This is a genomic window from Citricoccus sp. GCM10030269, from assembly GCF_042665635.1.
In the GTDB taxonomy this organism is placed as follows: Bacteria; Actinomycetota; Actinomycetes; order Actinomycetales; family Micrococcaceae; genus Citricoccus.
The window spans coordinates 395,397-451,541 of sequence record NZ_JBHTCV010000001.1; the positions used below are offsets into that span (position 1 = coordinate 395,397).

62 protein-coding genes and 1 tRNA gene (2 of these 63 running past the window's edge) are annotated in these 56,145 nt (G+C 66.2%); 10 read left to right on the plus strand and 53 right to left on the minus strand.

The genetic code is table 11. The annotated features are described in order from the left end of the window. Window positions 1–212 carry the 3' portion of a prepilin peptidase gene (locus tag ACFQQD_RS01880; RefSeq protein WP_378085621.1) on the plus strand. It extends 469 nt beyond the left edge of the window, so 212 of the gene's 681 nt are visible here — the last part of the coding sequence; its start codon lies off the left edge, out of view; its stop codon occupies window positions 210–212. Window positions 213–222: 10 nt separating this feature from the next. Here ACFQQD_RS01880 and truA read toward each other — a convergent pair whose 3' ends face one another. The 38 genes from truA to ACFQQD_RS02070 all read right to left on the minus strand — a co-directional run bounded on the left by truA (window position 223) and on the right by ACFQQD_RS02070 (window position 29,071). Further along, window positions 223–1,110, minus strand: coding sequence for a tRNA pseudouridine(38-40) synthase TruA (truA, locus tag ACFQQD_RS01885; protein ID WP_378085623.1), 888 nt, complete (start codon window positions 1,108–1,110; stop codon window positions 223–225). Between the two features lie 207 nt (window positions 1,111–1,317). Continuing rightward, window positions 1,318–1,890 carry a 50S ribosomal protein L17 gene (rplQ, locus tag ACFQQD_RS01890; protein ID WP_378085625.1) on the minus strand — a complete coding sequence of 191 codons (573 nt, stop codon included), beginning with the start codon at window positions 1,888–1,890 and terminating at the stop codon, window positions 1,318–1,320. A gap of 82 nt (window positions 1,891–1,972) precedes the next feature. Next, window positions 1,973–2,971, minus strand: a complete 999-nt coding sequence (locus ACFQQD_RS01895) for a DNA-directed RNA polymerase subunit alpha (protein ID WP_378085627.1) — start codon at window positions 2,969–2,971, stop codon at window positions 1,973–1,975. Between the two features lie 155 nt (window positions 2,972–3,126). Then, entirely contained in the window at window positions 3,127–3,531 is a 405-nt protein-coding gene (rpsK, locus tag ACFQQD_RS01900; RefSeq protein WP_378085629.1) for a 30S ribosomal protein S11, read from the minus strand. A 67-nt stretch (window positions 3,532–3,598) separates the two neighbouring features. Beyond that, window positions 3,599–3,967, minus strand: a complete 369-nt coding sequence (rpsM, locus tag ACFQQD_RS01905; protein ID WP_378085631.1) for a 30S ribosomal protein S13 — start codon at window positions 3,965–3,967, stop codon at window positions 3,599–3,601. 275 nt (window positions 3,968–4,242) lie between these two features. Next, entirely contained in the window at window positions 4,243–4,356 is a 114-nt protein-coding gene (rpmJ, locus tag ACFQQD_RS01910) for a 50S ribosomal protein L36 (RefSeq protein WP_378085634.1), read from the minus strand. Window positions 4,357–4,396: 40 nt separating this feature from the next. Then, window positions 4,397–4,618 (minus strand): translation initiation factor IF-1, encoded by a 222-nt coding sequence (infA, locus tag ACFQQD_RS01915; protein ID WP_378085637.1) that lies wholly within the window; start codon window positions 4,616–4,618, stop codon window positions 4,397–4,399. A 211-nt stretch (window positions 4,619–4,829) separates the two neighbouring features. Further along, a complete protein-coding gene (gene map, locus ACFQQD_RS01920) occupies window positions 4,830–5,672 on the minus strand; it encodes a type I methionyl aminopeptidase (protein ID WP_378085639.1) in 843 nt (280 codons plus the stop codon). 17 nt (window positions 5,673–5,689) lie between these two features. Then, window positions 5,690–6,319, minus strand: a complete 630-nt coding sequence (locus ACFQQD_RS01925; RefSeq protein WP_378085641.1) for an adenylate kinase — start codon at window positions 6,317–6,319, stop codon at window positions 5,690–5,692. Between the two features lie 137 nt (window positions 6,320–6,456). Then, a complete protein-coding gene (gene secY / locus ACFQQD_RS01930) occupies window positions 6,457–7,764 on the minus strand; it encodes a preprotein translocase subunit SecY (protein ID WP_378085643.1) in 1,308 nt (435 codons plus the stop codon). A 202-nt stretch (window positions 7,765–7,966) separates the two neighbouring features. Continuing rightward, window positions 7,967–8,455 (minus strand): 50S ribosomal protein L15, encoded by a 489-nt coding sequence (gene rplO, locus ACFQQD_RS01935; protein ID WP_378085645.1) that lies wholly within the window; start codon window positions 8,453–8,455, stop codon window positions 7,967–7,969. Continuing rightward, window positions 8,448–8,675, minus strand: coding sequence for a 50S ribosomal protein L30 (gene rpmD / locus ACFQQD_RS01940; protein ID WP_378085647.1), 228 nt, complete (start codon window positions 8,673–8,675; stop codon window positions 8,448–8,450). The genes rplO and rpmD overlap by 8 nt, the downstream gene beginning before the upstream one ends. Then, window positions 8,668–9,486: a 30S ribosomal protein S5 gene (rpsE, locus tag ACFQQD_RS01945; RefSeq protein WP_378085649.1), complete on the minus strand. Its 819-nt coding sequence runs from the start codon at window positions 9,484–9,486 to the stop codon at window positions 8,668–8,670. The genes rpmD and rpsE overlap by 8 nt, the downstream gene beginning before the upstream one ends. Next, window positions 9,483–9,857 (minus strand): 50S ribosomal protein L18, encoded by a 375-nt coding sequence (gene rplR, locus ACFQQD_RS01950; protein WP_378085651.1) that lies wholly within the window; start codon window positions 9,855–9,857, stop codon window positions 9,483–9,485. Before rplR ends, rpsE begins: the two co-directional genes overlap by 4 nt. Then, a complete protein-coding gene (rplF, locus tag ACFQQD_RS01955) occupies window positions 9,857–10,390 on the minus strand; it encodes a 50S ribosomal protein L6 (RefSeq protein WP_378085653.1) in 534 nt (177 codons plus the stop codon). Before rplF ends, rplR begins: the two co-directional genes overlap by 1 nt. Before the next feature lie 30 nt (window positions 10,391–10,420). After that, window positions 10,421–10,819, minus strand: a complete 399-nt coding sequence (gene rpsH / locus ACFQQD_RS01960; protein WP_378085655.1) for a 30S ribosomal protein S8 — start codon at window positions 10,817–10,819, stop codon at window positions 10,421–10,423. 70 nt (window positions 10,820–10,889) lie between these two features. Then, window positions 10,890–11,477 carry a 50S ribosomal protein L5 gene (gene rplE / locus ACFQQD_RS01965; protein ID WP_378085657.1) on the minus strand — a complete coding sequence of 196 codons (588 nt, stop codon included), beginning with the start codon at window positions 11,475–11,477 and terminating at the stop codon, window positions 10,890–10,892. Further along, window positions 11,477–11,818 (minus strand): 50S ribosomal protein L24, encoded by a 342-nt coding sequence (rplX, locus tag ACFQQD_RS01970; protein ID WP_378085659.1) that lies wholly within the window; start codon window positions 11,816–11,818, stop codon window positions 11,477–11,479. The genes rplE and rplX overlap by 1 nt, the downstream gene beginning before the upstream one ends. Before the next feature lie 5 nt (window positions 11,819–11,823). After that, complete coding sequence (rplN, locus tag ACFQQD_RS01975; RefSeq protein WP_378085661.1) at window positions 11,824–12,192, minus strand: 50S ribosomal protein L14; 369 nt, start codon at window positions 12,190–12,192, stop codon at window positions 11,824–11,826. 405 nt (window positions 12,193–12,597) lie between these two features. Then, the gene (rpsQ, locus tag ACFQQD_RS01980; protein ID WP_378086086.1) at window positions 12,598–12,879 is read right to left on the minus strand and encodes a 30S ribosomal protein S17; all 282 of its coding nucleotides are present in this window, start codon (window positions 12,877–12,879) and stop codon (window positions 12,598–12,600) included. Between the two features lie 29 nt (window positions 12,880–12,908). Further along, window positions 12,909–13,253 (minus strand): 50S ribosomal protein L29, encoded by a 345-nt coding sequence (rpmC, locus tag ACFQQD_RS01985; RefSeq protein WP_378085663.1) that lies wholly within the window; start codon window positions 13,251–13,253, stop codon window positions 12,909–12,911. Between the two features lie 2 nt (window positions 13,254–13,255). Then, the gene (gene rplP, locus ACFQQD_RS01990; RefSeq protein ID WP_378085665.1) at window positions 13,256–13,672 is read right to left on the minus strand and encodes a 50S ribosomal protein L16; all 417 of its coding nucleotides are present in this window, start codon (window positions 13,670–13,672) and stop codon (window positions 13,256–13,258) included. Beyond that, the gene (rpsC, locus tag ACFQQD_RS01995) at window positions 13,672–14,475 is read right to left on the minus strand and encodes a 30S ribosomal protein S3 (protein ID WP_378085667.1); all 804 of its coding nucleotides are present in this window, start codon (window positions 14,473–14,475) and stop codon (window positions 13,672–13,674) included. The genes rplP and rpsC overlap by 1 nt, the downstream gene beginning before the upstream one ends. 3 nt (window positions 14,476–14,478) lie before the next feature. Next, entirely contained in the window at window positions 14,479–14,841 is a 363-nt protein-coding gene (gene rplV / locus ACFQQD_RS02000) for a 50S ribosomal protein L22 (RefSeq protein ID WP_378085669.1), read from the minus strand. 43 nt (window positions 14,842–14,884) lie between these two features. Next, entirely contained in the window at window positions 14,885–15,166 is a 282-nt protein-coding gene (gene rpsS / locus ACFQQD_RS02005) for a 30S ribosomal protein S19 (protein WP_378085671.1), read from the minus strand. 12 nt (window positions 15,167–15,178) lie between these two features. Then, window positions 15,179–16,018 (minus strand): 50S ribosomal protein L2, encoded by an 840-nt coding sequence (rplB, locus tag ACFQQD_RS02010; RefSeq protein WP_378085673.1) that lies wholly within the window; start codon window positions 16,016–16,018, stop codon window positions 15,179–15,181. 36 nt (window positions 16,019–16,054) lie between these two features. After that, window positions 16,055–16,360, minus strand: a complete 306-nt coding sequence (gene rplW, locus ACFQQD_RS02015) for a 50S ribosomal protein L23 (protein WP_378085675.1) — start codon at window positions 16,358–16,360, stop codon at window positions 16,055–16,057. After that, window positions 16,357–17,013, minus strand: a complete 657-nt coding sequence (rplD, locus tag ACFQQD_RS02020) for a 50S ribosomal protein L4 (protein WP_378085677.1) — start codon at window positions 17,011–17,013, stop codon at window positions 16,357–16,359. Before rplD ends, rplW begins: the two co-directional genes overlap by 4 nt. A 4-nt stretch (window positions 17,014–17,017) precedes the next feature. Beyond that, complete coding sequence (gene rplC / locus ACFQQD_RS02025) at window positions 17,018–17,668, minus strand: 50S ribosomal protein L3 (protein ID WP_378085679.1); 651 nt, start codon at window positions 17,666–17,668, stop codon at window positions 17,018–17,020. A 20-nt stretch (window positions 17,669–17,688) separates the two neighbouring features. Further along, window positions 17,689–17,997 (minus strand): 30S ribosomal protein S10, encoded by a 309-nt coding sequence (rpsJ, locus tag ACFQQD_RS02030; RefSeq protein ID WP_010145320.1) that lies wholly within the window; start codon window positions 17,995–17,997, stop codon window positions 17,689–17,691. Between the two features lie 333 nt (window positions 17,998–18,330). Beyond that, complete coding sequence (locus ACFQQD_RS02035) at window positions 18,331–18,819, minus strand: DUF3817 domain-containing protein (RefSeq protein WP_378085681.1); 489 nt, start codon at window positions 18,817–18,819, stop codon at window positions 18,331–18,333. After that, window positions 18,816–18,944, minus strand: a complete 129-nt coding sequence (locus tag ACFQQD_RS02040; RefSeq protein WP_378085683.1) for a hypothetical protein — start codon at window positions 18,942–18,944, stop codon at window positions 18,816–18,818. The genes ACFQQD_RS02035 and ACFQQD_RS02040 overlap by 4 nt, the downstream gene beginning before the upstream one ends. A gap of 9 nt (window positions 18,945–18,953) precedes the next feature. Beyond that, window positions 18,954–22,790, minus strand: a complete 3,837-nt coding sequence (locus ACFQQD_RS02045; protein WP_378085685.1) for a hypothetical protein — start codon at window positions 22,788–22,790, stop codon at window positions 18,954–18,956. 113 nt (window positions 22,791–22,903) lie between these two features. Further along, window positions 22,904–24,094, minus strand: coding sequence for an elongation factor Tu (gene tuf, locus ACFQQD_RS02050; protein WP_378085687.1), 1,191 nt, complete (start codon window positions 24,092–24,094; stop codon window positions 22,904–22,906). A gap of 279 nt (window positions 24,095–24,373) precedes the next feature. After that, the gene (fusA, locus tag ACFQQD_RS02055; protein ID WP_378085690.1) at window positions 24,374–26,488 is read right to left on the minus strand and encodes an elongation factor G; all 2,115 of its coding nucleotides are present in this window, start codon (window positions 26,486–26,488) and stop codon (window positions 24,374–24,376) included. An 87-nt stretch (window positions 26,489–26,575) separates the two neighbouring features. Continuing rightward, entirely contained in the window at window positions 26,576–27,046 is a 471-nt protein-coding gene (rpsG, locus tag ACFQQD_RS02060; RefSeq protein WP_378085693.1) for a 30S ribosomal protein S7, read from the minus strand. After that, window positions 27,046–27,420, minus strand: a complete 375-nt coding sequence (rpsL, locus tag ACFQQD_RS02065; protein ID WP_091692838.1) for a 30S ribosomal protein S12 — start codon at window positions 27,418–27,420, stop codon at window positions 27,046–27,048. Before rpsL ends, rpsG begins: the two co-directional genes overlap by 1 nt. Window positions 27,421–27,712: 292 nt before the next feature. After that, window positions 27,713–29,071, minus strand: a complete 1,359-nt coding sequence (locus ACFQQD_RS02070) for a carbamoyl-phosphate synthase (protein WP_378085695.1) — start codon at window positions 29,069–29,071, stop codon at window positions 27,713–27,715. 33 nt (window positions 29,072–29,104) lie between these two features. On the opposite strand from ACFQQD_RS02070, the gene ACFQQD_RS02075 reads away from it, so the two are divergent. Beyond that, window positions 29,105–30,346, plus strand: a complete 1,242-nt coding sequence (locus tag ACFQQD_RS02075) for a lipid II:glycine glycyltransferase FemX (RefSeq protein WP_378085697.1) — start codon at window positions 29,105–29,107, stop codon at window positions 30,344–30,346. A gap of 14 nt (window positions 30,347–30,360) precedes the next feature. Here ACFQQD_RS02075 and ACFQQD_RS02080 read toward each other — a convergent pair whose 3' ends face one another. The 7 genes from ACFQQD_RS02080 to ACFQQD_RS02110 all read right to left on the minus strand — a co-directional run bounded on the left by ACFQQD_RS02080 (window position 30,361) and on the right by ACFQQD_RS02110 (window position 42,908). Beyond that, window positions 30,361–31,221, minus strand: coding sequence for an aldo/keto reductase (locus tag ACFQQD_RS02080; protein ID WP_378085699.1), 861 nt, complete (start codon window positions 31,219–31,221; stop codon window positions 30,361–30,363). A 135-nt stretch (window positions 31,222–31,356) separates the two neighbouring features. Next, complete coding sequence (locus tag ACFQQD_RS02085; RefSeq protein ID WP_378085701.1) at window positions 31,357–35,253, minus strand: DNA-directed RNA polymerase subunit beta'; 3,897 nt, start codon at window positions 35,251–35,253, stop codon at window positions 31,357–31,359. Window positions 35,254–35,328: 75 nt separating this feature from the next. After that, window positions 35,329–38,850, minus strand: a complete 3,522-nt coding sequence (gene rpoB / locus ACFQQD_RS02090) for a DNA-directed RNA polymerase subunit beta (protein WP_378085703.1) — start codon at window positions 38,848–38,850, stop codon at window positions 35,329–35,331. A gap of 221 nt (window positions 38,851–39,071) precedes the next feature. Continuing rightward, a complete protein-coding gene (locus ACFQQD_RS02095; RefSeq protein WP_378085705.1) occupies window positions 39,072–40,313 on the minus strand; it encodes an acyltransferase family protein in 1,242 nt (413 codons plus the stop codon). Window positions 40,314–40,562: 249 nt separating this feature from the next. Then, on the minus strand, window positions 40,563–40,952 hold the full coding sequence (gene rplL, locus ACFQQD_RS02100) for a 50S ribosomal protein L7/L12 (RefSeq protein ID WP_378085707.1): 390 nt from the start codon (window positions 40,950–40,952) through the stop codon (window positions 40,563–40,565). A 70-nt stretch (window positions 40,953–41,022) separates the two neighbouring features. Next, entirely contained in the window at window positions 41,023–41,622 is a 600-nt protein-coding gene (gene rplJ, locus ACFQQD_RS02105) for a 50S ribosomal protein L10 (protein WP_378085709.1), read from the minus strand. Between the two features lie 254 nt (window positions 41,623–41,876). After that, the gene (locus ACFQQD_RS02110; protein WP_378085711.1) at window positions 41,877–42,908 is read right to left on the minus strand and encodes a LacI family DNA-binding transcriptional regulator; all 1,032 of its coding nucleotides are present in this window, start codon (window positions 42,906–42,908) and stop codon (window positions 41,877–41,879) included. A gap of 249 nt (window positions 42,909–43,157) precedes the next feature. On the opposite strand from ACFQQD_RS02110, the gene ACFQQD_RS02115 reads away from it, so the two are divergent. Genes ACFQQD_RS02115 through ACFQQD_RS02125 form a run of 3 tightly spaced genes read left to right on the plus strand, consistent with a single transcriptional unit; the run spans window position 43,158 to window position 46,226 of the window. Continuing rightward, complete coding sequence (locus ACFQQD_RS02115) at window positions 43,158–44,195, plus strand: tripartite tricarboxylate transporter substrate binding protein (RefSeq protein ID WP_378085713.1); 1,038 nt, start codon at window positions 43,158–43,160, stop codon at window positions 44,193–44,195. 4 nt (window positions 44,196–44,199) lie between these two features. After that, window positions 44,200–44,691 carry a tripartite tricarboxylate transporter TctB family protein gene (locus ACFQQD_RS02120; protein WP_378085715.1) on the plus strand — a complete coding sequence of 164 codons (492 nt, stop codon included), beginning with the start codon at window positions 44,200–44,202 and terminating at the stop codon, window positions 44,689–44,691. Continuing rightward, complete coding sequence (locus ACFQQD_RS02125) at window positions 44,691–46,226, plus strand: tripartite tricarboxylate transporter permease (protein WP_378086089.1); 1,536 nt, start codon at window positions 44,691–44,693, stop codon at window positions 46,224–46,226. The genes ACFQQD_RS02120 and ACFQQD_RS02125 overlap by 1 nt, the downstream gene beginning before the upstream one ends. A gap of 10 nt (window positions 46,227–46,236) precedes the next feature. On the opposite strand, the gene ACFQQD_RS02130 is transcribed toward ACFQQD_RS02125, so the two are convergent. From ACFQQD_RS02130 to ACFQQD_RS02155, 6 genes are all read right to left on the minus strand, one after another. After that, entirely contained in the window at window positions 46,237–47,370 is a 1,134-nt protein-coding gene (locus ACFQQD_RS02130; RefSeq protein WP_378085717.1) for a GNAT family N-acetyltransferase, read from the minus strand. Between the two features lie 107 nt (window positions 47,371–47,477). Next, window positions 47,478–48,185: a 50S ribosomal protein L1 gene (gene rplA, locus ACFQQD_RS02135; RefSeq protein WP_378085719.1), complete on the minus strand. Its 708-nt coding sequence runs from the start codon at window positions 48,183–48,185 to the stop codon at window positions 47,478–47,480. A gap of 98 nt (window positions 48,186–48,283) precedes the next feature. After that, window positions 48,284–48,715 (minus strand): 50S ribosomal protein L11, encoded by a 432-nt coding sequence (gene rplK, locus ACFQQD_RS02140; RefSeq protein WP_378085721.1) that lies wholly within the window; start codon window positions 48,713–48,715, stop codon window positions 48,284–48,286. Between the two features lie 160 nt (window positions 48,716–48,875). Next, window positions 48,876–49,733, minus strand: a complete 858-nt coding sequence (gene nusG, locus ACFQQD_RS02145; protein WP_378085723.1) for a transcription termination/antitermination protein NusG — start codon at window positions 49,731–49,733, stop codon at window positions 48,876–48,878. A 93-nt stretch (window positions 49,734–49,826) separates the two neighbouring features. Then, complete coding sequence (secE, locus tag ACFQQD_RS02150) at window positions 49,827–50,087, minus strand: preprotein translocase subunit SecE (protein WP_378085725.1); 261 nt, start codon at window positions 50,085–50,087, stop codon at window positions 49,827–49,829. 81 nt (window positions 50,088–50,168) lie between these two features. Further along, window positions 50,169–50,241, minus strand: a tRNA-Trp gene (locus ACFQQD_RS02155). Window positions 50,242–50,426: 185 nt separating this feature from the next. Between ACFQQD_RS02155 and ACFQQD_RS02160 the strand changes: the two genes are divergently transcribed. From ACFQQD_RS02160 to ACFQQD_RS02180, 5 genes are read left to right on the plus strand one after another with little or no spacing between them, the layout of a single operon-like run. Further along, on the plus strand, window positions 50,427–51,653 hold the full coding sequence (locus tag ACFQQD_RS02160; RefSeq protein WP_378085727.1) for a pyridoxal phosphate-dependent aminotransferase: 1,227 nt from the start codon (window positions 50,427–50,429) through the stop codon (window positions 51,651–51,653). Between the two features lie 57 nt (window positions 51,654–51,710). Then, a complete protein-coding gene (locus ACFQQD_RS02165; RefSeq protein WP_378085729.1) occupies window positions 51,711–52,130 on the plus strand; it encodes a molybdopterin-binding protein in 420 nt (139 codons plus the stop codon). Next, complete coding sequence (gene modA / locus ACFQQD_RS02170; RefSeq protein ID WP_378085731.1) at window positions 52,127–52,915, plus strand: molybdate ABC transporter substrate-binding protein; 789 nt, start codon at window positions 52,127–52,129, stop codon at window positions 52,913–52,915. Before ACFQQD_RS02165 ends, modA begins: the two co-directional genes overlap by 4 nt. A 23-nt stretch (window positions 52,916–52,938) precedes the next feature. After that, window positions 52,939–53,712 carry an ABC transporter permease gene (locus ACFQQD_RS02175; RefSeq protein WP_378085733.1) on the plus strand — a complete coding sequence of 258 codons (774 nt, stop codon included), beginning with the start codon at window positions 52,939–52,941 and terminating at the stop codon, window positions 53,710–53,712. Continuing rightward, window positions 53,709–54,365, plus strand: coding sequence for a sulfate/molybdate ABC transporter ATP-binding protein (locus ACFQQD_RS02180; protein WP_378085735.1), 657 nt, complete (start codon window positions 53,709–53,711; stop codon window positions 54,363–54,365). The genes ACFQQD_RS02175 and ACFQQD_RS02180 overlap by 4 nt, the downstream gene beginning before the upstream one ends. Here ACFQQD_RS02180 and ACFQQD_RS02185 read toward each other — a convergent pair. Beyond that, on the minus strand, window positions 54,331–54,975 hold the full coding sequence (locus ACFQQD_RS02185) for a response regulator (protein ID WP_378085737.1): 645 nt from the start codon (window positions 54,973–54,975) through the stop codon (window positions 54,331–54,333). The genes ACFQQD_RS02180 and ACFQQD_RS02185 overlap by 35 nt on opposite strands. Next, window positions 54,972–56,145: the 3' portion of a PspC domain-containing protein gene (locus ACFQQD_RS02190; RefSeq protein WP_378085739.1), read on the minus strand. The gene runs 89 nt beyond the window's last position; the window shows 1,174 of its 1,263 coding nt (coding positions 90–1,263); its start codon lies beyond the right edge, outside the window; its stop codon occupies window positions 54,972–54,974. Before ACFQQD_RS02190 ends, ACFQQD_RS02185 begins: the two co-directional genes overlap by 4 nt.

The following is a 56,145-nucleotide window of genomic DNA, read 5'->3' on the forward strand; positions in this document are numbered from 1 at the left end:
AACTGGCGGCCGTACTCGGAGCGTACGGCGGGTGGCTGGGTTGGATCGCCTGGTGGTGGACTGCCCTGGGCGGGTTCCTCCTCGGCGGGATGACGGCTCTGGTGCTCGTGGTGATTCGACGGTCGGGCCGCCGGGACCGCTTCGCCTTCGGACCGGCCATGTTGCTCGGCGCCCTCGCCGTGGTGCTGGCGGCGACGTGGGGAGGGGCTTGACGTAGAGCCCTCAGAGTCTGCGCTTGGCGCGGGTTCCCTCCGCTCGCGCGGCAAAAGCGTTCGGAGCAGAGCCAACGTCGGGGTATTCGACGTGCTCCAGGACCAAGGCGTGTGGCGGGGCGAGCCGGGTCTGCGAGTCCCGCACCATCGCTCCGAGCCGCTGGGCGACCCACCCAGCCGGGTGACGGCCCTCCCCGACTTGCATGCAGGCCGCCACGAGCGCCCGCACCATGTTGTGGCAGAACGCGTCGGCCTGCAGATGTGCACGGATGATGCCGGACTGTGGGTCGCGAGTGAATCCAAAGTCCTGCAGCTCGCGAATGGTCGTGGCGCCATCGCGTGGTTTACAGAAGGTCAGGAAGTCATGAAGGCCCAGGACCGATCTCGCTTCCGCATCCATCAGCTCGACGTCGAGCGGGGTTTTGTGCCAATGGGTAAACCGGCGGTTCAACGGATCCCGAGTTTGGAGAGCATCACTGATCGAATAGCTATAGGAGCGCCACAGCGCCGAGAAACGGGCGTCAAACCCCTCCGGCGCCCGGGCCGCGTTCGTCACCACCAAGGCCCCGTGCTCATGGCTCAGGGCTCCGCCCAGCCGCCGGACCAAGGTCGGGCCCGGATCCAGCTCCGCTCTACCCCGCGTCACCGCGTTCCATTCGGTGTCGGTGAGGTCGAAGTGAACTACTTGGCCCCGAGCGTGCACGCCGGAATCTGTACGACCAGCGACCACCGTACGGACCGGCCGCCGGATGATCGTGGCCAATGCGCCCTCGAGTGCGCCCTGAACGGTGGGAAGGTGTGGCTGAACAGCCCAGCCCTTGTAGTCAGTGCCGTCGTACGCCAGGACCAGGCGGACGCGAACCAGGGCAGGCTCAGACGGCGTGGACATGAGGACCATCCTAAAGCCAGGCTCTCAAGCCAGGACTCGAACCACCCGAACGACCGAGCCATTGCCGGTGCGCCGCTCACACGCGCTGCCTCACCGCGCCGCTCACACGAGCTACTTAAACGACTCGACCCGCCAGTCCGCACGAGAAGTGCGAAACAGCGGGTCGGGTCGATGAGGGCCGGTAAACGGCCCAGCCGTTGGATCAGCCCAAAGAGACTACTTCTCCTCGGTCTTCTCCTCAGCCTTCTCTTCGGTGGCGTCGGTGCCGATGGCGGCCTCAGACTCGGTCGCTTCAGCCTCAGGGGCCTCGGTCTCAGTCGCCTCAGCCTCAGCGGCGTCAGAAGACTCAGCGGCCGGAGTGGAGGACGCCTGGGTTGCCGACTCGGCCTCCTGGACAACGGCCTGTTTCGGGGACACCGGGTCCATGACGAGCTCGATGACGGCCATCGGAGCGTTGTCGCCGTGACGGTTGCCGATCTTGGTGATGCGGGTGTAACCACCCTCGCGCTCGGCCATGGCCGGGGCGATCACGGTGAACAGCTCGTGCACGATCGTCTTGTTGGTGCGGTTCTTGGCCGAGATGATGCCCTGAACCTTACGACGAGAAGCCAGATCGCCCTTCTTGGCGATCGTGATCAGCCGCTCGGCGAAGGGACGCAGGCGCTTGGCCTTGGTCACCGTCGTCGTGATCTTCTTGTGCTCGAACAGGTTGGCCGACAAGTTGGCCAGCATGATCCGCTCGTGGGCAGGGCCGCCGCCCAGGCGCGGTCCCTTAGTGGGGGTAGGCATTGGTGATTCTCCTCAGATGGACCCTGACAGCTGCCGGCCATCAGGAACACTATTGGTGGGGGTACAGCAAGACCGAGTGACCTCAGTACTCGCCGTAGGACTCCTCTTCAGACTCCTGGGAGTGCATGGAGGGGTCATAGCCAGCCGGGGAGTCCTTCAGGGACAGACCCAGCTCGGTCAGCTTCTCCTTGACCTCGTCAATGGACTTGGCACCGAAGTTCCGGATGTCCATCAAGTCGGCCTCGGACCGGGCAACGAGCTCGCCAACGGTATGGATGCCCTCGCGCTTCAGGCAGTTGTAGGAGCGCACGGTCATCTCGAGGTCCTCGATCGGCAGGGCCATGTCGGCGGCCACCGTCGTATCCGTGGGGCTCGGGCCGATCTCGATGCCTTCAGCCTCCACGTTCAGCTCCCGGGCCAGACCGAAGAGCTCCACCAGAGTGGTGCCGGCCGAAGCCACGGCGTCACGCGGAAGCATGGACTCCTTGGTCTCGACGTCGATGATCAGACGGTCGAAGTCGGTGCGCTGCTCAACACGAGTCGCCTCGACCTTGAAGGTGACCTTCAGGACCGGCGAGTAGATCGAGTCGACCGGGATCCGGCCGATTTCCGCATCGGCAGCCTTGTTCTGGGCCGCCGTCACGTAGCCGCGGCCACGCTCGACGATGAGCTCCATGTCGAACTTGCCCTTGCCGTTCAGCGTGGCAATGTGCAGGTCCGGGTTGTGGATCTCGACGCCGGCCGGGGACGTGACGTCCGCGGCGGTGACGACGCCGGGGCCCTGCTTACGCAGGTAGGCGACGACGGGCTCGTCGTGCTCCGAGGAGACCGAAAGCTTCTTGATGTTGAGGATGACCTCGGTGACGTCTTCCTTCACACCAGCAACGGTGCTGAACTCGTGCAGAACCCCATCCACGCGGATGCTGGTGACAGCAGCGCCCGGGATGGAGGACAACAGGGTCCGGCGGAGAGAGTTTCCGAGGGTGTAGCCGAAACCGGGCTCCAGGGGCTCGATGATGAACCGGGAACGGTTGTCGGCAACGACTTCTTCAGTCAGCGTGGGGCGCTGTGCAATGAGCACTGACATTTCCTTTCGGCGAGCGTCCGCCATATGACGCACACGATGGGTGGAAACGAATAAGGGGCTGGGATGCACCGATGCGCACGCCCCTGGCACCCGGTCTCAGATCAGCGACCGAAGACCAGCAACCAGTGGGCGTGCGCTCGGCACGGTGGTCAGACGCGGCGGCGCTTGGCCGGACGGCAACCGTTGTGGGCAGAGGGGGTGACGTCCTGAATGGAACCGACCTCGAGGCCGGCCGCCTGCAGCGAGCGGATCGCGGTCTCGCGACCTGACCCCGGACCCTTCACGAACACGTCGACCTTGCGCATGCCGTGATCCTGAGCCGTCTTGGCAGCCTTCTCGGCGGCCATCTGAGCGGCGTACGGGGTGGACTTGCGGGAGCCCTTGAAGCCAACCTCGCCGGCCGAAGCCCACGAGATGACCGCACCGGTGGTGTCCGTGATGGACACGATGGTGTTATTGAATGTGCTCTTGATGTGGGCCTGGCCCACGGTGATGTTCTTTTTGTCCTTGCGACGGGGCTTGCGGGACACCGCAGCACGTGTCTTGGGGGGCATGTGTCTCTCCTACGAAAGCTGGTCTGATGAGGAAGCGACGGGGCGGGAAGAGAAGAAGCGCGAACGCTTACTTCTTCTTGCCGGCAACCGTCTTCTTCGGGCCCTTGCGGGAACGAGCGTTGGTCTTGGTGCGCTGGCCACGGACGGGCAGGCCACGGCGGTGGCGAATACCCTCGTAGGAACCGATCTCCACCTTGCGGCGGATGTCGGCTGCAACCTCGCGGCGCAGGTCGCCCTCAACCTTGAAGTTGGTCTCGATGTAGTCGCGCAGTGCAACCAGCTGGTCATCGGACAGATCCTTGACGCGAATGTTCGGATCGATTCCGGTCGCCTCAACAGTCTGCTCGGCGCGGGTCTGGCCCACACCGAAGATGTACGTAAGAGCGATGACGACGCGCTTCTCGCGCGGGATGTCGACGCCTGATAGACGTGCCATATGGCCGTCCTCCTTATTTCTTCTGAAGCAAAGGTCTGCACCAGCACGTCCCCTCACCTCGGGAATCTCTTCCCAGCGGTGCTGTAGCGGCGGCTCCGGCGAAGTTCCGGAGGATGATTCCACCGACCAGCGTCACCGCGGTTCGGGTCCCCGGCCTTTGCGTCCAGGGGTTGCCTTCTCGCTCAGGACCTGGGTCCTGGCCGATCTAGCTGTGCTGCTGTCGATCCGGTTGGATCTGAGGGTGCTGCGCGTGGACGATCCCGTCGGGGACGAAATTAGCCCTGGCGCTGCTTGTGGCGTGGGTTGTCGCAGATCACCAAGACGATGCCCTTACGGCGCACCACCTGGCACTTGTCGCAGATCCGCTTCACGCTCGGCTGAACCTTCATGGTTCCTCCTCCAGCGCTTGCTGTTTAGTTGTGGTCGGGTTTATTTGTAGCGGTACACAATACGGCCCCGATTGAGGTCGTACGGGCTAAGTTCCACGACGACCCGGTCCTCGGGGAGAATCCGGATGTAGTGCTGTCGCATCTTTCCCGAAATCGTGGCCAAAACGACGTGGTCGTTCTGCAGACGGACGCGGAACATTGCGTTGGGCAATGCCTCGCTGACCGTGCCCTCGATCTCGATGACACCTTCCTTCTTAGCCATGTCCTCCACTTACGTTGTGCCAGGTCCCGGTCATGAGTAGAGACACGGCAAGGATGACGTGCTCTCATGGGCGGCTGAAACCAGGCGGGGATGTTTCCGGTCGCCACGATTGCGCGAGCCTTGACGAACACGACTCACCGCAGAGACAACCAGCAATCTATGTTACTGGTTTCGGCGCGGGAAGTGAAATCGCGGGATACTAGTCTCCCGACTACTCCCCCGGCGGGACCGGGGCGACACCCAAGGGCTCGAGTTCGACCGCGCCGCCGTCGGGCGCCGTGAGCACCCACAGTCCGCCGGCGTGCCTGGCGACCGAGTGCTCCCACTGGCTGGCCCGGGCACCATCACGGGTCACAATCGTCCAGTCGTCCTCGAGGACGTCAGTGGCCAGTCCTCCACGGACCAGCATCGGCTCGATGGCCAGGCACAGCCCCGGCATGATCTTGGGGCCGCGGTGCCGCGAGCGGTAGTTCAGCACATCCGGGGCCTGATGCATGGCGGTACCGATGCCGTGGCCCACGTAGTCCTGCAGAATGCCGAGGGGCGCACCGGGCTGGGCCGAGACGAAGTCGTCGATCGCCGCTCCGATCTCGCTCACGTACTTGGCCGTGGCAAAGGCCGCGATCCCCCGCCACATGGCCTGGCGGGTGATCTCGGACAGCCGCTCGTCCTCCGGGTCAGCCGTGCCGGCCTCGGCCGAGCCCAACACCACGGTTCGTGCCGAATCCGAATGCCAGCCATCGATGATGCAGCCGCCGTCGATCTTGAGCACATCCCCCACCTGGAGCACGCGCTCCCCCGGGATCCCATGCACCACTTCCTCGTTCACCGAGGCGCAGATGGTCGCCGGGTATCCGTAGTACCCCAGGAAATTCGGCGTCGCACCGGCATCGCGCAGCACTTCGGCGAACACGGCGTCGACGTCGGCCGTCGTCGTTCCCGGCACGGCTGCGGCGACGGCGGCATCCAGGGCGCGGTGAAGGACCAGCCCAGCGCGGTGCATGGTCTGCATCTGCGCCGTGGTCTTCAGTTCAATCTTGCGGCGAGGGATCACAGGAGTGTCACCGTGATTCAGGACTCCGCGTCGCCGGCGTCCACCGACTCCACGACCGGGAGGCTGCCGGTGCGTTCGCGCACCGAGTAGACCGCCTGGAGCAGCCGTTCGGTGATGTCGTCGATCTGGCCGGTACCGTCCACGCGGGCCACGATGTCGCGGTCCACATAGGACTCGATGACGGCCTCGGTCTGCTCATGGTAGAGATCCAGGCGGTGCTGAATGACCTCGCTGGTGTCATCGGCCCGACCCTCGGTGTCGGCGCGGCTGAGCAGGCGGGAGACCAGTTCGTCGTCGGGAACCGTCAACTCGATGACGACGGACAGGGCGTGGCCGTCTTCCTTCAACATGGCGTCCAGCGCCTCCACCTGACCCGCCGTCCGCGGGTAGCCGTCCAGCAGGAAGCCGCGCTGGGCGTCAGGCTGGCGGAGGCGGTCGGCGACCATGCGGTTAGTGACGTCGTCGGGAACGAAGTCACCGTTGTCCATGTACTTCTTGGCTTCCTTGCCCAGTTCCGTCATTTCCTTGACGTTGTACCGGAAGATGTCACCCGTGGAAATGGCCACGATGCCGAGCTTGTCTGAGATTCGGGACGCCTGGGTGCCCTTGCCGGACCCGGGAGGGCCCATGATCAGCATGCGGGTCATTGGTATTCCTTACTGTCGATCAGTTCAGTTCTTCAGGAGTACGACTGAGGAGGAACTCGGGGAGGAACGGGAGTCGGGAGGAACGTGGGTACTCGGGGTGGGTCTCGGGGAGGAACGGGAGTCGGGACCGGGACGTGCTACCGGAGCAGTCCCTCGTAGTTGTGCTGCTCCATCTGGGCATTGATCTGCTTGATGGTCTGCAGCGCGACGCCCACCATGATGAGGATCGAAATACCGCCGAAGGGGAAGTTCTGATCCGCGTTGATGAGGACGAAGGCGATCATCGGGATCATCGCCAGGACACCAAGGTACAGTGCGCCCGGGAACGTGATCCTGCTGATGACGTATTCCAGGTACTTCTCCGTGGGACGCCCCGCGCGGATGCCGGGAATGAACCCGCCGTATTTCTTCATGTTGTCGCTGATCTCCACCGGATTGAACGTGATGGTCACGTAGAAGTAGGTGAAGCCGATCGTCAGCAGGAAGAACAGCAGCATGTACACCGGGTGGGATCCCGTCCCGAAGTACTCGGACAGGAAGACGACCCACGGGGCCGGCGCCGTGCCGTCCTGAGGGGTGTTGAACTGAACCAGGATGCCCGGGAGCATCATGATCGACGATGCGAAGATCACGGGGATCACGCCGGCCATGTTGACCTTGATCGGAATGTAGGTGGTGGTCCCGCCCACGGTCCGGCGGCCAATCTGCCGCTTGGCGTACTGCACCGGCACTCGGCGCTGGGACTCCTCGACGAAGACGACGGCCATGATGGTCAGCAGCCCGACCACCAGCACGATCCCGAAGATCCGCCACCCCTGCGTGGTCCAGATCTGGCCGAGGCCGGCCGGGAAGCCGGCGGCGATGGACAGGAAGATGAGCAGAGAGATGCCGTTGCCGACGCCGCGTTCGGTGATGAGCTCGCCGAGCCACATGATCAGCACGGTGCCGGAGGTCAGCGTGATGATCATCAGCAGAACGGTCCACCAGTTGTCGTTGGGCACGATCGGCAGGTTGCACCCGAGCAGGGCGCCGGTTCTGGCCAGGGAGACGATGGTGGTCGCATTGAGCAGCGCCAGGGCCACGGTGAGGTAACGCGTGTACTGGGTCAGCTTGGACTGGCCCTGAGCGCCTTCCTTCTGCAACTCCTCGAACCGGGGAATGACCACACGCAGCAACTGCACGATGATCGCCGCGGTGATATACGGCATGATCCCCAGCGCGAAGATGGACACCTGCAGCATTGCGCCGCCAGAGAACATGTTCACAAAGGAGTACAAACCACCGCTGGTATTGCCCTGATCCAGGCACGTTTGCACGGCACTGTAGTCAACTCCGGGCGCGGGGATGAAGGCACCCACACGGTAGATGACGATGATCCCGAGGGTGAACCAGATTTTGCGCCGCAGGTCGGGCGTCCGGAAAACCCGGGCAATCGCGCTGAACAAGCGTCCTCCTGGAGGTGGGGTTGCTGTGGTCGGGCCTGGACTGGCGGCACGCTGAATGACGCCGTTGCCGGAACCACTGAGCGAGTCTATCGGAAAGAAGACGGCCCCCGCGCCGCTATCCCCTTCGACGCATACCGAAGCATCGAGGTGACGGCGGCCCAGGGGCCGTCTTCAGATCAACCAGTGATCAGTGAGTTTCTCGTCAGAAAGTCTCCGTCGAGCCACCAGCTGCGGAGATCTTCTCGACGGCCGAGGACGAGAAGGCGTTGGCCTTCACATTCACGGCAACAGAGATCTCGCCGCTGCCCAGGACCTTGACGGGCTGGTTCTTGCGAACCAGGCCCTTGGCCACGAGATCCTCCACGGTGACGTCGCCACCGGACGGGAAGTGCTCCGACAGCTTGTCCAGGTTCACGACCTGGTACTCGACCTTGAACGGGTTCTTGAAGCCGCGCAGCTTCGGCAGACGCATCTGCAGCGGCAGCTGGCCGCCTTCGAAGCCCGCGCGAACCTGGTAACGAGCCTTGGTGCCCTTGGTACCGCGACCAGCGGTCTTGCCCTTGGACGCCTCGCCGCGACCCACGCGGGTCTTGGACTTCTTGGAGCCGGGGGCCGGACGCAGGTCGTGGACCTTGAGAGCAGAGCTCTCAGTGGTCCCGGCCTGGTCAGCCTTCTCAGCGTTTTCAGCCATGGTTGGCCTCCTCAACCTTCACCAGGTGCGGCACGGTGTTGACCATGCCCACAGTCACCTCGTCAGCCTTGCGGGTGACCGTGTGGCCGATCCGCTTGAGGCCGAGGGACCGCAGGGTGTCGCGCTGGCTCTGCTTTCCGCCGATGGCGGACTTGATCTGGGTGATTTCCAGCGTCGCGTCGCTGACAGCGACGTTCTTCCGGGTGCTGAAGTTAGCCATTGACGGCCACACCTGCCTTCCCTGCGCTCTTCTTGGCGCGATCCTCCTCGATGGTGCGGAGCATCGCGTGAGGAGCGACCTCGTCCAGGGTCTTGCCACGGCGGGCTGCCACGGACTGCGGCTCCTCCAGCTGCTTGAGGGCGTCCACGGTGCCGCGCACGATGTTGATCACGTTCACGGACCCCATCGACTTCGACAGCACATCGTGGATGCCGGCGCACTCGAGCACGGCGCGGACCGGACCACCGGCGATCACACCGGTACCCGGGGACGCCGGACGCAAGAGCACCACGCCGGCAGAGTCCTCACCCTGCACCAAGTGCGGGATGGTGGAGCCGACGCGCGGAACGCGGAAGAAGGACTTCTTGGCCTCTTCCACACCCTTGGAGATGGCAGCCGGAACTTCCTTGGCCTTGCCGTACCCGATGCCCACCAGGCCGTCGCCGTCACCGACGACCACCAGAGCGGTGAAGGAGAACCGACGTCCACCCTTGACCACCTTGGAGACACGGTTGATGGCGACGACGCGCTCCAGGAACTTGTCCTTGTCGTCATCGCGGCCACCACGGCCGCCACGGTCATCGCGACGACCACCGCGGCCGCCACGATCGTTGCCACCACGGTCGTTGCCGCGGCCACCGCGGTCGTTGCCGCCGCGCCCGCCACGGCTGTTGCCCTGGTTGGCCTCGGTGGACTGGCTGGCCGAACCAGCAGCGGTCTCAGAGGCCGCGGTTTCAGAAGCACCGCCGACGGCAGTGTTCTCAGTGCTTTCGGTCACCTGAGTGTCCTTCTCATTGTTGGTCTCGCTCACAGCTGCAGCCCACCTTCCCGTGCACCGTCGGCGACGGCGGCCACGCGGCCGTGGTACCGGTTGCCGCCACGGTCGAAGACCACGGCGTCGATACCGGCGCTCTTGCACCGCTCAGCCACCAGCTCGCCGACCTTGGTCGCTTTGGCGGTCTTGTCGCCGTCGAGGGCGCGCAGGTCGGCTTCCATGGTGGAGGCCGAGGCCACGGTCACACCGCGGGTGTCGTCGACGACCTGCACGAAGATGTGCCGTGAGGACCGGTTGACGACCAGGCGGGGACGTACGGCGGTGCCGGAAATCCGCTTGCGAACGCGCAAGTGGCGGCGGGTGCGGGAAACGAACTTCCCCTTGCCCTTCACTTTCAGCGTGGACATTACTTACCTGCCTTTCCGGCCTTGCGGCGAAGAACCTCGCCTGCATAGCGAACGCCCTTGCCCTTGTACGGGTCGGGACGGCGCAGCTTGCGGATGTTGGCGGCGGCCTCGCCGACGCGCTGCTTGTCAATGCCGGCCACCGTCACCTTGTTGCCTTCGACGCTGAAGGAGATTCCTTCAGGCGCTTTGACGGGGACGGGGTGCGAGTAGCCCAAGGCCAGTTCCAGGTCGGAGCCCTTGGCCTGCACGCGGTAACCGGTGCCGATGACCTCGAGCTGCTTCTGGAAGCCCTCGGTGACTCCCACGATCATGTTGGAGATCAGGGTGCGGGTCAGGCCGTGCAGGGAACGGGACTCGCGCTCGTCGTTCGGGCGGGTCACCGAGATGGTGCCCTCCTCGAGCGAGACCTCGATGGGGCGGGCCACTGCGTGGCTCAGCTCCCCCTTGGGTCCCTTGACGTAAACGTTCGAGCCATCGATGTTCACCTCGACGCCGGACGGCACAGTGATCGGAAGACGTCCAATACGTGACATGTCTGTTCTACCTTTCTTCCGTCTCGGCCGTTACCAGACGTAGGCGAGGACTTCCCCACCCACGCCCTTCTTGGCTGCCTGGCGGTCGGTGAGCAGACCGGAGGAGGTGGACAGGATGGCGATGCCCAGGCCGCCCAGCACATGCGGGAGGTTGGTGGACTTGGCGTACACGCGCAGACCGGGCTTGGAGATACGGCGCAGCCCCGCAAGGGACCGCTCCCGCTGAGGACCGAACTTGAGTTCGATGATGAGCTTCTTGCCCACCGTGGCGTCCTCTTCCCTGTAGTCGGCGATGTAGCCCTCGGACTTGAGAATGTCGGCCACGCGCACCTTCAGCTTGGAAGATGGCATTTCCACGGAATCGTGGAAGGCCGAGTTGGCGTTGCGCAGACGCGTCAGCATGTCTGCGACAGGATCTGTCATGGTCATGTGGGCTGGTGCCCTTCCTCGTCACGGTTTCCCGCACCGGTACACCGGTCGGGACCTGCAACGTAGATCGTTACTGCTTGTCGGTCGTCTGGAACGGGAAGCCGAGGGCCCTCAGGAGGGCGCGGCCTTCGTCGTCGGTCTTGGCGGTGGTCACCACAGTGATGTCCATGCCGCGCACGCGGTCGATCTTGTCCTGGTCGATCTCGTGGAAGACGGACTGCTCGGCCAGACCGAAGGTGTAGTTGCCGTTGCCGTCGAACTGCTTCGGGGACAGGCCGCGGAAGTCGCGGATACGCGGCAGCGCGAAGCTGACCAGACGATCCAGGAACTCCCACATGCGGTCACCGCGCAGCGTGGCGTGCGTACCGATCGGCATGCCCTCGCGCAGCTTGAACTGAGCGATGGACTTCCGGGCCCGGGTCACCTGCGGCTTCTGGCCGGTGATCAGGGTCAGGTCGCGCACGGCGCCATCGATGATCTTCGAGTCCTTGGCGGCCTCGCCGACACCCATGTTCACGACGACCTTGACGAGACCGGGCACCTGCATGGTGTTCCGGTAGTTGAACTCGCCCTGGAGGGCCTCGCGGATCTCTTCGCGGTACTTCTGCTTCAGGCGCGGGGTCACCTGGGGAGCTGCTGTTTCAGTGATCTCAGTCATCACAGCACCTTTCCGGAGGCCTTGGCGAAGCGGACCTTGACGGCCTTGCTCTCGCCGTTCTTCTCAACGGTCTCGAAGCGGTAGCCCACGCGGGTCGGCTTCTTGGTCTCGGGGTCCACCACGGCCACGTTCGACACGTGAACGGGAGCCTCGACGACCTGCAGGCCGCCTTCGGTGGATCCATTGTTGTTCTGGCCGGCGCGGAGGTGCTTGGTGACGCGGTTAACGCCCTCCACGAGCACCCGGTCACGGGACGGGAAGACGCGCAGGACCTTGCCCTGCTTGCCCTTGTCCTTACCAGCGATGATCTGGACGAGATCGTCCTTCTTGATCTTTGCCATGGTGGTCAGATCACCTCCGGTGCCAGCGACACGATCTTCATGAACCTCTTGTCACGCAGCTCGCGGCCCACGGGGCCGAAGATGCGGGTGCCGCGCGGCTCGCCGTCGGTCTTGAGGATGACGGCGGCGTTCTCGTCGAACTTGATGTAGGAACCGTCGGCGCGACGGCGCTCCTTCTTCGTTCGCACGATGACGGCCTTGACGACGTCGCCCCGCTTGACGTTGCCGCCGGGGATGGCGTCTTTCACGGTGGCGACAATGGTGTCGCCGATGCCTGCGTAGCGGCGACCGGACCCACCGAGAACACGGATGGTCAAGATTTCCTTGGCACCGGTGTTGTCGGCGACCTTGAGCCGCGACTCCTGCTGAATCACTTGTTACTCCTGTCGTCGCGCTGGTTCTCCCCCGAAAACCGGGTGAGCCTTGCGGAACGGATATTTTGATGTTCCCGGGCCGCTTACCCCTGCCCCTGGGCGGTACCGGCAGCTGTAGAGCATCACCGTTCCCCTATCAGACGGGAATGGGTGCTGCTACAGCCAACAATCCGCAGGGCAAGGCCGAGGCGGCTGGTCGAGAAGTTTTGCGAAACCCTCGGCACGCGGGGTGGATAGTCCCGCCTACAAGGGCGCACAGACAGTCTATCCTAGCGCACCAAGGCCCCGGCGTGCGAATTGCCCGAAGGCAAGTGCAAGCCGGGGCCCGAGAGCGGTACCGGTCAGTGCTGGATCCTCGACTGAATCGCCGACTGGATCATCGGTCAGCACCGGACCGGAACGAGATCACTTGGCGCGTTCTTCGACCTCAACGAGGCGCCACCGCTTGGTGGCGGACAGCGGCCGGGTCTCCGAGAGACGAACACGGTCGCCGACGCCGGCGGTGTTCTCCTCGTCGTGAGCCTTGACCCGCTTCGAGGAACGCAGCACCTTGCCATACAGGGCGTGCTTCTTCAGATCCTCGACCTCGACGACGATGGTCTTGTCCATCTTGTCCGAGACGACGATGCCACGGACCGTCTTGCGGTAACCGCGCTCGGAGTCGGCGCCGGTGGCTGCGCTGCTCACGGAGTCCGTGGTCGCGTTGATGTTCTCAGTCACTTGGCCTCCTCCTCTGTCTCTGTGTTCTCGACGTTCTCGACGTTCTCAGCGTTCTTCTGGGACTTCCGAGTCTTCGACGACTTCTTCTCGGCGGCGACATCTTCTGCCGGCACCTCGACGTCCTCGCGGATGCCCAGTTCGCGCTCACGCAGGATCGTGTAGATCCGGGCGATGTCGCGCTTGACGGTCTTCAACCGGCCGTGGTTGTCCAGCTGGCCGGTGGCCGACTGGAACCGCAGGTTGAACAGTTCCTCCTTGGAGCGCTTGAGCTCCTCGGCCAAACGGGCGTTGTCCAGACCGTCCAGGGCCTCGACGTTCAGTTCCTTCGAACCGGTAGCCATGATCACTCACCACCCTCTCGGCGGACGATACGTGCCTTCAGCGGCAACTTGTGCATAGCCAGTCGCAGCGCCTCGCGGGCCACGTCCTCGCTGACGCCGGAGAGCTCGAAGAGCACACGACCCGGCTTGATGTTGGCGACCCACCACTCGGGGGAACCCTTACCGGAACCCATACGGGTTTCAGCCGGCTTCTTGGTGAGCGGACGGTCCGGGTAGATGTTGATCCACACGGTGCCGCCACGCTTGATGTAACGGGTCATGGCGATACGAGCGGACTCGATCTGACGGTTCGTGACGTAGGCGGGGCTCAGTGCCTGAATGCCCCACTCGCCGAAGGAGACGGTGGTACCGCCCTTGGCCATGCCCGAACGCTTCGGATGGTGCTGCTTGCGGTGCTTGACTCGACGGGGAATCAACATCAGGCGTTGCCTCCTTCAGCGGGCGCAGAGCCTGCCGCAGCCGAGTCCTGACGCGGTGCGCGGTCGTTGCGACGACGACGGTCACCGCCGCCGGGGCCACGACGATCGCCACCGCGGCCTCCGCGGCCGGACGGTGCAGCGGCTTCCTTCGCGGCCAATTCCTTGGCCGTCAGGTCGCCCTTGTAGATCCAGACCTTCACGCCGATGCGGCCGAAGGTGGTCTTGGCTTCGAACTTTCCGAAGTCGATGTTCGCGCGCAGGGTGTGCAGCGGCACACGGCCTTCACGGTAGAACTCCGAGCGGGACATCTCGGCCCCGCCCAGACGGCCGGCGCACTGGATACGGATGCCCTGGGCACCCGCACGAGTGGCGGACTGGATGGCCTTCTTCATGGCGCGGCGGAAGGCCACGCGAGAAGCAAGCTGCTCCGCAACACCCTGGGCGACCAGCTGAGCGTCGACCTCGGGGTTCTTGACCTCGAGGATGTTCAGCTGGATCTGCTTGCCGGTGAGCTTTTCCAGCTCGCCACGGATGCGATCGGCCTCGGCGCCGCGGCGACCGATGACGATGCCGGGGCGAGCGGTGTGGATGTCCACACGCACACGGTCACGGGTCCGCTCGATCTCCACCTTCGAGATGCCGGCGCGCTCCATGCCGTGGGTCATCAGCTCGCGGATCTTGATGTCTTCCTTCACGAAGTCCTTGTAGCGCTGCCCCTCCTTGTTGGAGTCAGCGAACCAGTGGGACACGTGGTTGGTGGTGATGCCGAGGCGGAAACCGTTCGGGTTGATCTTCTGACCCATGGGTTACTTCCCCTCCTCTTCCTCGGTGGCAACGACCACGGTGACGTGGCTGGTGCGCTTGTTGATGCGTCCGGCGCGGCCCTGGGCGCGCGGCCGGAATCGCTTCATGGTCGGTCCTTCGTCGACGAAGGCCTCGGTGATGAACAGAGCGTCCTCGTTGAACGCCAGGCCCTCACGGTCGGCCTTGACCCGGGCGTTGGCCACCGCGGAGGCAACCAGCTTGTACACGGGTTCCGAAGCGCCCTGCTGGGCGAACTTCAGGACGGCCAGTGCTTCGTTCGCCTGCTTGCCACGGACAAGGTCGACGACGCGCCGGGCCTTCATCGGCGTTACGCGCAAGTGGCGCGCAATTGCCTTGGCTTCCATTGCTTTCCTTCTTTCGAGTGTCTCGGGCGAGTAAACGTCGCAATCAGCGACGCTTACCCTTCCGGTCGTCCTTCACGTGTCCGCGGAAAGTCCGCGTCAGGGCAAATTCGCCGAGCTTGTGCCCGACCATCGACTCGGTGATGAACACCGGGACGTGCTTACGTCCGTCGTGCACCGCGATCGTGTGCCCGAGCATGTCGGGGATGATCATGGACCGGCGGGACCAGGTCTTGATGACGTTCTTGGTGCCCTTTTCGTTCTCAGCGTCCACCTTTAGGTAGAGGTGCTGATCAACGAAGGGGCCCTTCTTCAGGCTGCGTGGCATGTCTCCAGGCTCCTATCGCTTGTTCTTGCCGGTACGGCGACGGCGCACGATGAGCTTGTCGCTGTCTTTGTTCGGGCGGCGGGTGCGGCCCTCGGGCTTGCCGTTGGGGTTGACCGGGTGGCGACCACCGGAGGTCTTGCCCTCACCACCGCCGTGCGGGTGGTCAACCGGGTTCATGACCACACCACGGACGGTCGGGCGAACGCCCTTCCACCGCATGCGGCCGGCCTTGCCCCAGTTGATGTTGGACTGCTCGGCGTTGCCGACCTCGCCGACCGTCGCGCGGCAGCGGACGTCCACGTTGCGGATCTCGCCGGAGGGCAGACGCAGCTGGGCGTACTTTCCCTCACGAGCGACGAGCTGGATGGACGAACCGGCCGAGCGGGCCAGCTTGGCGCCGCCGCCGGGACGCAGTTCCACCGCGTGGATGACGGTGCCGAGCGGGATGTTGCGCAGCGGCAGGTTGTTGCCGGGCTTGATGTCGGCAGTGGCGCCGGCCTCCACGGTGTCCCCCTGGCGCAGCTTGGCCGGAGCCAAGATGTAGCGCTTGGTGCCGTCCACGTAGTGGAGCAGGGCGATGCGGGCGGTGCGGTTCGGGTCGTACTCGATGTGAGCGACCTTCGCCGGCACGCCGTCCTTGTCGTGACGACGGAAGTCGACGACGCGGTACTGGCGCTTGTGGCCGCCGCCCTTGTGGCGGGTCGTGATCTTGCCGGAGCTGTTGCGGCCGCCGCTCTTGGAGAGCGGGCGAAGCAACGACTTCTCCGGGCTGTCTCGGGTGATTTCTGCGAAGTCGGCCACGGATGAGCCGCGCTGGCCCGGAGTGGTCGGCTTGTATTTACGGATAGCCATGTGTCAGTTCCTCGATTAAGTGGTCTCCGCTACGCCTCAGGCGAGCGGACCTCCGAAGATGTCAATCGTGCCCTCGCGAAGCGTCACGACCGCACGCTTGGTGCTCTTGCGAGAGCCCCAACCGAACTTCGTGCGCTTGCGCTTGCCGGCGCGATTCAGGGTGTTGATCGAGTCAACCTTGACGGAGAAGATGGACTCCACCGCCTGCTTGATCTCGGTCTTGTTGGAGCGCGGGTCGACCAGGAAGGTGTACTTACCCTCGTCGATCAGGCCGTAGCTCTTTTCCGACACGACCGGGGCAATGACCACGTCGCGGGGGTTCTTGTTGATGGAGCCGCTCACTTGGCATCCTCCTTCTGTGCGCCGGCCTTCGCGGCCGAAGCGGTGACGGACGCCGCCTGGACGAAGCCTTCATAGGCGGCACGGGTGAAGACCACGTCGTCACTGACCATGACGTCGTAGGTGTTCAACTGGTCGAAGTACAGCGTGTGCACCGTGTCCAGGTTGCGGGCGCTCAGAGCCGAGGCGTCATCCGTGCGGTCAATGACCAGCAGGATGGTCTTGCGGCCCGGGGCCAGCGTCGCCAGTGCGGCCTTGGCCGCCTTGGTGGACGGAGTACCGGAGACGAGCTCCTCGACGACGTGGACGCGGCCGTTGCGGGCACGGTCCGACAGGGCACCGCGCAGGGCGGCGGCCTTCATCTTCTTGGGGGTGCGCTGCGAGTAGTCACGCGGCTCGGGGCCGTGGACCACGCCACCACCGGTCATCTGAGGGGCGCGAATCGAACCCTGACGGGCGCGGCCGGTGCCCTTCTGCTTGAACGGCTTGCGGCCGGCACCGGAGACCTCGCCCCGGCGCTTGACCTTGTGGGTGCCCTGGCGAGCGGCGGCCAGCTGGGCCACCACGACCTGGTGCATCAGCGGCACGTTGGCCTGGACGTCGAAGATCTCGGCGGGCAGCTCGACGTCAACGGTTTTCACTTCATTGGTAGCCATCTGCTCATGCTCCCTTCACTGCAGTGCGAACCAGGACGACCTGGCTGCGAGGGCCAGGGACGGCACCCTTGATCAGCAGCAGGTTCTTCTCCACGTCGATGCCGTGGAGGGTGAGGTTCTGGGTGGTCTGGCGAACGGCGCCCATACGTCCAGGCAGTCGCTGGCCCTTGAAGACGCGGCCCGGGGTGGACGCGCCACCGACGGAACCCGGCTTGCGGTGGTTCTTGTGGGCACCGTGGGAGGCACCGACGCCGGAGAAGCCGTGACGCTTCATGGCACCGGCGAAGCCCTTGCCCTTGGTGGTGCCGATGACGTCGACCTTCTGGCCGGCCTCGAACAGCTCGACGGTGAGATCCTGGCCGAGCGTGTAGTCGGCGATGTCACCGGTGCGCAGTTCGACCACGTGACGGCGCGGAGTGACTCCGGCCTTCTCGAAGTGGCCGGCGAGCGGCTTGGTGACCTTACGAGGATCGATCTGGCCGTAGGCGAGCTGCACGGCGGTGTAGCCGTCGGTCTCTTCCTGGCGCAGCTGGGTGACGACGTTGGGTTCGGCTTGCACGACGGTGACGGGGATGAGCTTGTTGTCGGCATCCCACACCTGGGTCATGCCGAGCTTCGTGCCCAGCAGGCCCTTGACGTTACGCGTGATGGTCATAGTTTCTCAGCACCTCCCTCTCAGAGCTTGATTTCGATATTGACGTCGGCCGGGAGGTCGAGGCGCATGAGCGAGTCAACGGCCTTCGGCGTCGGATCGATGATGTCGATCAGCCGCTTGTGCGTGCGCATTTCGAAGTGCTCGCGGCTGTCCTTGTACTTGTGGGGAGAGCGGATCACGACGTACACGTTCTTCTCCGTCGGCAGCGGCACGGGGCCAACCACCGTTGCGCCTGCGCGCGTGACCGTGTCGACGATCTTCCGAGCCGAAGTATCGATGACCTCGTGGTCATACGACTTCAGCCGGATGCGGATTTTCTGTCCCGCCATGGCGTCATGCCTCTTTCGTACTTGTAGTCCGTACCTGTCCCTGTGTGCGACGGGCCCGGCGAACCGGTCCCGCGCTTCTTTCCTTCACCCGCACAGGCCGAATCCGGAATAGTCCGGGTTCCTCGCCCTGCCGGGGCATCGACCCACGCAGTCGGGCGTGTCGTAAACTGCTCCGCAGGCACGGAGGTTCACAGGACCGCCAGATACTGATGGGGATTGTGCGTTGTATTTGGTCCTAGGCGGCGGAGTCAGTCGGTGAAAGACACGCTCCACACACGCCCAAGCGCTTGAGCAACTGATCCAGTATGACAGATCAGTGCGGCGGGCGCGAATTCACCCGAACCACTGGTCCGGCGGCCCTGCCATCAGCAGCGTCGCGAACACCACCACGACGACGGCCACCACCACGATCAGCGCCAGCGCCACGTTGCGCAGCGCCCAGGCTTCGAGATTCTCCCAGAATCCCCGCGGGGCGTTTCCGTCCGCCAGTCTCCACGTCTCGTCCGGTTCACCACGGCGGGCCAGCGACCGTTCGAACGGCAACGTGGCGAACGGCACCACGGCCAACAGAACGGCGCCGAGGCCTCGGCCTGCGGTCCACCGCTGGTTGATCCACACGCCCACCGCCACCACGCAGTAGCACAGGAACACGAATCCGTGCAGGCCGCCGGCCGTGGACATCAAGGCCTCGCTCACGCCGGTGTACTTGAGCACCATGGCGAGCAGCAACAGCGCCCAGGTGACCATTTCCGCCGTCGCGACCGCTCGGTAGAGAGCGGCCGGGCCCGGAAGGACGGTGCCGGTCTCCAGCTCGTCAGTCACCGGTTGTCGTCGTTGGCGCGCTTGATCCGCTTGGCGCGGTCGATCTCGTGCCGGAACGACTTGCGCACCCGCATGATCACCAGGACCACGGCCGCGAGCACCACGAGGCCAATGAGAATCTCCATGGGTTCAGCCTACCGGTCCGGCTGTTGGCTCGCTTGCTGGTTCGCTTGCTGGTTCTGGTGCCGCCGCAGCTGGCGTACCGCCAGCACGATCAGCACCACGCCCAGCAGCGCCAGGTAGACGTAGGTGTACTCCCGCAGATACCACAGCACCGAGAGCGCGACGCCGGCCGCACCCCACCAGGTCAGGATCTGTTCGCGCCGGGTCAGTCCCAACACCACCACCAGGGCGAAGCCGATCAGCACAGTGAGTTGCATCGCCGCGGTGCCGGCTGCCAGCACGTAGACGGCGGCCCCCGAGAACACCGCCGCGGCAGCGATGAAGTAGATCAGCGGGGTCGTGAGACTCCCCGACCGTTGGCGCCGGAGGACCGTCCAGAATCCCAGGCCAACGAGCACCAGCACCAGCGCCTGGACGTTCCACCAGAGCCCCCGTCCCCCGTGATCGACCTCGGCCGTCTGCCACCACGCTCGCGAGGCGGCGGCGAACGAGACCAGAACAGCACCGTCCTGTGCGGTGTATTTGCGCATCCCTGCCCACAACGGAGTCCTCCCCCACGCGTCGACGAGCAGCCACGCGCCGACCACGATGGCCGCGCACGCCGTCCACACCGCGGCGTCGCCGGGCATACCGCGCCGCAGGTCGATGGTCAGCACCGTGAACACCGTGCAGATCAGCAGCACCGCGAGGCCGCCCTGCCACAGCATCGCGGGGCCCTGACGTGATCCGGCGCCCGAATCAGACCAGGCATCGCAGGCAGCCCAGAGTCCCAACACCAGCGCCGAGACCACACCGATGAACACCGCCAGCCAGACGTCGTCGGGAAACCACCCTCCGCGGTCCTGCCACCACCTGCTCAGCCACCAGACGGCCACGGGTGTCAGCACGACCGTGCCGCCCCTCGGCGCCAGCAGCCTTCGCGTCCGGGCGAAGACGTAGCACAGCAGGGCCGCCGTAGCCATGGCGACGCCGAGAACGCCGAGTCCCACACCAGCCGTCGCGCCGGCAGCCATGCCCGCCGCCATGCCCGCCGCCACCAGCCACAGCACGATGGCGGCCACGGGACGAAAGACCGCCGGGTCCTTCCTCCAGGCGGACGCCTGGTTCGTCACCGGACTCACTGCCGCGGCGCGAGCCGCGATGATCTCCCGCCCGGCCACCGCCAAGGCGAGGAGCAGCAGGAGAGCTGCGGCGGCCGACGTCGGGATGAGGGGTTCGGGCAGCCAGCCGCCACCGAGACCACTGACCGGGGCCGCCGGGACAATGAGTGCCAGAGCGCCCAGGAGCACTGCCCAGTGGCCTCCGCGCGCCCCGGTGAGGACGACGCCGGCCGCGATCAGGGCTGCTGCGATCACCATCAACGCCGCGCGATCGCCGCCGACGCCGAGTTCGATGATCCACAGTGTTGCCACCACCGCGGTGACCAGCCAAGTCGTCAGCCCGGTGCCGAGTCCCTGCAGGCGTCCCGAGAGTCGGGTCCGCAGTGCCAGCCCGGCGACGAGGGCGACTCCTGCTCCGGCGCGAGCAGCGGATCCGTCGCCGCCGAAGCGGTCGACCAGCGTGGACACGAGTACGGCCGACGAGGCCTGTGCCGCGATGAGGACAATGGCCCGCACCGAGAGGGGCAGCCGGTCGCGCGTCACGACGGCGGCGGCCAGCAACCAGCCGGTCAGCACCACCAGCGCAGCCACCAGGTGCCACGGCGCCTGACTCCACCACTGGAGCACGGCCACTGCCAGCACCACGCAGGCCATGATGAGCACCGTCACTCGGAGTTCGAGCGGGTGCTCGTGGGGCGGTGGCGACGAGGTCGACGTCGTGCCGCTCGCCAACCAGCGCAACGACACCGCCGCCGTGATCAGCATCAACAGATACCACGCGAGATACCAAGCGAGGTACCCAGCGGCGGACACCGGCCATTCGTTCGCCGCTGGCGACCACAGCAGCGCCGTGGCCACGAGGCTGGCCAGCGCCCAGACGGTGACCGGGAGAACGGCATCGCGGGTGAGGGCTCGCACGCGGAGTGCGGTCACGGTCGCCCACACCAGCGCGGCCAAGGCGGCCAGCACTGCTGGCCAGAGGAGCTCCGGCCCAGCTAGATACCGCTCCCCCACCACGTAGACCAGAGTGACCGCAGCGACGGCCATCAGATGCGGAGCGATGCGGGTGTCCAGACGCCGAGCTCTTCCGGCGCGCCGCAGGACGATGAGGATGACCGCCTGGACCACGATCGTGGCCACCAGGACGAGCTCCAGACTCCACTCACCCCGCATCAAGACCGGCAGGAGGGCCACCGGGGTGGTGAATTGCCACACCAGGTTCGCGGTGGCCGGGGCACCGAGTCGCGACAGGCGGTCACTGTGGACGAAGGTGACGGAGGCGATCGACGTCGTCAGCGCCAGCACCAGCGCGGCCACCCCGATGCCGGGTGCCAGCTCCACGGGATCGGCCGGCACCGCAAGATCAGCCTGCGCCATGGCAGTCAGGCCCAGCGCCAGAAACCAGCTCACGCCGTGGTCCGCGATGGCGCCGGATCCGCGGGGCAGATATCCAGTGTCGAGTCGAGCCTCGCTGGTTTCCCGCCACCGCACTTCCTGCCACCACACCAGCGGGATCTGCAGGCACAGGTACACCACCATCGTGGTCAGCGTGAGCACCACTGACCATTCCAGCATCGCGCCCCAGGGGACGAGGGCGAGCAACAGGCCTCCCCGCACCGCATACGTGGTAGCCAAACGGTGCCGGCGGGGTCCGATCACGGCGACGGTGGCGTAGTAGGCACAGGCGGCCAGCAGGACCATGAACATCTGCAGGGGTTCCAGCCACACCCCAAGCACGAGGGCCGACAGCACCATTCCCGGCACGATCCACTGGTGCGTCCGGGCGATGGCCGTGCGATAGGCCGGCGTCAGCCAGCCGTTGCGCGGAGACCCGTCGACCGTCAGCCAAGCCATCAGGATCGCCAGGAGGATCGAGAAGATCAGCGCCCACACCATCCCCTGCTGGATCGCCGCCCCGGAGGCCATCACTGTCGAGAGGAGGAACGGCACCGTCAGGTACGCCACCACGGTGCTGTCGAGACGGACGGCGGCCACGATCATCATCGCGGTGCCCAGGATGGAGGTGATCAGCCAGGACAGCACGGGGTTGTGCACAACGAGGGCGTCGAGGGCGATCCCGGCCACGGGCACCAACGCCAGCCCGGTCCCGGTGAACGCCGTCGCCGCGGGGCGCAAGGTCGCGCTCACGGCATGGACCACCAGCCCACCGCCATAGAACAGACCCACGACTGCGGCCAGGCCCGTCACCCTCGCCGTCACCGGAAGACTGGCCCCGATGAACAGCGAGGCGGCGGCGACCAGCAGCAGACAGGCGGTGTACAGGGTGATGTTGACGTTGCGGCGGTCGCGACGTTCCTTCGCCGCGGCCAGTTCCTCCGGCGTCGGTGCGGGTCGAGTCGGTGCGGGTGCTGGCGGAGGTGGTGAAGCTGCCGGGGATGCGGGCGGTATTGATGGTGCTGGCGGTGCCGACGAGGGTGCAGCCGGTGGTGGTGGTGCCGGTACTGGCGCTGGTGCTGGCGCTGGTGGAGAGTACGGCGAAGCGAATGGCGAGGTGGCGCTCGGCGAGTGCTCGGGCCGCGGTGGCTCAGGCGTACTGGTAGGGACCGGCGCAGTCGAGGTGACCGGCGCGCTCGAGGCAACCGAGCCGGCGTCGTACCCCTCTTGCCAGGCGCGGGCCAGGTCAGGCCGGGACGAACGCCGACGACTGATCAGCCACGTCACCACCGCGCCCACGGCGATGCCCAGGATGAACCCGATGAACACAATGAACCCGACGAATGTCCCCACATCGCCAGCGTACGGGGACTCCCCCGCGCGCTACGGCCTTTCTCCACAGTCGCTTAAAAACAACAACCCCTCCGGCCGAAGCCGAAGGGGTTGTTGCGGGGTACTCCGTCAGATCACTTGATGATCTTGGTGACGCGGCCCGAACCAACGGTGCGCCCGCCCTCGCGGATAGCGAAGCCGAGGCCCTCCTCCATGGCGATCGGCTGGATCAGCTCGACCGACATCTCGGTGGTGTCGCCGGGCATGACCATCTCCGTGCCTTCCGGCAGGGTGATGACGCCGGTGACGTCGGTGGTGCGGAAGTAGAACTGCGGACGGTAGTTCGAGTAGAACGGGTTGTGACGTCCGCCCTCGTCCTTGGACAGGATGTAGACGTTGCCCTCGAAGTCGGTGTGCGGGGTGATGGAACCCGGAGCAACGACGACCTGGCCGCGCTCCACGTCCTCGCGCTTCAGACCGCGAAGCAGCAGGCCACAGTTCTCGCCGGCCCAGGCCTCGTCGAGCTGCTTGTGGAACATCTCGATACCGGTGACCGTGGTCTTCTGCAGGTCGCGGATGCCCACGATCTCGACCTCGGAGTTGATCTTCAGCGTGCCGCGCTCGGCGCGGCCGGTGACGACGGTGCCGCGACCGGTAATGGTGAAGACGTCCTCGATCGGCATCAGGAACGGCTTGTCCTTGTCGCGAACCGGATCCGGGATGTAGTTGTCCACGGCATCCATCAGTTCCTCGACCGTCTTGACCCACTTCTCGTCACCCTCGAGAGCCTTCAGGCCGGAGGTGGCGATGACCGGTGCGTCGTCGCCGTCGAAGTCCTGGGAGGACAGCAGCTCGCGGACCTCCATCTCGACGAGCTCCAGGAGCTCCTCGTCTTCGACCATGTCGGCCTTGTTCAGCGCGACGAGCAGAGCCGGGACGCCAACCTGGCGGGCCAGGAGGACGTGCTCGCGAGTCTGGGCCATCGGGCCGTCGGTGGCGGCGACCACGAGGATGGCGCCGTCCATCTGAGCCGCACCGGTGATCATGTTCTTGATGTAGTCGGCGTGGCCCGGAGCATCGACGTGCGCGTAGTGGCGCTTGTCGGTCTGGTACTCCACGTGGGAGATGTTGATGGTGATGCCGCGCTGGCGCTCTTCCGGCGCGGAGTCGATGGTCGCGAAGTCGCGGGCCTCATTGAGGTCCGGGAACTTGTCATACAGGACCTTCGAGATTGCGGCGGTCAGCGTCGTCTTGCCGTGGTCAACGTGGCCGATGGTACCGACGTTGAGGTGCGGCTTGGACCGCTCGAACTTTGCCTTCGACACAGGTTCCTCCTAGAACTGTTCATCTCAGAAGACTTCTCAGCCGCGGGTGGCGAGCTGACAACTTGGGAAAGTCTACTTTGATCTGTCTGCTGGTGATAATTCTCCGGATTGCGTCAGGACCGGTCCTGAATCAGGCCACCCGGACCGCCTGATCCGCGGACCGGACCTTCCGTCCTGTGGTGGTGCCATCCTCCGGAGTGCGGATGGACCACCTGTCCCGTCCGGTTGGCGGACCCTTGCGGGCGCCGCCACCGAACCGGACACGTGTGTTGCTGGCGCTTATTCGCCGCTGTTCTTCTGGATGATCTCGTCAGCCACGGCCTTGGGGACCTCGGCATAGGAGTCGAAGACCATCGAGTATACGGCGCGGCCCTGAGTCCTAGACCGCAGGTCGCCGATGTACCCGAACATCTCGGACAGCGGGACGTTGGCCTTGACGACCTTGACGCCCTGCGCGTCCTCCATGGTCTGGATCTGTCCACGGCGGGAGTTCAGGTCGCCGATGACGTCGCCCATGTACTCCTCCGGGGTGCGGACCTCGACGGCCATCAGCGGCTCGAGCAGCACCGGGGTGGCCCGGCGGATGCCCTCCTTGAAGGCCATCGAACCGGCGAGCTTGAACGCCATCTCCGAGGAATCGACGTCGTGGTACGCGCCGTCGATCAAGGTGGCCTTCACGCCGACCATGGGGTAGCCGGCCAGGACACCGAACTCCATGGCCTCCTGGATACCGTGATCCACGGACGGGATGTACTCACGAGGGATACGCCCACCGGTGACGGCGTTGACGAACTCGTACATCTCACCCTCGGAGGTGTCCAAGGGCTCGAAGGACAACTGCACCTTGGCGAACTGACCGGAACCACCGGTCTGCTTCTTGTGGGTGTAGTCGACCCGGTCGACCTTCTTTTTGATGGTCTCGCGGTAGGCCACCTGCGGCTTGCCGACGTTGGCCTCGACCTTGAACTCGCGCTTCATGCGGTCCACGAAGACGTCCAGGTGCAGCTCGCCCATGCCACCGATCTCCGTCTGGCCGGTCTCCTCGTTGAGGTTCACGGTGAACGTCGGGTCCTCGGCGACCAGCTTCTGGATGGCCGTGGAGAGCTTCTCCTGGTCACCCTTGGTCTTCGGCTCGATGGCCACGGAGATCACGGGCTCCGGGAAGGACATGGACTCGAGGATGATCGGGTTGGCCGAATCGGTCAAGGTGTCACCGGTGGTGGTGTCCTTCAGGCCGATGACGGCGTAGATGTGACCGGCAACGACCTCTTCGACCGGGTTCTCCTTATTGGCGTGCATCTGGAACAGCTTGCCGATGCGCTCCTTCTTCCCCTTGGTGGAGTTGAGAATCTGGGCACCGGCCTCCAGACGGCCGGAGTACACGCGAATGAACGTCAGCTGCCCGAAGAACGGGTGCGCTGCGATCTTGAAGGCCAGAGCAGAGAACGGCTCGTCCTTGGCCGGCTCGCGGGTCAGGGTCTCGTCCTCGTCCTTCACGGAGTGGCCCGTGATGGCGCCGGCGTCCAGCGGGTTCGGCAGGTAGGACACGACGGCGTCCAGCATCGGCTGCACACCGCGGTTCTTGAACGCGGAACCGCAGAAGACCGGGTAGGCCTCGGCGTTGATGGTCAGCTGGCGAACGCCGGCCTGGATCTCCTCGTTGGTGATCTCCTCACCCTCGAGGTACTTCATCATCAGTTCCTCGGAGGTGTCCGCGACGGCCTCGATGAGCTGAGCGCGGTACTCCTCGGCCTTTTCCTGAAGGTCCGCCGGGATCTCCTGGGTCTCATAGGCGGCGCCCATGGTGACGTCGCCCTTGGCGTCGCCTTCCCAGACCAGCGCCTTCATGGACAGCAGATCGACGACGCCGACGAAGTCGGACTCGGAGCCGATCGGCAGCTGCATCACGAGGGGCTTGGCACCCAGACGGGACACGATGGTGTCCACCGTGTAGTAGAAGTCAGCGCCGAGCTTGTCCATCTTGTTGACGAAGCAGATGCGCGGAACGTTGTACTTGTCCGCCTGGCGCCACACCGTCTCCGACTGCGGCTCCACACCTTCCTTGCCGTCGAAGACCGCCACCGCACCATCGAGCACACGCAGGGAGCGCTCGACCTCAACGGTGAAGTCAACGTGACCCGGGGTGTCGATGATGTTGATCTGGTGGTCGTCCCAGAAGCAGGTCACCGCGGCGGAGGTGATGGTGATGCCGCGTTCCTTCTCCTGTTCCATCCAGTCGGTGGTGGAGGCACCGTCGTGAGTCTCGCCCAACTTGTGGTTGACGCCCGTGTAGAACAGGATGCGCTCGGTGGTGGTGGTCTTGCCGGCATCGATGTGCGCCATGATGCCGATATTGCGGACCTTTTTGAGGTCAGTCAGCACGTCCTGTGCCACGGTGTCTCCCTATGGTTATGGTGGGTTGGTCCTGAGCTACGGGCGGCACGGTGCCCGGAAACCGTACGGCATCCGGGCACCAGCGACTCACCAGCGGTAGTGGGCGAAGGCCTTGTTGGACTCGGCCATCTTGTGAGTGTCCTCGCGGCGCTTGACCGCGGCACCCAGGCCGTTGGAGGCATCGAGGATCTCGTTCATGAGACGCTCGGTCATGGTCTTCTCGCGGCGGGCCTTGGAGTAGCCGACGAGCCAGCGCAGAGCGAGAGCGGTGGAGCGGCCCGGCTTGACCTCGACGGGCACCTGGTAGGTGGCACCGCCGACGCGGCGGGAGCGCACCTCGAGGGCCGGGCGGACGTTGTCCATGGCCTTCTTCAGGGTGGCGACCGGCTCGGCGCCGCTCTTGTCACGGGCGCCCTCGAGGGCTCCGTAGACGATGTGCTCGGCGGTGGACTTCTTGCCGTCCACGAGCACCTTGTTGATCAACTGGGTGACCAGCGGGGATCCGTAGACCGGATCGACGACGAGGGGGCGCTTCGGCGCAGGACCCTTACGTGGCATTACTTCTTCTCCTTCTTCGCGCCGTAGCGGCTACGTGCCTGGCCGCGGCCCTTGACGCCCTGGGTGTCCAGTGCGCCGCGAACGATCTTGTAACGAACACCCGGCAGGTCCTTCACACGACCGCCGCGCACCAGCACGATGGAGTGTTCCTGCAGGTTGTGGCCCTCACCCGGGATGTAGGCAGTGACCTCGATGCCGCCGTTCAGGCGGACACGGGCGACCTTACGCAGGGCGGAGTTCGGCTTCTTCGGGGTGGTGGTGTACACGCGAGTGCACACACCACGGCGCATGGGGTTCCCCTGCAGCGCAGGGGCCTTGGTCTTGACGACCTTCGGGGAGCGGCCCTTGCGGACCAGCTGCTGAATCGTAGGCACTCTTGGTCTCTCCGTTGTTCGGTTCCAGGTTGTTCGGTCTCAGTGTTGAACGTTCTCAGTGTTGAAAGTTCTCAGTCCGGCGGGCGCACAGGTCGGGCCCGCGTCAACCTGGACTGCTGGTGGTCGTTTCTTCGCACCCGGGAGGGTCAGCGTGAACGACCGTAGGCGTGCAAAAGTGTGGCATTCGTTGCGCAAGAACCCCGCAACACGGACCGTGTCCCTAGTGCCACACAAAAACAATTGACTTCAGCTTACCACCCGCCGGTCAGTCCAAGAAAATCAGCGGTTGCTGTCATCCCTGCTGGTGGGATTGGGTCGGATTGGGTGGATACTGACGGAACACCCGCCAACTGTTGAGCTTCGTGGCCCGGTGGTAGGCGGTGCGCCGCAGGTCCCGATCGGCAGAGTACTCGAAGGGCCGCACCACCTTGCCGGCCCGCCGGGCCTGACGGATGCGCTCGCGCTGAGAGTCCGAGGCGTACCGACGCACCAACGCCATCGGCAGCGTCGTGGTCACGGCCGGCCCCGTGGTGGTGACGGTGTCAGCAACAGCCCCACCCGCAGCCCCGCCCACATACTCCTCATACAGGTACTGCGCGGGATTCGCCCCGGCCGCGGTCATGTAGTAATGGTTCCGTCCCAGTCGCGGGTTCATCTCCAGGAACTGGGCGACGCCGGTCCGCGGGTCCACCTTGATGTCGAACATCGCGAAACCCCGCCAGTCCAGTTCGTCCAGGAGGGCCGCCCCCTGCGTCGCGACCACGGGATGGTCCGAGGCCAGCACCGCGCGGGCATTGCCTTCCAGCCCCGGGGCGTGGTCCTCGACGATCACCTCGCCATAAGACACCAGCCGCGTGGTTCCGGCGCCGTCGCGGAAGAAGGTGGCGATGCCCAGTTGCGAGTCGTCGCCCGGGATCATCTCCTGCACGATCAGCGAACCGGTGTAGCCGGCGTCGCAGGCCTTGATGATCAGGGCCTCGAGCTCGTCCAGACCCGCTGCCCCGTCCGGCCCGTCCGCCCCGTCCGGCCGGTCCGGCCCAGCGATCACATGCACCTTGCGCCGCCCCTCGAAGCGGACGTCGGCCCAGGCGCCGCCGTCGCCGGCCTTGAGGATGAGCGGCAGGCGCACCCCTCGCTCCCCCAGCCCCGCGACGAACCGGCGCGCGGCCTCGGGAGTGTGCGAACCGGCGTCGTAATGGGCGGTGTTCGGGTACGGCACCCCGAGCCGCTCACACAGCGCGTAGAAGTTCTCCTTGAGCGCCGCGCGGTCCAGCGAGTCCTCGTCCGGGTAGGGCACCGTGTAGCCGTGGGCCTCGAGGGTGGCACGGTGGCGGACGGCGAAGCGCACCAGGTGGTCGTAGCTGGCCAGCAGCAGCAAAGGGCGGCTGCTGTGCCCGACGTCGGCGCCGTTCAGTTCCCGGGCGACCGTCACCAGGGCGTCGATCACGGGCTGTTCGGCGGTCATCGGTCCGGCGGGAAAGGCCTGCAGGATGCTGGAGTGCTGGAGGTTCCGGTTCAACGTGGTGGGCACGACGGCCGAGATGACGCCGTAGGCCTCATGGAATTCTCGGGCCAGGGAATACGCCCCCACGTCTCCCCCGGTGATGACCGGGACAAAGGGCTGCTCGGCGGGAACCACGGGAACAGTCATAGCGTCGATGCTACCGGCGGTTATGGTGGGGGCGTGCCAGACCTTGCCTCCCCCACCACAGCCCGGCCCCTGACCGTCCGCCGCATCACCGCCGCAGAGCACGGGCGCTTCCTCGCCGACCACCCCGGCAGCTCGTTCCTGCAGAACCCGCACTGGCCCGGAGTGAAGATCGACTGGCGCGGTGACTCGATCGGCTTCTTCGACGGTGAGTCCCTCCGGGCCACCGCCCTCGTGCTGTTCCGCCGGCTCCCCGTCCCGGTGCCCGTGTTGAAGAACCGGTCGCTGGCCTACATCGCCGAGGGTCCGGTGTTCGACCGCTCCCAGGTGGCCCTGGAGTCCGTGCTGCCGCCGCTGGTGCAGTACCTGAAATCCCGTGGTGCGTTCCTGGTCCGGGTGGGCCTGCCGGGGGTGGTGCGCCGCTGGGACGGCTCCGAGGTGCGCCGGGCCCTGGCGGCCGGAGAACACCGCTCGGTCACCCAGCTCGAGCCGATCGACACCGACTCCGCCGCCGACGGCGTCCGCGCCCGGCTGAGCGCCATGGGCTGGCAGGCGCCGGCTGAGTCCGAGGAGTTCGAGGCCGGCCAGCCGCAGTTCCAGGCCCGCATCCCGCTGCAGCCGGAGTTGGGACTGGAACCGGCCGCTGACGGCGGCTTCTCCCCCGCCGTCGAGGCCGCCCTGTCCCGCATGGACCAAACCTCGCGACGGCAGACCCGCAAGTCGACGCGGTCGGAGCTCACCGTCTCGAGGGGAACGGCGGAGGACCTGCCGGCCTGGCAAGCGTTGTATGAGGAGACCGCTCAGCGAGACGGCTTCACCGGTCGGCCGCTGGCCTACTTCGAGCGCATGTTCAGGGAGTTGAATTCCGGGCTGGGCTCTGGGGCGGACTCTGGTGGTGCGGGTGACACGGCGCCGGACACCGAGTGCACCTTGTACCTGGCACACCTTCAGGACCAACTGCTCGCCGCCGCGATCTACGTCCGTCAGGGACAGTTCAGCTGGTACGTCTACGGGGCATCGTCGTCGGCGGAACGCAAGCGGTATGCGCCGCGCGCTCTACAACTGCGCCAGATCGAGGACTCCCTGGCCGCCGGTTGCACGTGGTACGACCTCGGCGGCATGAGCCCCTCGCTGGATCCACAGTACGAACTCGCCGGGCTGACCCGGTTCAAGACGACCATGGGCGCCGATGTGATCCAGACCTACGGCGAATGGGATTACCCCGTGAACCCGCTACTGGCCAAGGCCTTCAATCTGTACATGGCGCGCCGGGGTTGAGACTCTAGCCACGCTCAGTGCCCGAACTCGTCCGCGTCCATGAACGTCGCAGGCGGCGCGTCGGAGTCCAGGGCGGCGATGGCGGCGAGATCCTCGGGCGTCAGCTCGAAGGAGAACACGTCCAGGTTCTCTCGCTGGCGCTGCGGATCGGCCGATTTCGGCAACGCGATGCGGCCTTGCTGGACGTGCCAGCGCAGCACCACCTGAGCGGGAGTACGGTCCAGCCGTGACGCGATCTCCGTGATGGCGGGCAACTGGAGCAGTTCACTGCCTCGCCCAAGCGGCGTGTACGCGGCCGTGACCACTCCGGCGGCGGTGTTGGCCTCCTGGACCTGCGGCTGCGCGAAAACCGGCTGGCAGTGGATCTGGTTGACGGCCGGGACGAGTGACGCCTCGAGAATGCGGCGCAAGTGCTCCGGTTTGACGTTGGACACGCCCCACGCCCGGATCAGCCCCGCGGCGGTCAGTTCAGCGAGAGCTTCACAGGCTTGGACATACCGGTCCTGATCGGGATTGGGCCAGTGCATCAGATACAGGTCGAAGTACTCCAGACCAGCCCGCTCCAGAGCCCCCTCCAGCCCGGGGCGCAGCGTCTCCACTCCCCCATGCCACCGGCGGTTGAACTTCGAGGTGACGAAGACCTCGCCCCGGTCGATCCCGGACTCGACGACGGCGCGTCCCACCGCGTCCTCATTGCCGTAGTTCTCCGCCGTGTCCACGTGACGGTAGCCGGCCTCGAGGGCGTGGGCGACGGCGTCGGTGCATTCGGCTCCGGTCATGGGCCACGTACCCAGACCGAGGAGAGGAACCCGGACGCCGGAGGAACCGTCGTAGATATTGGTGCCGTGCAGGGAAGCTGTTGCCTGAGTGACCATGGCACCACTGTGCCACGGCCACTCGCACCACCTTAAAGCGCAAAGTGACATGGCCCCGTCACAAGGGACGGGGCCATGTCACTTTGCGCCTAGGAGGCGGCGGTGAGGGTCAGGTCATAGACCTGGCTGGGGGCATCAGCCGCGGAAGTCGCTGCCCATGCCGTAGTCGTCCAGGCTGATCGCGTGGAACTCCGGCGCCGAGGACTGATCCAGTCCCGGGTAGTCGAAGTCCGCGAAGCCGGCCGGCCCGGTGAACAGGTTGGCCTTGGCCTCCTCGGTGGGCTCGACGTTGACCTTGGTGTAGCGGTCCAGGCCGGTACCGGCCGGGATCAGCTTGCCGATGATCACGTTCTCCTTCAGACCCAGCAGCGGATCCGACTTGCCCTCCATGGCCGCCTGCGTCAGGACGCGGGTGGTCTCCTGGAAGGACGCGGCGGACAGCCACGAATCGGTGGCGAGCGAGGCCTTGGTGATGCCCATGAGCTCGTCACGACCGGAGGCCGGCTGGCGACCCTCCGCCACGGCCTTGCGGTTCGCGGCGGTGAAGCGGGAGCGATCGGTCAACTCGCCCGGCAACAGGTCGGTCTCGCCCGACTCGATGACGGTGATCCGGCGCAGCATCTGGCGGACGATGACCTCCACGTGCTTGTCGTGGATGCCCACACCCTGGGACTGGTACACGTCCTGGACTTCCTGGACCAGGAACTTCTGTGCCGCCCGGGGTCCGAGCACACGCAGCACCTGCTTGGGATCCACGGCACCGGAGACCAGCTGGGTCCCCACGGCCACGTGCTCGCCGTCTTCCACGAGCAACCGCGCACGGCGCAGCACCGGGTAGGCGATCTCCTCGGAACCGTCGTCCGGGGTGAGCACCAGCCGCAGCTGCTTCTCGCCGTCCTCGATGGTGACGCGACCGGCGACCTCGGAGATTGGGGCCACGCCCTTCGGGGTACGGGCCTCGAAGAGCTCCTGAATACGCGGCAGACCCTGGGTGATGTCATCCGCGGAGGCGACACCACCGGTGTGGAAGGTACGCATGGTCAGCTGGGTACCGGGCTCACCGATGGACTGGGCGGCGATGATGCCCACGGCCTCGCCGATGTCCACCAGCTGTCCGGTGGCCATGGACCGTCCGTAGCACTTCGCGCAGGTCCCGACGGCGGAGTCACAGGTGAGCACGGAGCGCACCTTGATCTCGGTGACACCGGCGGCGATGTAGCTGTCGATGGCCACGTCGCCGATGTCCTCGCCGGCACGACCCAGGACGGTGCCGTCCTCGGCCACGACGTCGACTGCCAGAGCACGGGCGAACGAGGAGTTCTCCACGGTCTCGTGGCGCACCAGCTCGCCGTTGGCGTTCGGCACGGCAATCGTCTCGTTCAGACCGCGCTCGGTGCCGCAGTCGTCCTCGCGGACGATGACGTCCTGGGACACATCCACCAGACGACGGGTCAGGTAACCCGAGTTGGCGGTCTTCAACGCGGTGTCCGCGAGGCCCTTACGGGCACCGTGGGTGGCGATGAAGTACTCGAGCACGGACAGGCCCTCGCGGTAGGAGGACTTGATCGGACGCGGGATGATCTCGCCCTGCGGGTTGGCCACCAGACCACGGATACCGGCGATCTGGCGGACCTGCAGCCAGTTACCACGGGCACCGGAGGTCACCATGCGGTTAATGGTGTTCAACCGCGGCAGACCGTCCTTCATGGCCGCGGCGACCTCGTCGGTCGCCTTGTTCCAGATGTCGATCAACTCGGAGCGACGCTCTTCGTCGGCGATCAGGCCCTTGTCATACTGAGCCTGCACCTTGAGCGCCTGGTCCTCGTACCCGGCCATGATGGCGGCCTTGTCGAAGTCCGAGGTGATGTCCGAGATCGCCACGGTGACTCCGGACCAGGTGCCCCAGTGGAAACCGGCGTCCTTGAGGTTGTCCAGCGTCTGGGCAGTCTGCACCATCGGGTAGCGCTCGGCCAGGTCGTTGACCAGGGCACCGAGGGAGCCCTTAGACGCCTGGGTGGACAGCCACGGGTAGTCGGCCGGCAGCAGGTCGTTGAACAGCACCAGTCCGAGCGTGGTGTCCAGCACCGCCGGGGTGCCCTCTTCCCAGCCCTCGGGAGCCGGAGCCTGAGCCGACGGGACGAAGCCCTCCACAGTGATCTTGGCCGGAGCGTTCAAGTGCAGCTCACCGGCGTCGGCGGCCATCAGGGCCTCGGCGACGGAGGAGTACTCGTTTCCGGCGCCGACCGCATCCTCACGCACGGTGGTGAGGTGGTTGAGGCCGATGATCATGTCCTGGGCCGGAACGGCCACGGCGCGGCCGTCCGAAGGCTTCAGGATGTTGTGCGAGGACAGCATCAACAGCCGCGCCTCGGCCTGGGCCTCGGGGCTCAGCGGCAGGTGCACTGCCATCTGGTCACCGTCGAAGTCGGCGTTGAACGCGCCACAGACCAGCGGGTGCAGCTGCAGGGCCTTGCCCTCCACGAGCTGCGGCTCGAAGGCCTGGATGCCCAGACGGTGCAGGGTGGGTGCACGGTTGAGCAGCACCGGGTGTTCGGTGATGACCTCCTCGAGCACGTCCCAGACCTGCGGGCGGAAGCGCTCCACCATCCGCTTGGCGGACTTGATGTTCTGGGCGTGGTTGAGGTCGACCAGCCGCTTCATGACGAAGGGCTTGAACAACTCCAGCGCCATTTGCTTCGGCAGGCCGCACTGGTGCAGCTTCAGCTGCGGACCGACCACGATGACCGAACGGCCGGAGTAGTCCACGCGCTTGCCGAGCAGGTTCTGGCGGAACCGGCCCTGCTTGCCCTTGAGCATGTCGGAGAGGGACTTCAACGGACGGTTGCCCGGTCCGGTGACCGGACGTCCGCGACGACCGTTGTCGAACAGCGAGTCGACTGCTTCCTGCAGCATCCGCTTCTCGTTGTTGACGATGATCTCCGGAGCGCCCAGATCCAACAGCCGCTTCAGGCGGTTGTTGCGGTTGATCACGCGGCGGTACAGGTCGTTCAGGTCGGAGGTCGCGAAGCGGCCACCGTCCAACTGCACCATGGGGCGCAGCTCCGGCGGGATCACCGGGACGGCGTCCAGGACCATGCCCAGCGGAGAGTTGTCCGTGGTCAGGAATGCGTTGACGACCTTCAGACGCTTCAGGGCGCGGGTCTTGCGCTGGCCCTTGCCGGTCTTGATGGTCTCGCGCAGGGCCTCGGCCTCGGCCTCCAGGTCAAAGGTCTCGAGACGCTTCTTGATGGACTCGGCGCCCATGGAGCCCTCGAAGTACTGGCCGTACTTGTCACGCATGGAGCGGAACAGGCCCTCATCGCCCTCGAGGTCGGCGACCTTGAGGTTCTTGAAGCGGTCCCAGATCTTCTCCATCCGGTCCAGCTCGGCATCCGCACGCTTGCGGATCTGCGCCATGGTCTTGTCCGCGGCGTCCCGGGCCTTCTTCTTCTCGGCGGCCTTGGCACCCTCGGCCTCCAGCTTGGCGAGGTCCTTCTCCAGATCACTGGCGACGGCGGCGATGTCGGCATCGCGCGTGTCCGCCAGGTGCCTGGTCTCCTGATCGTGCTCGGCCTGCAGGTTCGGCAGGTCCGCGTGGCGGGCCTCCTCGTCCACCGAGGTGATCATGTAGGCGGCGAAGTAGATGATCTTCTCGAGATCCTTCGGCGCCAGGTCCAGCAGGTAGCCCAGTCGCGACGGAACGCCCTTGAAGTACCAGATGTGGGTGACCGGAGCGGCCAGCTCGATGTGGCCCATCCGCTCGCGGCGGACCTTGGACCGGGTCACCTCGACGCCGCAGCGCTCACAGATGATGCCCTTGAAGCGCACGCGCTTGTACTTGCCGCAGTAGCACTCCCAGTCCCGGGTGGGACCGAAGATCTTCTCGCAGAAGAGTCCGTCCTTCTCGGGCTTGAGGGTGCGGTAGTTGATGGTTTCGGGCTTCTTGACCTCGCCGAAGGACCAGGTGCGGATCTCGTCCGCCGTGGCCAGGCCAATGCGCATGAGGCCAAATGATGAGTTGTCGTTGGACATGGTCCGTTGAACTCCTGTTTCGTGACGTGAATCGTGACGTGGATGAAGTCTGAGGTGGGACGGGGAACGGGGTGATCAGACCTCTTCGACCGAGCTGGGCTCGGCGTGGGAGAGATCGATCCCCAGTTCCTCGGCGGCCCGGAAGACTTCATCGTCCGAGTCACGCATTTCGATCGCGGTGCCGTCGGCGGAGAGAACCTCCACGTTCAGGCACAACGACTGCATTTCCTTGATGAGGACCTTGAAGGACTCCGGAACACCCGGCTCGGGGATGTTCTCGCCCTTCACGATGGCCTCGTAGACCTTCACACGACCATGGATGTCGTCCGACTTGATGGTCAGCAGCTCCTGCAGGGTGTAGGCCGCGCCGTACGCCTCCAGGGCCCAGACCTCCATCTCACCGAAGCGCTGGCCGCCGAACTGCGCCTTACCGCCCAGCGGCTGCTGGGTGATCATCGAGTACGGCCCGGTGGACCGAGCGTGGATCTTGTCATCCACCAGGTGGTGCAGCTTGAGCATGTACATATAGCCCACGGACACCGGGTCCGGGAACGGCTCGCCGGAGCGGCCGTCGAACAGGGTGGCCTTGCCGTTGGTGCCCATCAGCCGGTCCCCGTCACGAGTGACGTTGACGTGGCCGAGCAGGCCCTCGATCTCGGAGGCCTCGGCGCCGTCGAACACCGGGGTGGCGACGTTGACCGGACCGGACTGGCGCGGGAAGTTCGGCAGATCCTTGATCCACTCGGGCTCCCCCTGGATGTCCCAGCCGCGGGAGGCGGCCCAGCCGAGGTGCAGCTCCATGACCTGGCCCAGGTTCATACGACCCGGCACACCCAGCGGGTTCAGGATGATGTCCACGGGAGTGCCGTCCTCGAGGAAGGGCATGTCCTCCACGGGCAGGATCTTGGAGATGACGCCCTTGTTGCCGTGCCGGCCGGCCATCTTGTCACCGTCGGTGATCTTGCGCTTCTGGGCCACGTACACGCGGACCAGCTGGTTCACACCCGGAGGCAGCTCGTCGTCCTCGTCACGGTCGAAGATCCGGACGCCGATGACGGTGCCGGACTCGCCGTGCGGCACCTTCAGCGAGGTGTCGCGGACTTCGCGGGACTTCTCACCGAAGATGGCGCGCAGCAGGCGCTCCTCCGGGGTCAGCTCCGTCTCGCCCTTCGGCGTCACACGACCGACCAGGATGTCCCCGGCCTCCACCTCGGCGCCGATGTGGATGATGCCGCGCTCGTCGAGCTGGGCCAGCACCTCGTCGGAGACGTTCGGGATGTCCCGGGTGATCTCCTCGGCGCCCAGCTTGGTGTCACGGGCATCGACCTCGTGCTCCTCGATATGGATCGAGGTCAGCACGTCGTCGGAGACCATGCGCTGGGACAGGATGATGGCGTCCTCGTAGTTCAGGCCCTCCCAGGGCATGAACGCCACGAGCAGGTTCTTGCCCAGCGCCAGCTCACCCTGGTCGGTGGCCGGACCGTCGGCGATGATGGACAGCTTTTCCACCCGGTCGCCCTCGGTGACCCGCACGCGCTGGTTGTAGGCGTTGCCCTGGTTGGACCGCGCGAACTTCATGATCGGGTAGTGGTGCATGGTGCCGTCGTCGTTCATGACGGTGACCATGTCCGCGGCCACCTCGGTCACGACGCCCGGCGCCTCGGCGGTGACGGAGTCACCGGCGTCCACGGCGATGTACTTCTCCATGCCGGTGCCCACGTAGGGGGCCTCGGCCTGGAGCAGCGGCACGGCCTGACGCTGCATGTTCGCACCCATCAGGGCGCGGTTGGCGTCGTCGTGCTCCAAGAACGGAATCAGCGCGGTGGCCGCCGACACCATCTGGCGCGGGGAGACGTCCATGTAGTCGATGTCGTCCACGGAGGACAGCACCGGCTCGCCGCCGCCGCCACGCTGGCGGCAGAGCACCAGGTCTTCGGCGAAGGAGCCGTCGTCGTTCAGCGGGGCGTTGGCCTGGGCGATCTGGGCCTCGAGCTCATCGTCCGCGGTCAGGTAGTCGACCTGGTCGGTGACGATGCCGTCCACGACCTTGCGGTACGGGGTCTCGATGAAGCCGAAGGAGTTGATCCGACCGAAGGTGGCCAGCGAGCCGATGAGGCCGATGTTCGGGCCTTCCGGAGTCTCGATGGGGCACATGCGGCCGTAGTGGGACGGGTGCACGTCACGGACTTCCATGCCGGCACGGTCACGGGACAGACCGCCCGGGCCGAGCGCGGACAGGCGCCGCTTGTGGGTCAGGCCCGCCAGCGGGTTGTTCTGGTCCATGAACTGGGACAGCTGCGAGGTCCCGAAGAACTCCTTGATCGAGGCCACCACGGGGCGGATGTTGATCAGGGTCTGCGGGGTGATCGCCTCGACGTCCTGGGTGGTCATGCGCTCACGGACCACGCGTTCCATCCGGGACAGGCCGGTGCGGATCTGGTTCTCGATCAGCTCGCCCACGGCGCGGATGCGACGGTTGCCGAAGTGGTCGATGTCGTCGACCTCGACGCGGACCTCGACGTCGTCACCGCCACGCTTGCCGGTGATCGTCCGCTCGCCGGCGTGCAGGGCCACGATGAAGTGGACCATCTGGACGATGTCGTCCTCGGTCAGCACGGAGGCGTTCGGATCGCTCAGCGGCATGTCCACGCCCAGCTTGCGGTTCAGCTTGTACCGGCCCACCTTCGCCAGGTCGTAGCGCTTGGGGGTGAAGTACAGGTTGTTCAGCAGGTTCTGCGCGGCATCGACGGCGGCGGGCTCGCCGGGGCGGAGCTTGCGGTAGATGTCCAGCAGCGCCTCGTTCTGGCCCTCGGTGGGGTCCTTCTCGAGGGTGGCGCGGATGGAGTCGTACTGGCCGAACTCCTCCAGGATGCGGGACTCGGTCCAGCCCATGGCCTTGAGCAGCACGGTGACCGGCTGCTTGCGCTTGCGGTCGAGGCGGACGCCGACCTGGTCGCGCTTGTCCACCTCGAGCTCGAACCAGGCACCACGGGAAGGAATGATCTTCGCGGTGTAGATGTCCTTGTCCGAGGTCTTGTCCGGAGTGCGCTCGAAGTAGGCGCCGGGCGAGCGGACCAGCTGGGACACGACGACACGCTCGGTGCCGTTGATGATGAAGGTGCCCTTGTCCGTCATGAGCGGGAAGTCACCCATGAACACGGTCTGCTGCTTGATCTCGCCGGTGTTGTTGTTCATGAACTCGGCCTTGACGTACAGCGGCGCGGCGTAGGTGGCGTCGCGCTCCTTGCACTCGTCGACCGGCATCTTGGGGTCCGAGAACTCCGGATCGGTGAAGGACAGGGACATGGTGCCCTGGAAGTCCTCGATCGGGGAGATCTCTTCGAAGATGTCGGCGAAGCCGGAGGTGACGGACACGGAGTCGTCGCCGATCTCCTGAGCGCGGGCCACCCGCTCGGCCCACGCGTCATTGCCCACGAGCCGGTCGAACGACTCGGTCTGCAGGGCCAGCAGGTCCGGAACATCCAGCGGCTCATGGATCTTCGCGAACGAGATCCGGCCGGCGCTGGTGCCGGAGCGGGGCGAAACGCCCCCGGGGAAATTAGCGGTTTCGGTATTTGAGGTGCTCGAGGCGACCAAGGGGGATCCTTCCACAGACCGTCTTTACTTCCGTGCCCTCCCCCACTTGCCCACAGCACCGGGGCCCACCGCTATTTGAAGACCGGACCGGATGCCACGACGCAGTACCCGGGCATGCGCCGGAGGCACCACAAAGTGGACAGAGGGGAGACGTAAAGACTTATCCTAACGCGCGGCACGCCCGAAGTCCACTCGGTCCGTCCGGCGTAGCTGTGAATATGCTAGGAAACCGGCTCCTTCTCCAACGGCTCCTTCCTCATCGGTTCCTTCCCCAACACCCGCCATTTCCCGACGCCGGCCGTCACCGCCCGCTGGAGCGGCGGCCCCAGCGGCCTCTCCACCCACCGGTGCACCAGCCATGCCGCTCCGAGCATGGCCGCCAGGGCGAAGGCCAGCACCAACTCACGGGAGAGGAACGGCGAGAGCAACACGATGATCCACCAGCCCCACAACTGGTGGAGCAGGTACACGGGATAGGTCAGTTGGCCCGCCAGCGTCATGCCGGGCACTGCGAGCCAGGCCAACGGGCTGAGCACGATGACGGCGACCAGGGCGAACAGCACGAAGGCGATGCCGACGAAGAGCCACGAGGAATAGTCGTATCCGGTGAGTTTGGCGGTCTCACGTTGCTGAACCGTCGCGGTCCAGTACGCCCCGAATCCGGCGTTCATCACCAGCGCGGCCCACCGCAACGGCGTGTGACCGAACCGGAACAGCAGGAACAGCGCCATGCCGCCGGCGAACAACGCCGAGTACTCGGGGAAGAACACATGGTCCACCCACGTCGTCGGCTGGCCGGCGCCGCGGACGGCGAAGAAGAGCAGATTGCCCAACAGTGGCCAGGCGAACGCGAAGACCAGCACGCGGCGCACGGTCATGCCCACGAGCATGAAGGCGAGGATCCACAGGTAGAACTTCATCTCCACCCACAGGGTCCAGTAGACCCCGTCGATGTGACCGACGCCCAGGCCGCCCTGGAACATGGTGAGGTTCGCCCAGATGTCGGAGGGGCTGCGCCGGGTGCCCAGTTGTGGAGCGATCAGGAAGGTCAGGGCCGAGGTGGCCAGCACGGCGAACCAATAGGCCGGATACAGCCGTCCCACGCGTGATCCGATGAACCGGGCCGGAGACTTGCCGAAACTCGACAGCAGAATCACGAACCCGGAGATGATGAAGAACAGCTGGACGCCCACGGCCCCCACGGACGTGAGCTGACTCAGCCAGGGCCAGGCCGCAGCGGCCGGATCGCCGTGACGGCCCCAGTTGCTGTGATGCCACGCGGTCCAGTGGAACAACACGACGCCCAGCGCGGCCACGAGACGCAGTCCGTCCAGCAGGGCCAGCCGCGGCCGCTGGTGGCTCTTCTGCTGAGGCTGTGGTTCGGGCCGTGTGGGGGACGCGACGTTGAGTCGGTGGTTCCGCGGTGCTGGATCCAGTTGCGGCGGTTCGGCCGTTGCGACCATCGTCGGCACCCTCCTTGCCTCCGGGGCGCCGTGCGCCGCGTGTGACGGCGGCATTTGCCCTCAACGTCGCTGCCTACTTCGCTGTCAACGTCGCTGCCGTCATCGTTTCGTGATCATCGATTCTTTTTGACGCTACGACGGTGATCTGAAGACGAACTGGGAGGAACCTTAAAAGCAACCGACCCCCTCGTCCCGCAGTGCGGGACAAGGGGGCCGGTCGACCAGCGGAGAGCGGCTAGGCCGCCTGCATCACTTGAGGGAGACGGAAGCGCCTGCGCCCTCGAGCTGCTCCTTGGCCTTGTCGGCAGTCTCCTTGTTGACGCCCTCCAGGACGGCCTTCGGAGCGGAGTCGACGAGGTCCTTGGCTTCCTTCAGACCCAGCGAGGTCAGAGCACGGACCTCCTTGATGACGCCGATCTTCTTGTCGCCGGGGGCGTCGAGGATGACGTCGAACTCGGACTGCTCCTCAGCAGCCTCGCCGGCGTCGCCACCGCCGGCGGCGGGAGCGGCAGCAGCGGCGACCGGTGCGGCAGCGGTGACCTCGAACTTCTCCTCGAACGCCTTGACGAACTCGGACAGCTCGACGAGGGACAGCTCAGAGAAAGCCTCGAGCAATTCTTCAGTGGACATCTTGGCCATGGTTGGCTCCTTTACTTCACGTGTTCTTCACGAATGAGGTGGATGGGACGGCCGCGCGAGCGACCGGGGGTCACTCTGCGGCAGCCTCGGAGGCTTCCTCGGCAGCCGGAGCTTCGGCGGCCGGAGCATCGGTGGCCGGCGCCGCGGCGCCGCCCTGTTCCTCGACCTTGGTGCGCAGGGCCTCCACGGTGCGAACGGCCTGCGAGAGCGGGGCCTGGAACATGTATGCGGCCTTGTACAGGTTGCCCTTCATGGCACCTGCCAACTTGGCCAGCAGAACCTCGCGGGACTCCAGGTCCGCCAGCTTCTTCATGCCCTCGGCGTCCAGGGAGTGGCCATCCATGTAGCCACCCTTGACGACCAGGGACTGGTGGTCCTTGGCAAAGTCACGCATCGCCTTGGCTGCGTCCACCGGATCACCGGAGACGAAGGCGATCGCGGACGGGCCGGTCATCTTGCCCTTGAAGGCATCGACGCCGGCCTGATCGGCCGCAATCTCAGTGAGCGTGTTCTTCACCACGGCATAGGTCGCGTTCTCACCGAGGGCACGACGGAGCTGCTGAAGCTCGGCCACGGTGAGTCCACGGTATTCCGTCAGGACAGCTGCAGAGGAGGTGCGGAACAGTTCCGCCAACTCCGCCACTACAGCGTTCTTCTCAGACGTTGCCATGGCACTCCTTCCATTGCTTGGGGCCGGTGGCCCTCCAAACATGAAAAAACGCCCCGTGCAGGTGCACAGGGCGTGGCATGGTCCGCTCGTGATGCAGAGAGATCACTGGGGAGTGCGTTGCTCGGTTTCACCTGCGCAGGCCGCCTCCATCGGGAGGGCTTTACGGTTGGGCCACCACGATTCAGGGAGAATCGCAGGAGACATCAACGACCGGCGGTCTTTGGTTCCTCCAGATTAGCCCCGACGGCGGGGGTTCACCAAATCGCCGCCGGTACCGGTCCTGTCGACTCGCGCAGCTGCAACCCCGCGGACAGGCGCAGTTGCCGAACGGTCCGATCGCCGGACATTCGGGCCAACAACAGGTCGACGGCGGCCCGGCCGGCCTGCTCCACCGGAGCGTCCATGCAGGTCAGGCTCGGGTGAACGAAGTCGGAACCATACGTGTTGTCATACCCGGCCACCGAAACCTGCCCGGGCACGTCCACCGACTGGCTTCGCAGATGCCGCAGAATGCCGATGGCCAACTGGTCGTTGTAGCCGATGATGGCCGTGGGCCGCCGGGACCAGGCCAGCGCCGCCGCTGCCGCGCCCTGCCCGATCAACGGCTTGAACGGTCCCACATTGATCAACTCCACTCCGAGGCGGCGCGCGGTTTCGTCCTGTGCATGTTGCCGCAGCGAGTTGCTCCACGCGTTGTACGGACCGGAGCAATAGACGATTCTTCGGTGCCCCAGAGCGTGGAGATGCTCGATGAGGTGGCGGCTGGAATCCACGTCGCCGGCCACGACGGAACTGACGCCGGGCACCTCCCGGTTGAACAGCACCAACGGCCGTTGGCGGGCCAGCTCCCGCAATTCGGCGTCAGAGGTCCAGCGGGCCGCCGCGACGACCCCGTTGGTGTCACCGGTGAGACGCTCCAGATGGCCCCGCTCCATCGTCGCCGATTCCTCCGCGTCCCCCAGCGAGACCAGATAGCCGGCCGATCTCGCCTGACTCACGGCCCCTTTGAGCAGATCGGCGAAGAAGGGATTCGCCAAGTCCTGGACCAGGAGGTTGAGGGTGCGGACGGCTCGTGCCGGTGAGGACCTCGACGGCGGCTGGCGGCGGTAGCCCAGCTGGTCCGCGGCCTCCATCACCCGCTCCACGGTCTGGAAGTTCAGCCGCTCCGGGCGAGTGAAGGCGCGGGAGACGGTGGACGCCGCCACACCGGCCGCACGCGCCACATCCTCCAGCCGCACGCGCTGCCCGGCCGGCCCGACGTCGGGGTGTTCCCGCTCCAGTTCCATGTATTTGTCAACTTTTCGCCGGTCAGTGGATGGACTCTCGCGAGCTGATCTTTCCATCCCTTGCCACGTCCGTCCAGGGCCGCAATGAGCAGATCGCCGCCTAGCAGCACGGACCTTTTTCGCAATTTCTGGCAAGGGAATGGAAATCGCCCGGTCGTCGTGCCACAGTTTCTTCCACCCGCCATGTGTGACGGGTGTCACTGATCAACACTGCACATCACTGCACCGACCTATCCCCAGGAGCCGGAAATGAGCCGGGATCATCGCCCCACCACGAGCCGCCGCACCACTCTGGCCTCCATGGCCGCCCTCGCCCTGTCAGGACTGCTCCTGACCGGCTGTGCCGACAACGCCGGCGGCGGAAGCAATGCCAGCGGTGAAGACAACGGAAACGCCGCAGAGGAGTTCCCCACTCAGGACATCCGACTGGTCGTCCCGTGGGCCGCCGGCGGATCCGGGGATCTCTCCGCCCGCACGATCGCCCCGTTGCTCGAGGACGAGCTCGGCGTCAGCGTCGTGGTGGAGAACCGCCCCGGGGCCAACGGTTCCGTCGCCTACAACTGGCTGAAGGAGCAGGAACCGGACGGCTACAACCTGTCCATGCTGGGTGCCGAGGTCGCCACCCTGCAGTTCATGGACTACGACATCAAGCCCGACGACTACGCGTTCCTCGGCAAGATCCTGGAGGGCCCGGGGGCCATCGCCGTGAAGGCCGACAGCCCCTACGAGACGCTGGAAGACCTGATCGACGCCGCCAAGGAGTCCCCCGGTGAACTCACCTACTCCTCCCCCGGAGTCGGCTCCGTCTGGGACAACCCTGCTCAGGGTCTGCAGGAGATGGCCGGCATCGAGCTGACCAACGTGCCGTACGACGGTTCGGCCCCCTCCATCGCCGCAGCGGCAGCCGGTGACGTCGACTTCTCCATCGACGCCATGGGTTCGCAGAAGGCCCAGGTGGACGGCGGGGAGCTGCGCTACCTGGCCGTCCTCACAGAGGAACGCGTCGAGGAGTACCCGGATGTGCCCACGGCCAAGGAGCAGGGCGTCGATCTGCAGAACGCCTCCTTCACGGGCCTGATGGCACCGGCCGGCACCCCCGAACCCGTGGTGCAGAAGCTCTCCGATGCGATCTCGTCGGCCGCGCAGCACGAGGACTACACCTCCGTGATCGAGCAGTCCAATCTCGTTCCCGTGAGCGAATCGGCCGAGGAGTTCACGGAGTTCATCCAGGCCGAGGAGGAGCGTTACGGCCCGTGGATCGAGCTGGCCAAGTCCAAGCAGGGCTGATCAGGTGACGACGGAACAGGGTCATCCGGAGGACCTCGCTCTGCTGAAGAACCCGCGGTACCGACTACGCGAACTCATTCCTGTGGTCCTCTCGATCGCTCTGGGCGTCACCGTTCTGGTGCTCACCCAGGGCATCACGGACCGCGGCGGTTCCGCGCTGGGGCCGCGTTTCTGGCCGACCGTGCTCGCCTGGGCACTGATCATCCTGGGCGTGGCGCTCGTGTTCGTCTCCGTGCTGCGCGGAGTGCGTCCCGCCGACCTTCCCGCGGAGACGAGCGGGACGGGCATCGGCCAACTCATCGCCACTTTCGTGGTGCTGGTGGGCTATCTGCTGCTGTTCAACGTGCTGCAGTTCTGGCTGATCACCATCCTGGCCGTGGCGATCCTGCTGCTGGTCTACGGCATTCGCCACTGGAGGATTCTGGTCTTCCTGCCGATCCTCATCGGTGCGCTGCTGCACCTCTTGTTCATCGTCCTGCTGAAAGTACCCCTGTGATGCTCGTCGACCTCGCTGTGCTCTCCCCAGTCTCGCTAGCCCAAGTCCCGATCACCGACGGCATCCTCGAGGTGCTGCAGTGGGACACGCTGCTGTACATCGGTCTGGGCATGCTGGTCGGCATGCTGGTCGGCGCCTTTCCCGGAGTGACCGCCACCATGGCCGTGGCCCTGGCCTCGGGGTTCACGCTGACCATGGATCCGGTACAGGGGCTGGCGGTGCTGCTGACCATTTACGTGGCCGCCCAGTTCGGCGACCGTGTGCCGGCGATCCTCATCAACACTCCGGGCACCCCGGCGTCGATCGCCACGACGTTCGACGGCTATCCGCTGGCCAAACAGGGCAAAGCCGGTCTAGCGATGACCGCTTCGGCATTCGGCTCCGCCGTGGGGATGTTCTTCGGCATCATTGTGCTCTCGTTGTTCGGCATCCCGTTGGCGGGGCTGGCCCGCGAGTTCGGTCCGCCGGAGATGTTCGCGCTCGTGGTCTTCGGGCTGACGATGATGATCGGCGTCTCCTCCGGACGGATCGCCAAGGGCCTGGTGGCCGGGGCCTTCGGACTGCTGCTGGCCACGGTGGGGCGCGACCCCGTCACCGGAGACCAGAGATTCACCCTGGGCATCCTCGAACTCAACAGCGGCATCCCCTTCATTCCCGTGATCATCGGCCTGTTCGGCGTGGCCGAGGTCCTGAACCAGATGGTCACGCATCGCCGGGGCGACGTTCACGCTCGACCCATCACCCAACTGGGCCAATGGCTTCCGGACCGGGCGATGTTCCGCCGACTGCTCAAACCCATGGGCATCGGTGCCGGCACCGGCTCCGTGGTGGGACTGGTGCCTGCGGTCGGCGGTGACATCGCCGGCATCATCTCCTGGGACAACGCCAAGCGGTTCTCGCGCCACCGAGAGGAATTCGGCAAGGGCTCGATCGAGGGACTGACCGCCGCGGACACCTCCTCGACCGCCACTCTGGGCGGTTCGGTCACCACCACGATGGCGCTCGGCGTTCCCGGCGACTCCGTGATGGCCGTTCTGATCGGCTCCATGATGATCTGGGGCATCCAGCCCGGACCGGCGCTGTTCACGAATCAGCCGTCGCTCGTCTACACGCTGGCGACCATCCTCTTCGTGGCCACCGTGCTCTCCCTGGCGCTCTCCTTGGTCCGGATGAAGTCCATGGTCAAGCTGTTGGAACTGAAGAATCAGTACCTGTGGGTCATCATCCTGGTGTTCTGCATGGTCGGCACGTATTCGATCAGCAATTCGGTCTTCGACGTCTTCATCATGCTGATCATGGGCTTGATCGGGCTGTTCATGCTTCGCTTCGGCTTTCCTGCGGGCCCCGCCGTCCTGGGGCTGATCCTCGGACCGCTGGCGGAGTCCAACCTGCGGCGGACCCTGATCGGGGACGGCTGGGGTGGATTCCTCTCCAGCCCCATCGCCCTGGTGCTCTTCGCCGTCTCGGCTGCCGCACTGTTGTTGCCCGCCGCGAGACAGATCGCGAGGCAGATGCGGTGGCGTCGGAAGCGCTGAGGACTCGCCCTCAGAGAGCCTTCTGCCAGGCCGGATGGGTGGCGACCGGGACGAAACCGAGCTCCTCCTCGACGGCGCCCCAGGCGTAGAGCCGTTCCGTCTCGGGTTGGTACCGCAGCAACCGGGAGATGTTCACGGCTTGCAGCAACAACGACAACTGGCGCCCTGAGTGCTCGGGGTGGATCACGGTGGCACCCTGGTACACGGCCTGCGGTAGATCGTCGAAGGTCTCGATGTCCGAGTACCCGACCAGCCGGCCGGTGGACCGGTCTCGCGCCGCCGTCGTGACGACGGTCTGTCCACGCTGCTCCCGCGCCCGGTCCTCGGACCGCAGGGCGGCCACGCTCACTCCCCCGCTCAGATCGGACAGCCCGCTCAGTTCGGCCATCGACGCGGCGAACTCCTCGGGGCACGGCCCCTCCCAGCCCACGAGCTCATAGCCGTGGTCTTCGGCGGTGCTGGAGCCGGACTCGGCCAGCAGGGCGGCACCGGCCGCCTCGCGCACCTTCAGCACCGAGGTCCATTCCAGCTGAGCCAGGGCATAGCCGTGGGCGGCGGCGAACGCCGCATCCGGCGCCTGCCAGCGCACGCCGGCACGGCCGTCGTCGGGCGTCTGTTGATCCGAGCGGTCTTCCGCTTGCCGCACCACCGGGGTCAGTCCGGTCTGCAGCGACGTGCCGGCCACGAACACGGGACCGGAGTCCACGGCGTCCGGATCCACCAGAGCGTTGTCCGTCCAGGACTGCAGCACGGTGCACCCCCGGCGCGCGGCCTCAGCCTCCGCCTCGCGCAGCACGGCAGAGCCCACTCCCCGACGCCGGAAGTCGGGGTGCACGTCCACGTGAATCTCAGCACTCTGGCCGTTCTGCACGCTCAGCGCCGCGTAACCGATGATCCGCTCGGGCCGGTCCGGCTCGCGGGCCACGGCATAGGAGGTGCGAACGTGCTCCCGGGCGGTGGCCGCGGCGAGTTGGCTCTCGGCCGAGGCGTAGAAGTCGTTGTTCCCCCAGAACAGGGAGCTGACCAGGTTCGCGAGCTGGGCCACCTGGAGGAAGTCGGCCGTGCTGGGCGGCATGGGTAACCGGGTCTGGTCCAGGGCGTGCGGCAGTTCCAGCCAGTCAACGCTCGTCAGGTCATTGTTCATAGGTTCATTCAAGCTGACAACGTCGCCGGACGCACCACGGGCCGGAACCGCGATCGCTCGCTGATTCCGGCCCGGGCTCGGCTAGATGCGGAAGGCTCGTGCTGTGATCAGGCCTGAGCGGCCTCCACCTTGACCACGTTCGGGTCGACCTTGATGCCGGGGCCGAAGGTGGTGGACACGGTGGCCTTGGAGATGTAGCGGCCCTTGGACGCGGACGGCTTCAGGCGCAGCACCTCCTCGAGGGCGGCGGCGTAGTTCTCGGCCAGCTTCTCGGCGTCGAAGCTCGTCTTGCCGATGATGAAGTGCAGGTTCGAGTGCTTGTCCACGCGGAAGTCGATCTTGCCACCCTTGATGTCGGTCACGGCCTTGGCCACGTCCGGGGTCACGGTGCCGGTCTTCGGGTTCGGCATGAGGTTGCGCGGGCCCAGGACCTTACCCAGGCGACCGACCTTGCCCATCATGTCCGGCGACGCCACGGCGGCGTCGAAGTCCGTCCAGCCACCGGCCACCTTGGCGATCAGGTCGTCCGAACCGACGACGTCGGCTCCGGCGGCCTCGGCGGCCGCGGCCCGGTCACCGGTGGCGAAGACGACCACGCGGGCGGTCTTACCGGTGCCGTGCGGCAGGTTGACGGTACCGCGGACCATCTGGTCCGCCTTGCGGGGATCGACGCTCAGGCGGAAGGCGACTTCCACGGTGGCGTCGGTCTTGGAGGGGTTGGTCTCCTTGGCCAGGGCGATGGCCTCGACGGGACCGTAGACGTCCTCGCCGATCTTCTCCTGAGCCGCCCGATATGCTTTGCTGCGCTGTGCCATCTGCTTGTTCTCCTTATGCAGTCGTGGTCTGCGGGCCGCGCGCGACCCTGCCACTGTGAATGGTGTTGCTGTCTGTGGTGCTGGTAGTGCCGTTGCCGTCAGCTGTCGACGGTGATGCCCATGGAGCGGGCGGTGCCGGCGATGATCTTGGCGGCGGCCTCGACGTCGTTGGCGTTGAGGTCTTCCATCTTGGTCTGGGCGATCTCCTCGCACTGGGCCTTGGTCAGCGAGCCGACCTTGTCCGTGTGCGGAGTCGAGGAGCCCTTGGAGACCTTCGCGGCCTTCTTGATCAGCTCGGCCGCCGGCGGGGTCTTGGTGATGAACGTGAACGAACGGTCTTCGTACACGGTGATCTCGACCGGGATGACGTTGCCGCGCTGAGCCTCTGTGGCGGCGTTGTACGCCTTGCAGAACTCCATGATGTTCACGCCGTGCTGACCGAGCGCAGGGCCGATCGGAGGGGCCGGGTTAGCGGCTCCTGCCTGGATCTGCAGCTTGATCAGGCCGGCGACCTTCTTCTTGGGGGCCATAATCGGGTCCTTCTTCTATGACTGTTGCGTGTTCCCCGGAGCACAGGAGCGTGGTCCGGAGCGGTGGCCACCGTGGCGCGGTGACCGGTCCGCCACTCTCCGGCCAAAGCAGCCGAAGCAACCGGAGGGGGCGAAGTCTGTGGGTGTCCTACTGGATCGACTACTGGATCTTGGTGACCTGGCTGAAGGACAGGGTGACGGGCGTCTCGCGCTCGAAGATGGTCACCAGGACCACCAGCTGCTGAGACTCGGGCTTGACCTCGGAAATGGTGGCCGGCAGCGTCTCGAACGGGCCGTCGTTGACGGTCACGGACTCGCCAACCTCGAAGTCGACCTCGACGGTCGGCGCGGGGCTCTCGGAACCGGACGGGGCCGGACGACCCTCGGCCTCGGCGGACTTGGTGGCCTCCTGCATGACGGACGGAACCAGCATGGAGTGCACCTCGTCCAGCGACAGCGGGAACGGGTCGTGCGCGTTGCCGACGAAGCCGGTGACACCCGGCGTGTGGCGCACCACGCCCCAGGAGGCGTCGGTCAGGTCCATCCGGACGAGCACGTAACCGGGGATGCGAACCCGGTTGACGAGCTTGCGCGTGGTGTTGCGGATCTCCACGACCTCTTCCATGGGGACTTCGATCTCATAGATGTAGTCCTCCATCTCCTGGGTCTGGATACGCGTCTCCAGGTTCGCCTTCACGCGCTTCTCGTAGCCCGCGTAGGTGTGGATGACGTACCAGTCGCCCGGCTGGCGGCGCAGGCGGGTGCGCAGCTCTTCGACGGGGTCGACCTCGTTGACCACGGTCTCGGCTGCCTCATGGCCTGCCGACTCGTCCGGGGCGTCGGGTTCTTCGCCCTCGCTGGATTCGTCGGTCTCTTCGGCTTCCGTCGTGTCGACGGGCACCACGGGCTCTCCGGCCACGGAGGCGTCCTCAGCAGTCTGGGGGTCCTGAGACGGCTGAGACTGCTCCTCTTCGAGGGCATCCTCGACGGCCTGCGGTTCGAGTTCCTGCTCGGACACTGGTTCCTGCTTTCTTCACGCGGTCAACGTACTTCCGGCAGGGCGTGTCCTCCGGCGGGACGAGTCCAGGGATTCAGTGGACTCGCCGTCGGATCAGACGCTGCCGTCGCCGAAGACGAAGGAAGCGCCCGTGCCGAACAAGAAGTCCAACAGAGTCACCAGCAGAATCATGAGGATCACGAAGGCGAGAACGACGCCCGTGAGCTTCACCAGCTCCTCACGGGTGGGTGTGACGACCTTCCGAAGCTCGTCGATCACCTGCCGCAGGAACAGGGCGATTCGGCCAAAGAATCCCCGCTTCCGCGGCGTGCCGGGAGTCTGATCTCCCGTGCTGTTCGCAGCTGCCTCGGTCACGTGGCCTCACTCGCTGGTTGACTACTGAGTTGACACTGAACTGTCCTGCCGGGGCCCCGGATCCACCGGAGACACCCTGCGCAGGGTAGACAGGACTCGAACCTGCAACCTGCGGTTTTGGAGACCGCTGCGCTACCAATTGCGCCACTACCCTTGGAGGGACGTGCCATGGCACGGCCCAGCATGGTGCTTTTCAACACCGGGGGTCCACTTTACGCCATCGTGGCAGGCCCGTCGAACCGGCCGCATGTAGACCAGCACCGGGTAGACCAGAACCGGGTAGTTCCGAACCAGTAGGCTGGAACCCACCGACGCCCGGACTGACCCCGGAAGGATCCCATGCCTGCCTCGCCCTCCCCGCAGCCGTCCTCGCAGCCGTCCTCAACTACCGCCCGTGTCTCACGGCGGATCGGTGCCATCGCGGAGTCCGCCACCCTCGCCGTCGATGCCAAGGCCAAGGCCCTCAAGGCCGCCGGACGGCCCGTCATCGGCTTCGGCGCGGGGGAACCCGACTTCCCGACTCCCGACTACGTCGTCGAGGCCGCGGTTCAGGCGGCGAAAGACCCCCGGAACCACCGCTACTCCCCCGCCTCCGGCCTGCCGGAACTGAAAGAGGCGATCGCGGAGAAGACCTTGCGGGATTCGGGCTTCCGGATCGAGGCCAACCAGGTGCTCGTGACCAACGGAGGCAAGCAGGCGGTCTTCAACACCTTCGCCACGCTGCTGGATCCGGGCGACGAGGTCATCCTCCCGACGCCGTTCTGGACCACGTATCCGGAGTCCATCCGGCTGGCCGACGGTGTCCCGGTCGAGGTCTTCGCCGGCCCGGAGAACGGCTACAAGGTCACCGTCGACCAACTGGACGCCGCCGTGACGGAGCGGACCAAGGTCCTGGTCTTCGTCTCGCCGTCCAATCCGACCGGTGCCGTGTATTCCCCCGCCGAGACCGCCGCGATCGGCCGCTGGGCACACGATCGCGGCCTGTGGGTGGTCACGGACGAGATCTACGAGCACCTGACCTACGACGACATGCCGTTCACCTCGATCGCCACGGCGGTCCCCGAACTGGCCGAGCAGGTCATCGTGCTCAACGGCGTGGCCAAGACCTACGCCATGACCGGATGGCGCGTCGGCTGGATGGCCGGCCCGGTGGACATCATCAAGGCGGCCACGAATCTGCAGTCCCACTCCACCTCGAACGTCGCCAATGTCTCCCAGCGCGCGGCCCTGGCCGCAGTCTCCGGACCACTGGACGCCGTCGAGACCATGAAGGCCGCCTTCGACCGCCGCCGCCGGGCCATGGTCGCCGGCCTGAACGCCGTGCCCGGATTCTCCTGCCCGACGCCGGAGGGCGCCTTCTACGCGTACGTGGACGTGCGCGGGGCGCTGGGCGGGCAACACCAGACCTCCGCCGATCTCGCCGGCTACATCCTCGACGAGGCGGAGGTGGCCGTGGTGCCGGGCGAGGCGTTCGGCCCCTCGGGGTTCCTGCGGCTGTCCTACGCACTGGGTGACGATGACCTGGCCGAAGGCGTGGAGCGGATCCAAAAACTCCTGGAGAAATAGCACCTGCGGACTCACAGCGGGCTTTCGCTCCGCACCTGCGTCTTCTAGAGTCCTGATGTGACTCTTTTGCGCATCTCCGAGGCCGCCCGCTACTTGGGTGTGAGCGACGACTCCGTGCGGCGGTGGGTGTCCTCGGGGCGGCTGTCCGCGCACACGGACCCGGCTGGGCGGGCCGCCGTCGACGGGGTCGAAGTGGCGCAGTTGGCGCGCAGCTCCGGCAGCTCCGGCAGCTCCGGCAGCTCCGGTGAAGGTCAGACGGACGGCATCCCCTCGTCTGCCCGCAACCGGTTCCACGGGCTCGTGACCAACATCGTGATGGACACCGTCATGGCGCAGGTGGAGTTGCAGTGCGGACCGTTCAGGGTGGTGTCCCTGATGAGCTCCGAGGCGGCTCGCGAGCTCGGCCTTGAGCCCGGAATGCCCGCGAGCGCCGTCGTCAAGGCCACGACCGTCATCGTCCAGCGAGATGACCAGTGACGAGAGAGGCAGCGACGAGGCGGCTCCTGCTCCCCCTGCTCGCCGTGGCCCTGGCCGGGTGTGCCGGCACCGCAGATGAACCGGACACCACGGTGAGGGTCTTCGCCGCCGCCTCCCTCGGGGACTCCTTCGCCGAACTCGAGCAGCAGTTCGAGCACGACCATCCCGGCGTCGACGTGCAACTGAATCTCGCCGGGTCGTCCTCGCTCGTGGAGCAGATCCTGGCCGGGGCGCCGGCGGACGTGTTCGCCGCGGCGGACGAGCCGACCATGGAGCGGGCCGTGGACGCCGGTGCGGTTCAGGCAGACCCGCAGCCCTTCGCCACCAACGTGCTGACGCTCGTCACGCCTCCGGACAATCCGGCCGGGATCAGCGACTCCGGTGATCTCGCTGCCTCTGGACCATCCGTCCTCGACCAGACTGCAGCCGACGACGTCACCCTCGTCGTCTGCGCTCCCCAGGTCCCCTGCGGCCATGCCACACAAGCGCTGGCCAGGGATGCCGGCGTCGAACTGTCCCCTGCCAGCGAAGAGTCCTCGGTCACGGATGTCCTCGGCAAGGTGACCTCCGGAGAGGCCGACGCCGGGCTCGTCTATGTGACCGACGCCCTCAGCGCCGGGGACGCCGTGCGGAGCGTCGAGATCGAGAATGCCGACGCCGCGGTGAACACCTATCCGATCGCGGTACTGGACTCTGCCCCGCCACCAGCCCGGGACTTCGTCGACTTCGTGCGTTCCGAGACCGGTTGCGACACCCTGCAGTCCTTCGGGTTCGGCGCGCCATGATCCGGGTTCGACCGCCTGCGGTGGTGACCGTCGTCGGGATTCTGGCGGGGATCCTGATCCTGACGCCCTTCGTGGCTCTCATCGTCGGAGTGGACCTGTCCCGGCTGCCGGAACTGCTGGGCACGGCGTCGGCCCTGGACGCGTTGAGCCTGTCCCTGCGGACAGCTCTGGCCGCCACGGGGATCTGCCTGGTCCTGGGCGTCCCGCTGGCCCTGGCGCTGACCCGCCTCGATTTCCCCGGCCGCAGCGTGGCCCGCTCGTTGGTGCTGCTGCCGCTCGTGGTCCCGCCCGTGGTCGGTGGCATCGCCCTGACCGAGGCCTTCGGCCGCCGAGGCCTGATCGGTGAGCACCTGCACGTGCTCGGCATCGACATCGCGTTCACCACGGCGGCCGTCGTCATGGCCCAGGTCTTCGTCTCCCTGCCATTCCTCGTCGTCACGCTCGAGAGCGCCCTGCTCACCCGGGGAGAGGCGCACGAACGCACGGCACTGTCCCTGGGCGCCTCCGGGATGCGCACGTTCCTCACCGTGACCCTGCCGCTGCTGCTGCCGGGGCTGGTCTCGGGAGTCGTCCTGACCTTCGCGAGAGCCCTCGGCGAGTTCGGGGCGACCATCACCTTCGCCGGCTCCCTGCAGGGCACCACCCGGACCCTGCCCCTACAGGTCTACCTCGAGCGGCAGACCGATCCGGACGCCGCCGTGGCCCTGTCCCTGGTCCTCGTACTGGTGGCCCTGGTGGTCATCACGCTCGCCTACGGCCGGCGGAGTAGCCGAACACAACGGAGCGTGCACGGATGACCGCCCTCGACTGCCGCGTCGTCGTCCCCGAACGTGGGGTGGAGGTGTCCCTGGACGTCCCGGCGGGGCAGACGCTCGCGCTGACGGGCCCCAACGGCTCCGGCAAATCCACGGTGCTCTCCGCCCTGGCCGGCTGGCTGCGGCCGCACGCCGGCCACGCCCGGCTCGGGGACGTCACGCTCTTCGACCGAGACCGCCACCTCTGGACCCCGGCCCGACGGCGGAAGGTCGGGTACCTGACCCAGGATCCGTTGCTCTTTCCGCACCTCACGGCCGAGGCGAACGTCGCCTTCGGGCTCCGCCGGGCCGGCGTCGTGGGTCACCGGGAGCGACAGGCGGTGGCCCGACAGTGGCTCGAGCGGGTCGGCCTGGGGGACCTGGCCCAGCGCCGGCCGCATCAGCTCTCCGGGGGCCAGGCTCAGCGCGCCGCCATCGCCCGGGTGCTGGCGTCCGATCCCGCGCTGGTGCTGCTGGACGAACCGCTCTCCGCGCTGGACTCCCACGTGGTTCCGGAGATCCGGCGGCTGCTCTCCGAGGTGCTTCGGGAACGCACCACGGTGCTGGTGACCCACCACGACGCCGACACCGACGCACTGGCCGATCTGACGCACGACCTGACTAAAGCAACCCCCGCTCCCCCGCCCACCGCGTGAGTTCGTGCCGGTTGGACAACTGCAGCTTGCGCAGCACGTTGGAAACATGAGTCTCAATGGTGCGGACCGAGATGAACAGGTCCTTGGCCGCCTCGCGGTACGTGTATCCGCGCGCGATCAGGCGCATCACCTCGAGTTCCCGGGCGGAGAGCAGATCGAGTTCCTCGTCGCGCACGGCCACGTCGGAGGTCCCGAACGCGTCCAGGACGAATCCGGCCAGCCGCGGAGAGAAGACGGCGTCTCCGCCGGCCACCCGCTGCACTGCGGCCGAGACCTCCTCTCCGGAGATCGTCTTCGTGACGTAGCCGCGGGCCCCGGCCCGGATAACCGAGACGACGTCCTCGGCGGCGTCCGAGACGGAGATCGCCAGGAACCTCACCTCGGGAGCCAAGTCCTGGCACGACGCCGCGACCTCCGCACCGCCGCCGCCCTGACCACCGGGCAGATGCACGTCGAGCAGGACGACGTCGGGCTCGGTCTCATGGATGACGCGGATGGCCGATTCGACGTCCGCCGCCTCTCCGACCACGTCGATGCTGGTCGGATGCAGGTCCGCCTTGAGCCCCGTCCGGAAGATGGCGTGGTCGTCGACGATGACAACTCTGGTCATGAGGGTTCTCCTGTCGTGTCGCGCACCGGCAGGCGCAGACGGACTTCCGTGCCGTCGTCGCCGGTGATGATCTCCGCCGTGCCGCCGGCGCGCTCCATGCGGCCGATGACCGATTCGCGGATCCCCATCCGGTCCTCGGGGATGGCCTCCCGGTCGAATCCCGGGCCGCGGTCCTTGATGAAGACCTCGGCGGCATCCGCCCGGGCCTCGGCGTAGACCTGAACGGGGCCGGCGTGGCGCACCCCGTTGAGCATGGCCTCACGCGAGGCCTGCAGCAGCGGATCTAGCCACGCACCGGTGGCGGTGCCGACGGTGATCACCTCGATCGGCTGGCCGTGGTCATCCTCGAGGGTGGCGGCCAGATCCTCGAGCCGGTCCGTCAGCGTGCCTCCGGGCCGAGTCGGGTCGGCGTACAGATACTGCCGGAGATCACGTTCCTGGGAGCGGGCCAGCCGGGCCACCGTGGCCGAGTTATCCGCGTTCTTCTGAATCAGCGCCAGGGTCTGCAGGACGGAATCGTGCAGGTGCGCCGCGATCTCCGCGCGTTCGGTCTGCACCGCGAGCGCGGAGGACTTGGCCGTGGCGTCCCGCCACAGCTTCAGCACCCACGGTGCGGCCACCAGCAGGACGCCGGCCAGGATCACCATGGCGACCACCAGCCCGAGCCAGGTGTCCTGGGCACCGATGACGCCGGCCGCCAGCGCGAGGATGCCGGCCATCACCAGCAGCAGCCCCAGCACCAGAGAGGTGACCCGTCCGGTACGGCCGGAGCGGTCGAGGGAGCCGCCGCCGCGGAGCGTGTCCACTTGGAGCCAGACCAGGGCCACCCCGAGCAGCACGACGGCGACCGGTCCGAGCATCACCCAGTTCAGCCGGATTCCGGCCGTCTGCAGCAACAGTGCCGCCGCGAGGCCAAGGAGTACGATGCCGACGATGACCTGCCAGCCGCGGCTGACGGAGTCGCCCAGTCGCCGGGGGCGGGACTGATTCTGACGGGACTGGTTCAGATGGGACTGGTCCGGACGAGACTGCGCCGCCGCGCCGCGGACCGGCTCGCCGGCGCTGACGACGGCCTCGCGCTCGTCCGGGACGAAGATCCAGAGCCAGGCGTAGAACACCACGCCGACCCCGTTGACCAGGGCCAAGGCCACAACACCCACGCGCACCCAC

Coding starts and splice junctions, on each gene's coding strand:
- ACFQQD_RS01925 (WP_378085641.1), bottom strand. CDS start 6,319: ATGACCCGCATGCTGATCATGGGCCCTCCCGGGTCCGGCAAGGGCACC.
- rplD (WP_378085677.1), bottom strand. CDS start 17,013: ATGGCTACCAATGAAGTGAAAACCGTTGACGTCGAGCTGCCCGCCGAG.
- rplO (WP_378085645.1), bottom strand. CDS start 8,455: ATGGCTGAAAACGCTGAGAAGGCTGACCAGGCCGGGACCACTGAGAGC.
- ACFQQD_RS02160 (WP_378085727.1), top strand. CDS start 50,427: ATGCCTGCCTCGCCCTCCCCGCAGCCGTCCTCGCAGCCGTCCTCAACT.
- rplA (WP_378085719.1), bottom strand. CDS start 48,185: ATGGCACAGCGCAGCAAAGCATATCGGGCGGCTCAGGAGAAGATCGGC.
- rpsS (WP_378085671.1), bottom strand. CDS start 15,166: ATGCCACGCAGCCTGAAGAAGGGCCCCTTCGTTGATCAGCACCTCTAC.
- rplE (WP_378085657.1), bottom strand. CDS start 11,477: ATGACTGAGATCACTGAAACAGCAGCTCCCCAGGTGACCCCGCGCCTG.
- rplR (WP_378085651.1), bottom strand. CDS start 9,857: ATGTCCACGCTGAAAGTGAAGGGCAAGGGGAAGTTCGTTTCCCGCACC.
- rpsK (WP_378085629.1), bottom strand. CDS start 3,531: ATGCCCCCCAAGACACGTGCTGCGGTGTCCCGCAAGCCCCGTCGCAAG.
- ACFQQD_RS02095 (WP_378085705.1), bottom strand. CDS start 40,313: ATGGTCGCAACGGCCGAACCGCCGCAACTGGATCCAGCACCGCGGAAC.
- rplV (WP_378085669.1), bottom strand. CDS start 14,841: ATGGAAGCCAAGGCAATTGCGCGCCACTTGCGCGTAACGCCGATGAAG.
- rpsH (WP_378085655.1), bottom strand. CDS start 10,819: ATGACCATGACAGATCCTGTCGCAGACATGCTGACGCGTCTGCGCAAC.
- rplF (WP_378085653.1), bottom strand. CDS start 10,390: ATGTCACGTATTGGACGTCTTCCGATCACTGTGCCGTCCGGCGTCGAG.
- rplK (WP_378085721.1), bottom strand. CDS start 48,715: ATGGCCCCCAAGAAGAAGGTCGCCGGCCTGATCAAGCTGCAGATCCAG.
- rpsC (WP_378085667.1), bottom strand. CDS start 14,475: ATGGGTCAGAAGATCAACCCGAACGGTTTCCGCCTCGGCATCACCACC.
- ACFQQD_RS02125 (WP_378086089.1), top strand. CDS start 44,691: ATGCTCGTCGACCTCGCTGTGCTCTCCCCAGTCTCGCTAGCCCAAGTC.
- ACFQQD_RS02185 (WP_378085737.1), bottom strand. CDS start 54,975: ATGACCAGAGTTGTCATCGTCGACGACCACGCCATCTTCCGGACGGGG.
- rplC (WP_378085679.1), bottom strand. CDS start 17,668: ATGACCATCACGCGTAACGTCAAGGGCCTGCTGGGCACGAAGCTCGGC.
- ACFQQD_RS02080 (WP_378085699.1), bottom strand. CDS start 31,221: ATGGTCACTCAGGCAACAGCTTCCCTGCACGGCACCAATATCTACGAC.
- ACFQQD_RS02040 (WP_378085683.1), bottom strand. CDS start 18,944: ATGGAGATTCTCATTGGCCTCGTGGTGCTCGCGGCCGTGGTCCTGGTG.
- ACFQQD_RS02130 (WP_378085717.1), bottom strand. CDS start 47,370: ATGAACAATGACCTGACGAGCGTTGACTGGCTGGAACTGCCGCACGCC.
- rpmD (WP_378085647.1), bottom strand. CDS start 8,675: ATGGCTAACTTCAGCACCCGGAAGAACGTCGCTGTCAGCGACGCGACG.
- ACFQQD_RS02115 (WP_378085713.1), top strand. CDS start 43,158: ATGAGCCGGGATCATCGCCCCACCACGAGCCGCCGCACCACTCTGGCC.
- ACFQQD_RS02180 (WP_378085735.1), top strand. CDS start 53,709: ATGACCGCCCTCGACTGCCGCGTCGTCGTCCCCGAACGTGGGGTGGAG.
- rplP (WP_378085665.1), bottom strand. CDS start 13,672: ATGTTGATTCCCCGTCGAGTCAAGCACCGCAAGCAGCACCATCCGAAG.
- rplB (WP_378085673.1), bottom strand. CDS start 16,018: ATGGCTATCCGTAAATACAAGCCGACCACTCCGGGCCAGCGCGGCTCA.
- truA (WP_378085623.1), bottom strand. CDS start 1,110: ATGGTCCTCATGTCCACGCCGTCTGAGCCTGCCCTGGTTCGCGTCCGC.
- rplL (WP_378085707.1), bottom strand. CDS start 40,952: ATGGCCAAGATGTCCACTGAAGAATTGCTCGAGGCTTTCTCTGAGCTG.
- ACFQQD_RS02070 (WP_378085695.1), bottom strand. CDS start 29,071: ATGACTGTTCCCGTGGTTCCCGCCGAGCAGCCCTTTGTCCCGGTCATC.
- ACFQQD_RS02110 (WP_378085711.1), bottom strand. CDS start 42,908: ATGGAACTGGAGCGGGAACACCCCGACGTCGGGCCGGCCGGGCAGCGC.
- rplQ (WP_378085625.1), bottom strand. CDS start 1,890: ATGCCTACCCCCACTAAGGGACCGCGCCTGGGCGGCGGCCCTGCCCAC.
- rpsJ (WP_010145320.1), bottom strand. CDS start 17,997: ATGGCGGGACAGAAAATCCGCATCCGGCTGAAGTCGTATGACCACGAG.
- ACFQQD_RS02085 (WP_378085701.1), bottom strand. CDS start 35,253: ATGTCCAACGACAACTCATCATTTGGCCTCATGCGCATTGGCCTGGCC.
- rplX (WP_378085659.1), bottom strand. CDS start 11,818: ATGGCAAAGATCAAGAAGGACGATCTCGTCCAGATCATCGCTGGTAAG.
- rpmC (WP_378085663.1), bottom strand. CDS start 13,253: ATGGCTACCGGTTCGAAGGAACTGAACGTCGAGGCCCTGGACGGTCTG.
- rpmJ (WP_378085634.1), bottom strand. CDS start 4,356: ATGAAGGTTCAGCCGAGCGTGAAGCGGATCTGCGACAAGTGCCAGGTG.
- rplJ (WP_378085709.1), bottom strand. CDS start 41,622: ATGGCAACGTCTGAGAAGAACGCTGTAGTGGCGGAGTTGGCGGAACTG.
- infA (WP_378085637.1), bottom strand. CDS start 4,618: ATGGCTAAGAAGGAAGGTGTCATCGAGATCGAGGGCACGGTCAGCGAG.
- rpsG (WP_378085693.1), bottom strand. CDS start 27,046: ATGCCACGTAAGGGTCCTGCGCCGAAGCGCCCCCTCGTCGTCGATCCG.
- rpsM (WP_378085631.1), bottom strand. CDS start 3,967: ATGGCACGTCTATCAGGCGTCGACATCCCGCGCGAGAAGCGCGTCGTC.